Origin of the sequence: Williamsia limnetica (genome assembly GCF_003217475.1) — a bacterium.
In the GTDB taxonomy this organism is placed as follows: domain Bacteria; phylum Actinomycetota; class Actinomycetes; order Mycobacteriales; family Mycobacteriaceae; genus Williamsia; species Williamsia limnetica.
Genome location: NZ_QJSP01000004.1, coordinates 57672 through 115002, shown reverse-complemented (window position 1 = coordinate 115002; position 57331 = coordinate 57672). Strand labels below are relative to the sequence as shown.

The 57331-nt window shown below is 65.0% G+C and carries 52 protein-coding genes (2 of these 52 only partly in view); 31 read left to right on the top strand and 21 right to left on the bottom strand.

The window, feature by feature from the left end:
- Together DFR67_RS07860 and DFR67_RS07855 are read left to right on the top strand one after the other, a co-directional pair.
- Positions 1-494, top strand: partial view of a DMT family protein gene (locus DFR67_RS07860; RefSeq protein ID WP_110468954.1) — the 3' portion only. It extends 442 nt beyond the left edge of the window; the window shows 494 of its 936 coding nt (coding positions 443-936); its start codon lies off the left edge, out of view; it ends in the stop codon at positions 492-494.
- Entirely contained in the window at positions 491-997 is a 507-nt protein-coding gene (locus DFR67_RS07855) for a hypothetical protein (protein WP_245937810.1), read from the top strand. The genes DFR67_RS07860 and DFR67_RS07855 overlap by 4 nt, the downstream gene beginning before the upstream one ends.
- Positions 998-1112: 115 nt before the next feature.
- Here the strand turns inward: DFR67_RS07855 and DFR67_RS07850 are convergent, their stop codons facing one another.
- Both DFR67_RS07850 and DFR67_RS07845 read right to left on the bottom strand, forming a co-directional pair.
- On the bottom strand, positions 1113-1514 hold the full coding sequence (locus DFR67_RS07850) for a GlcG/HbpS family heme-binding protein (protein WP_110468952.1): 402 nt from the start codon (positions 1512-1514) through the stop codon (positions 1113-1115).
- Positions 1515-1535: 21 nt separating this feature from the next.
- Positions 1536-2312, bottom strand: a complete 777-nt coding sequence (locus DFR67_RS07845) for an SDR family oxidoreductase (protein WP_110468951.1) — start codon at positions 2310-2312, stop codon at positions 1536-1538.
- Positions 2313-2419: 107 nt separating this feature from the next.
- On the opposite strand from DFR67_RS07845, the gene DFR67_RS07840 reads away from it, so the two are divergent.
- The gene (locus DFR67_RS07840; protein ID WP_110468949.1) at positions 2420-3001 is read left to right on the top strand and encodes a TetR/AcrR family transcriptional regulator; all 582 of its coding nucleotides are present in this window, start codon (positions 2420-2422) and stop codon (positions 2999-3001) included.
- A 19-nt stretch (positions 3002-3020) separates the two neighbouring features.
- Here DFR67_RS07840 and DFR67_RS07835 read toward each other — a convergent pair whose 3' ends face one another.
- The 3 genes from DFR67_RS07835 to DFR67_RS07825 are packed head-to-tail and all read right to left on the bottom strand — an operon-like array spanning position 3021 to position 5306.
- Complete coding sequence (locus tag DFR67_RS07835; RefSeq protein WP_110468948.1) at positions 3021-3743, bottom strand: Clp protease N-terminal domain-containing protein; 723 nt, start codon at positions 3741-3743, stop codon at positions 3021-3023.
- A gap of 10 nt (positions 3744-3753) precedes the next feature.
- Positions 3754-4413, bottom strand: coding sequence for an HhH-GDP family DNA glycosylase (locus DFR67_RS07830; protein ID WP_110468946.1), 660 nt, complete (start codon positions 4411-4413; stop codon positions 3754-3756).
- Positions 4414-4457: 44 nt separating this feature from the next.
- On the bottom strand, positions 4458-5306 hold the full coding sequence (locus DFR67_RS07825; protein WP_110468945.1) for an SDR family oxidoreductase: 849 nt from the start codon (positions 5304-5306) through the stop codon (positions 4458-4460).
- Positions 5307-5434: 128 nt separating this feature from the next.
- On the opposite strand from DFR67_RS07825, the gene DFR67_RS07820 reads away from it, so the two are divergent.
- A complete protein-coding gene (locus tag DFR67_RS07820; protein ID WP_110468943.1) occupies positions 5435-5854 on the top strand; it encodes a ChaB family protein in 420 nt (139 codons plus the stop codon).
- 21 nt (positions 5855-5875) lie between these two features.
- Here DFR67_RS07820 and DFR67_RS07815 read toward each other — a convergent pair whose 3' ends face one another.
- The gene (locus DFR67_RS07815) at positions 5876-7054 is read right to left on the bottom strand and encodes a zinc-dependent alcohol dehydrogenase (protein WP_110468942.1); all 1179 of its coding nucleotides are present in this window, start codon (positions 7052-7054) and stop codon (positions 5876-5878) included.
- Positions 7055-7221: 167 nt separating this feature from the next.
- Here DFR67_RS07815 and DFR67_RS07810 point away from each other — a divergent pair, with 167 nt between their 5' ends.
- Positions 7222-8037: a SigB/SigF/SigG family RNA polymerase sigma factor gene (locus DFR67_RS07810; protein WP_110468940.1), complete on the top strand. Its 816-nt coding sequence runs from the start codon at positions 7222-7224 to the stop codon at positions 8035-8037.
- A 177-nt stretch (positions 8038-8214) separates the two neighbouring features.
- The gene (locus DFR67_RS07805) at positions 8215-8604 is read left to right on the top strand and encodes an ATP-binding protein (RefSeq protein ID WP_146240399.1); all 390 of its coding nucleotides are present in this window, start codon (positions 8215-8217) and stop codon (positions 8602-8604) included.
- Positions 8605-8631: 27 nt separating this feature from the next.
- Here the strand turns inward: DFR67_RS07805 and DFR67_RS31365 are convergent, their stop codons facing one another.
- From DFR67_RS31365 to DFR67_RS07795, 3 genes are all read right to left on the bottom strand, one after another.
- Complete coding sequence (locus DFR67_RS31365; RefSeq protein WP_281268335.1) at positions 8632-9642, bottom strand: FAD-dependent oxidoreductase; 1011 nt, start codon at positions 9640-9642, stop codon at positions 8632-8634.
- Complete coding sequence (locus DFR67_RS31360; protein WP_281268334.1) at positions 9588-10121, bottom strand: NAD(P)/FAD-dependent oxidoreductase; 534 nt, start codon at positions 10119-10121, stop codon at positions 9588-9590. Before DFR67_RS31360 ends, DFR67_RS31365 begins: the two co-directional genes overlap by 55 nt.
- Before the next feature lie 65 nt (positions 10122-10186).
- A complete protein-coding gene (locus tag DFR67_RS07795) occupies positions 10187-11059 on the bottom strand; it encodes an SDR family NAD(P)-dependent oxidoreductase (RefSeq protein WP_245937809.1) in 873 nt (290 codons plus the stop codon).
- A gap of 132 nt (positions 11060-11191) precedes the next feature.
- Here DFR67_RS07795 and DFR67_RS07790 point away from each other — a divergent pair, with 132 nt between their 5' ends.
- A complete protein-coding gene (locus tag DFR67_RS07790; RefSeq protein WP_110468938.1) occupies positions 11192-12778 on the top strand; it encodes a phytoene desaturase family protein in 1587 nt (528 codons plus the stop codon).
- A gap of 14 nt (positions 12779-12792) precedes the next feature.
- Complete coding sequence (locus DFR67_RS07785; protein WP_110468936.1) at positions 12793-13233, top strand: SRPBCC family protein; 441 nt, start codon at positions 12793-12795, stop codon at positions 13231-13233.
- Positions 13234-13304: 71 nt separating this feature from the next.
- On the opposite strand, the gene DFR67_RS07780 is transcribed toward DFR67_RS07785, so the two are convergent.
- Complete coding sequence (locus DFR67_RS07780) at positions 13305-14867, bottom strand: Rieske 2Fe-2S domain-containing protein (protein WP_110468934.1); 1563 nt, start codon at positions 14865-14867, stop codon at positions 13305-13307.
- Between the two features lie 92 nt (positions 14868-14959).
- Between DFR67_RS07780 and DFR67_RS07775 the strand changes: the two genes are divergently transcribed.
- Positions 14960-15727 (top strand): lysophospholipid acyltransferase family protein, encoded by a 768-nt coding sequence (locus DFR67_RS07775; RefSeq protein WP_110468932.1) that lies wholly within the window; start codon positions 14960-14962, stop codon positions 15725-15727.
- Between the two features lie 22 nt (positions 15728-15749).
- Here the strand turns inward: DFR67_RS07775 and DFR67_RS07770 are convergent, their stop codons facing one another.
- Entirely contained in the window at positions 15750-16184 is a 435-nt protein-coding gene (locus DFR67_RS07770; RefSeq protein WP_110468931.1) for an ATP-binding protein, read from the bottom strand.
- 47 nt (positions 16185-16231) lie between these two features.
- A complete protein-coding gene (locus DFR67_RS07765; RefSeq protein WP_110468930.1) occupies positions 16232-16654 on the bottom strand; it encodes an STAS domain-containing protein in 423 nt (140 codons plus the stop codon).
- 342 nt (positions 16655-16996) lie between these two features.
- Between DFR67_RS07765 and DFR67_RS07760 the strand changes: the two genes are divergently transcribed.
- The 3 genes from DFR67_RS07760 (at position 16997) to DFR67_RS07750 (ending at position 19246) form a co-directional block, all read left to right on the top strand.
- On the top strand, positions 16997-17449 hold the full coding sequence (locus DFR67_RS07760; RefSeq protein WP_110468928.1) for an Hsp20/alpha crystallin family protein: 453 nt from the start codon (positions 16997-16999) through the stop codon (positions 17447-17449).
- A 206-nt stretch (positions 17450-17655) separates the two neighbouring features.
- Positions 17656-18414: a lysophospholipid acyltransferase family protein gene (locus DFR67_RS07755; RefSeq protein WP_110468927.1), complete on the top strand. Its 759-nt coding sequence runs from the start codon at positions 17656-17658 to the stop codon at positions 18412-18414.
- A gap of 1 nt (position 18415) precedes the next feature.
- Positions 18416-19246 (top strand): HAD family hydrolase, encoded by an 831-nt coding sequence (locus tag DFR67_RS07750; protein WP_110468925.1) that lies wholly within the window; start codon positions 18416-18418, stop codon positions 19244-19246.
- A gap of 80 nt (positions 19247-19326) precedes the next feature.
- On the opposite strand, the gene DFR67_RS07745 is transcribed toward DFR67_RS07750, so the two are convergent.
- Positions 19327-21486, bottom strand: coding sequence for an N-acetylmuramoyl-L-alanine amidase (locus DFR67_RS07745; protein ID WP_245937808.1), 2160 nt, complete (start codon positions 21484-21486; stop codon positions 19327-19329).
- A 307-nt stretch (positions 21487-21793) separates the two neighbouring features.
- Between DFR67_RS07745 and DFR67_RS07740 the strand changes: the two genes are divergently transcribed.
- Positions 21794-23467 (top strand): SpoIID/LytB domain-containing protein, encoded by a 1674-nt coding sequence (locus DFR67_RS07740; RefSeq protein ID WP_110468921.1) that lies wholly within the window; start codon positions 21794-21796, stop codon positions 23465-23467.
- Between the two features lie 115 nt (positions 23468-23582).
- Here DFR67_RS07740 and DFR67_RS07735 read toward each other — a convergent pair whose 3' ends face one another.
- The 4 genes from DFR67_RS07735 to DFR67_RS07720 form a co-directional block, all read right to left on the bottom strand.
- Positions 23583-25625, bottom strand: a complete 2043-nt coding sequence (locus DFR67_RS07735; protein ID WP_110468920.1) for an Hsp70 family protein — start codon at positions 25623-25625, stop codon at positions 23583-23585.
- Between the two features lie 156 nt (positions 25626-25781).
- Complete coding sequence (locus tag DFR67_RS07730; RefSeq protein ID WP_211324968.1) at positions 25782-26147, bottom strand: hypothetical protein; 366 nt, start codon at positions 26145-26147, stop codon at positions 25782-25784.
- A gap of 102 nt (positions 26148-26249) precedes the next feature.
- Complete coding sequence (locus DFR67_RS30435) at positions 26250-26639, bottom strand: hypothetical protein (RefSeq protein WP_110468918.1); 390 nt, start codon at positions 26637-26639, stop codon at positions 26250-26252.
- Positions 26640-26823: 184 nt separating this feature from the next.
- Positions 26824-27225, bottom strand: a complete 402-nt coding sequence (locus tag DFR67_RS07720; RefSeq protein ID WP_110468916.1) for a hypothetical protein — start codon at positions 27223-27225, stop codon at positions 26824-26826.
- Positions 27226-27385: 160 nt separating this feature from the next.
- Here DFR67_RS07720 and DFR67_RS07715 point away from each other — a divergent pair, with 160 nt between their 5' ends.
- The 4 genes from DFR67_RS07715 to DFR67_RS07700 all read left to right on the top strand — a co-directional run bounded on the left by DFR67_RS07715 (position 27386) and on the right by DFR67_RS07700 (position 33705).
- On the top strand, positions 27386-28951 hold the full coding sequence (locus DFR67_RS07715) for an AMP-binding protein (RefSeq protein WP_110468914.1): 1566 nt from the start codon (positions 27386-27388) through the stop codon (positions 28949-28951).
- Positions 28952-29143: 192 nt separating this feature from the next.
- The gene (locus tag DFR67_RS07710; protein WP_110469225.1) at positions 29144-29968 is read left to right on the top strand and encodes an FAD binding domain-containing protein; all 825 of its coding nucleotides are present in this window, start codon (positions 29144-29146) and stop codon (positions 29966-29968) included.
- Positions 29965-32679, top strand: a complete 2715-nt coding sequence (locus tag DFR67_RS07705; RefSeq protein WP_110468913.1) for a molybdopterin-dependent oxidoreductase — start codon at positions 29965-29967, stop codon at positions 32677-32679. The genes DFR67_RS07710 and DFR67_RS07705 overlap by 4 nt, the downstream gene beginning before the upstream one ends.
- A gap of 51 nt (positions 32680-32730) precedes the next feature.
- Positions 32731-33705, top strand: coding sequence for an antibiotic biosynthesis monooxygenase (locus DFR67_RS07700; protein ID WP_110469224.1), 975 nt, complete (start codon positions 32731-32733; stop codon positions 33703-33705).
- A 3-nt stretch (positions 33706-33708) separates the two neighbouring features.
- Here DFR67_RS07700 and DFR67_RS07695 read toward each other — a convergent pair whose 3' ends face one another.
- From DFR67_RS07695 to DFR67_RS07675, 3 genes are all read right to left on the bottom strand, one after another.
- The gene (locus tag DFR67_RS07695; protein WP_110468911.1) at positions 33709-34461 is read right to left on the bottom strand and encodes a maleylpyruvate isomerase family mycothiol-dependent enzyme; all 753 of its coding nucleotides are present in this window, start codon (positions 34459-34461) and stop codon (positions 33709-33711) included.
- A gap of 87 nt (positions 34462-34548) precedes the next feature.
- Positions 34549-35979 (bottom strand): dynamin family protein, encoded by a 1431-nt coding sequence (locus tag DFR67_RS30205; RefSeq protein ID WP_158539921.1) that lies wholly within the window; start codon positions 35977-35979, stop codon positions 34549-34551.
- A complete protein-coding gene (locus tag DFR67_RS07675) occupies positions 35976-37865 on the bottom strand; it encodes a dynamin family protein (RefSeq protein WP_110468905.1) in 1890 nt (629 codons plus the stop codon). Before DFR67_RS07675 ends, DFR67_RS30205 begins: the two co-directional genes overlap by 4 nt.
- A gap of 92 nt (positions 37866-37957) precedes the next feature.
- Here DFR67_RS07675 and DFR67_RS07670 point away from each other — a divergent pair, with 92 nt between their 5' ends.
- Both DFR67_RS07670 and DFR67_RS07665 read left to right on the top strand, forming a co-directional pair.
- The gene (locus DFR67_RS07670) at positions 37958-38473 is read left to right on the top strand and encodes an RNA polymerase sigma factor (RefSeq protein WP_110468903.1); all 516 of its coding nucleotides are present in this window, start codon (positions 37958-37960) and stop codon (positions 38471-38473) included.
- Positions 38466-38957, top strand: coding sequence for a nuclear transport factor 2 family protein (locus DFR67_RS07665; RefSeq protein ID WP_110468901.1), 492 nt, complete (start codon positions 38466-38468; stop codon positions 38955-38957). Before DFR67_RS07670 ends, DFR67_RS07665 begins: the two co-directional genes overlap by 8 nt.
- A gap of 78 nt (positions 38958-39035) precedes the next feature.
- Here the strand turns inward: DFR67_RS07665 and DFR67_RS07660 are convergent, their stop codons facing one another.
- The gene (locus DFR67_RS07660; protein ID WP_110468900.1) at positions 39036-39347 is read right to left on the bottom strand and encodes a hypothetical protein; all 312 of its coding nucleotides are present in this window, start codon (positions 39345-39347) and stop codon (positions 39036-39038) included.
- A 220-nt stretch (positions 39348-39567) separates the two neighbouring features.
- Here DFR67_RS07660 and glf point away from each other — a divergent pair, with 220 nt between their 5' ends.
- The 12 genes from glf to pks13 form a co-directional block, all read left to right on the top strand.
- On the top strand, positions 39568-40803 hold the full coding sequence (gene glf, locus DFR67_RS07655; protein ID WP_245937807.1) for a UDP-galactopyranose mutase: 1236 nt from the start codon (positions 39568-39570) through the stop codon (positions 40801-40803).
- Between the two features lie 2 nt (positions 40804-40805).
- Entirely contained in the window at positions 40806-42740 is a 1935-nt protein-coding gene (locus tag DFR67_RS07650) for a glycosyltransferase (RefSeq protein ID WP_110468898.1), read from the top strand.
- The gene (locus DFR67_RS07645) at positions 42721-43302 is read left to right on the top strand and encodes a phosphatase PAP2 family protein (protein WP_110468896.1); all 582 of its coding nucleotides are present in this window, start codon (positions 42721-42723) and stop codon (positions 43300-43302) included. Before DFR67_RS07650 ends, DFR67_RS07645 begins: the two co-directional genes overlap by 20 nt.
- A 9-nt stretch (positions 43303-43311) precedes the next feature.
- Positions 43312-44238 carry a decaprenyl-phosphate phosphoribosyltransferase gene (locus DFR67_RS07640; protein ID WP_110468894.1) on the top strand — a complete coding sequence of 309 codons (927 nt, stop codon included), beginning with the start codon at positions 43312-43314 and terminating at the stop codon, positions 44236-44238.
- Positions 44225-46261, top strand: coding sequence for an arabinofuranosyltransferase AftB family protein (locus DFR67_RS07635; RefSeq protein ID WP_110468893.1), 2037 nt, complete (start codon positions 44225-44227; stop codon positions 46259-46261). The genes DFR67_RS07640 and DFR67_RS07635 overlap by 14 nt, the downstream gene beginning before the upstream one ends.
- Positions 46262-46673: 412 nt before the next feature.
- On the top strand, positions 46674-47645 hold the full coding sequence (locus DFR67_RS07630) for an alpha/beta hydrolase (protein ID WP_110468891.1): 972 nt from the start codon (positions 46674-46676) through the stop codon (positions 47643-47645).
- Between the two features lie 158 nt (positions 47646-47803).
- Entirely contained in the window at positions 47804-49657 is a 1854-nt protein-coding gene (locus tag DFR67_RS07625) for an alpha/beta hydrolase-fold protein (RefSeq protein WP_110468889.1), read from the top strand.
- Between the two features lie 114 nt (positions 49658-49771).
- Complete coding sequence (locus DFR67_RS07620) at positions 49772-50302, top strand: DUF732 domain-containing protein (protein WP_110468887.1); 531 nt, start codon at positions 49772-49774, stop codon at positions 50300-50302.
- Positions 50303-50311: 9 nt separating this feature from the next.
- Positions 50312-51286, top strand: coding sequence for a cutinase family protein (locus DFR67_RS07615; RefSeq protein ID WP_110468885.1), 975 nt, complete (start codon positions 50312-50314; stop codon positions 51284-51286).
- Between the two features lie 136 nt (positions 51287-51422).
- Positions 51423-52418 (top strand): LLM class F420-dependent oxidoreductase, encoded by a 996-nt coding sequence (locus DFR67_RS07610; protein WP_110468882.1) that lies wholly within the window; start codon positions 51423-51425, stop codon positions 52416-52418.
- 243 nt (positions 52419-52661) lie between these two features.
- Entirely contained in the window at positions 52662-54560 is a 1899-nt protein-coding gene (gene fadD32 / locus DFR67_RS07605) for a long-chain-fatty-acid--AMP ligase FadD32 (protein ID WP_110468880.1), read from the top strand.
- Between the two features lie 12 nt (positions 54561-54572).
- On the top strand, positions 54573-57331 hold the 5' portion of the coding sequence (pks13, locus tag DFR67_RS07600) for a polyketide synthase Pks13 (RefSeq protein ID WP_110468878.1). The gene runs 2563 nt beyond the window's last position; the window shows 2759 of its 5322 coding nt (coding positions 1-2759); it begins with the start codon at positions 54573-54575; its stop codon lies beyond the right edge, outside the window.

Genomic DNA, 57331 nt, shown 5'->3' with positions numbered 1-57331 from the left:
CTTTGCTCCTGGTCACGCTGGCACTGCTGGCGCTGTCGATCGGTCTCATCCAGTGGCTGGGGTCGCGGGCGGCGATCGCGGCCGGGCTGTGCGCAGGCGCCATGTTCGGCGCGGTCGCGATCTCGGTCCGGGTCATGCACGGGATCACCGATTTCGACGTCGCACAGATCCTGGCCGACCCCGCCGCGTATGCCCTGGTGATCTCGGGCATCGGTGGCTTCTACCTCCATACCGTTGCGCTGCAACTGGGTTCGGTGAACGGTGCGACCGCTGCGCTGGTGGTCGGGGAGACTGTGGTGCCGGGTTTGGTTGGCATCATCTGGCTCGGTGACAACGCGCTGCCGGGTCGCACCTGGCTGGCCGTACTAGGCTTCGTTTTTGCGGTCGCAGGCGCGATCGCGGTGGCCTGGTCCGGAGCAGTGGAGGCCAGCGCGCAGGCAGAAGCAGGTGGGCACGACAAGGTTGCCGACGGCGGGAAGAAGACAACAGCATGAACGTTCCGATGTACGAACGATCGACCAGGATGGTCCGGTTCAAGGAACTGTCGATGCCCATGACGCAGGCACTGGCAGAGCACGCCGAGAGCAGGCAGCTGGTGCTCACGGACGACATGCCGGCCTGGCTGACCCACAGTGTGAACCTGCCATCCCAGTCGATGCTCGGTAAATTGCTCGGCTTCAAGGCGAATCGGACCGACCGCGACAAGGAACACGACGTGCTGGTGGTGTTGCACACCAGCCACGTGATCATCGTGACCTCCGGTGAGAAGCGCGGCACATCGGCGCTGTCGCTGCCGATCGCGCACGCGACCATCAGGGTCGGGAGCGCGCTGGAGAACACCTTCTCCGCCGTGGAGGACGCAGGCTTCACGCTGGGCGGCTTCCCGGGCGACCACGGAAAGTCCGGCACCTTCTACATCGGGCTCGGGACGGAACCGGCGGGCGCCGAGTGCGCGGAGGCGATCAGGGCTGCGATCACCGACGCAAAGAACCCCTGATCTTCAGGTCGATTTCAGCTGGCCACCAGCAACTTTGCCGGGCGCCCGTTCCCTCGCAGATCCGGGGTAGGAACTCCGAGGGAACGGTGTTCGCCGGCAACTCCGCGGGCCGAGGTCAGTTGATGGCAGCCCGGGCCATCTCGGCGTCTTGCTCTGGTGTGCCGCCAGATGCTCCGATCGCGCCGATCAGGGTCCCGGTGTTGTCGAAGATCGGGACGCCGCCGCCCATGAGGAGCAGGCCACCGTTGGTGTGGTCGAAGTGTGGGACTGGTTCGTCGAGCTTGAGTGGCATGTTCAGAGCTTCGCTCGGTGCTTCGAACATGACCGAAGTCCGAGCTTTGGTGATGGCGAGATCGTTTGATGCCAGCCATGCGCCGTCCATGCGGTCGAAGGCGACGAGGTTCGCGCCGGCGTCCAGGACGGCGAATACCGCCCGCAGCCCGAGTTCATCGGCTTTGGTCTGTCCTTGGGCGATGGCCTTCCGCGCGTTGTCCAGAGTGATGGTGGGATGTGACATCTTCTTGTACTCCCTTCTGATTCAGGCTTTTTGAGTCCACTCGGTGTTCTGCCAGTCCTTCGCGGCGTCGACCGTGGCAAGCGGCCGCATTGTTCGGTAGAGATGGTCGTCAGCGGGGATGATCTCGACCATGGCATCGATCATCTCCGCAGGGTCGTACTGGTCGGCCAGGGACGGACCGAAGTCGGGCATGGGGACCTGAGCGGTCTCGGGGTCGTACCACTGCACGTAGCTCTCGGCGCCGGTGTCGTTGAATCCGGTCCCGAAGACGCCGGGATTGACGGTGGCAACCTTGATGCCGAACTGTTCGAGCTCGGCCTTCATGGATCCGGCAAGGGCTTCGATGGCGTGCTTGGTGGCGCAGTACGCACCCAAGAATGGAACGACAAGGATGCCGCCCATCGACGAAGTCCACACGATCTTTCCGCTCTTGCGGGCAATCATCTTCGGCACGATGGCCTGGACAAGCTGCAAATGCCCGAAGACGTTGATGTCGAAGGATTCACGGACCCGCTGAAGCGGGATGTCAACGACTGCACCTCCTTCCATCACGCCGGCGTTGAGTACCAGCACATCGACATCAAATGATCCCGCGTGGTCGAGATCGATGCTGTCGAGCAAATTGAGTTTGATGACCTCGAGCGTGACGCCCGCGTCTCGAGCGTCCGCGCGCAGGCTCCGCACCTGAGGCCACGTTTCGCCGGTGGCTATCACGTCATGGCCCTGGCGAGCCAGTTCGAGGGCGGTTCCGCGTCCGAAACCGCTGGAGGCGCCGGTGATCAAGATCCTTTGGGGCATATGTCCTCATTCGTTGTAGGTAACTATCTGGATGCTTACCTACCGAAGTGTGGCACTCCCGATCCGAGCTGTCAATAACCGGATAGTTACGTTGTATTCTGAGAGGTATGCCGCCTGATGCCACCGATACCAAGCGAAGGATCCTCCTCGCTGCTGGTGACGAGTTCTCGGAGTTCGGGCTGGCCGGTGCTCGTATCGATCGAATCGCCGACCGCGCAAAGGTGAACAAGCGCTCGATCTATGTCCACTTCGGGCCAAAGGAAGAATTGTTCGATCTCGTGGTGGCACGAACCCTGTCTGCCATGTCAGAGGACGTACCGTTCACTGCAGACGACCTACCCGGTTATGCCGGTGCATTGTTCGACTATCTGATGGCCACGCCGGCCGTGTTGCGTCTGATCACGTGGGCGGGCCTCGAGCGTCCCGACGCCACCGACGCAGAGTTCCAAACTTACGAGCCGAAGGTCGTGGGGCTCAACGAGAAGTACGACCGAAGTGGGGCCGACGTCTTGGCCCTATTGCTCGGATTGGTCACTGCCTGGCCCGCGGCATCGCCTGCGCTGCGCTCACACGCTTCCCAGTCGCCGTGGTCCAAGAGTCGGTTGCGAACGCATCGAGCGCTGATGGTGGCTTCCGTCGAAGCCCTCGTGGAGGTCGCACGGCAGACCGCATCGGCCCGCGGAAACTGACGGCGTACTGGCCGCTGGCTCAGTGGGATCCCTGCGAAGGCGGCAGGGTCGCCAGGTGTGCCTCGGCAGTGCCCTTTGACATCCCGAGTCCGGTCAGCGGACCGGCGCCGTTCTCGTGCTCCAGCAGTGCGAGCAGGATGTGTTCGGTCCCGACGTTGTCGGCGCCCAGGCGCAGGGCTTCTCGGAAGGTCAGCTCGAGGACCTTTTTTGCTGAAGTGTCGAAGGGTATGAGGGCCGGTAAGTCCGATGACTGTTCGGGGAGTGTGCCTTCCGCCGCGGCGCGGACGGCGTCGAGCGATACGTCCAGCCCGAGAATGATTGCCGCGGCGGTGGAGTCGGGGTCATCGACGAGGCCCTGAGTCAGGTGGCCCGTGGTGATCTGAGCGTGGCCGGCGGTGCGCGATTGTTCCTGAGACGCCACGACGACGTTCCGGGCACGCGCAGTGAACCGGTTGAACCCCTGGCTGGAGTCGAGGGCTGGTGTGGACGCGGGCTTGGGAACGAAGCGTTTCTGCGCAGCCTGCTTGCTCACGCCCATGCTCGCGCCGATGTCGGTCCAGGACGCACCGGACCGTCGTGCCTGGTCGACGAAGTGCCCGATCAGGTGATCGGCGATGTCGCCGAGATGATCGGCGGTGAGTACTGCGGTGGACAGCTGTTCGAGGGCATCGCTGTGCACGGTGGTGATGGCCTCGATCAGGTCGTCGAGGCGGACGTGCTTGATGGGTGTAGGAGTGGTCATGTCGTCAACACTAGGTTGACGAATCGCCTCTCGTCAACCCAAGGTTGACGAGCTCGTTGTCCAGGGAGGCGCGAATGAGTGAAGCAGCGAACGTTGCATTGGACCCGGGTGCCAGGTCGGCGAGTTGTAGGGGGTTCTCGGGTAGCCCCAGGTCCTTCGCGGAGTCGATGGATTTGGAGTCGTAGAACGGTGCCACCCAGGGCCACACGTCTTGCACCTCGCGCAAGAAGATGTCAGCCCCCACTGGCCCAATGCCTTTGAACTCTTGCAGGAGTCGGTGCGCCTTGTGCGTATCGCCGTCGGCCTCCGACGCGAGGTTGCGCAGATCTCCGTTGTAGGTGTCGATCAACAGCTGCGAGCCCTCGTTGAGGCGGGTTGCCGTGCTCTCGTCGTAACGGGCATAGTGACCACGACCGAGGGCCGCAATAATTGTCGACCGGTCTGCATCCAACACTGCCTTTGGGTTGCGCAGCCCTGCGTCGAAGAGTTCTCGAGCAGTGCCGACGGCGATCTCTGCAGAAATCCTTGCGCTCAACAGCATCGACAGCACGAGGAGTTCGAACAGCGGTACCGGAGTGTCTCGCAACGTGATCCCGGCCTCGTCGGCGTATGTCCGGCCGGCCCGCTTGTCGAGTTCTGCGACCACAGATCTGTGTTTCTCGGTACTCACGGTCTTCCTTTCGGCGGTCTGAAGGTGCCTCTTGTCTGGCCAGGTCAGCCGGGCAACGTCTCGCCGCCGATCGGTGCGAGCACTTCACCGCTGTAGTACGACGACATGATGTCGGAGGCGAAGAACACGTACGACGGGGCGATCTCGTCCGGTTGCGCCGCGCGGCCGTAGGGCACCTGCTCGCCGAATTCGGCAACCTTTTCCGCGGGCATGGTCGCAGGGATCAGTGGTGTCCAGACCGGTCCGGGGGCAACGCAATTCACGCGGATTCCACGGTCGAGGAGGTTCTGGGCGAGCGCGTACGTCAATGCGGTGACAGCGCCCTTGGTAGCCGAGTAGTCGATCAACGACTTGTTCCCGCGGAGACCGTTGATCGAACCGGTGTTGACGATCGCTGCGCCGCGTCCGAGGTACTGCAAGGCCGCGTGGGTGACGTGATAGAAGCTGTCGATGTTCACGCTGAACGTACGTCGCCACTGCTCGGGCGAGATCTCGGCGAAATCGTCGACCGGTTGTTGGTAGGCCACATTGTTGACCAACAGCTCCAGTCCACCGAGATCGGAGGCAGCCCTGTCCACCACGTCGCGGCAGTGTTCCGGATCTCCCAGGTCGCCGGCGTAGGTGAAGCACCTGCGACCCTGCTCCTCCACCATCTTCTTGGTGTGTTCGGCGTCGTCGGATTCCGACAGGTACGCGATCGCGACATCCGCGCCCTCTTTGGCGAACGCGACAGCGACCGCTCGTCCGATGCCCGAGTCGCCGCCGGTGATCAGTGCACGCTTGTCCAGGAGTAGATCGCGACCCCGGTACGACCGCATCTCATCATTCGGCTTCTCGGCCATATCGCCTGTGCGCCCGGGGTATTCGATGGTCTCCGCCTTGTGTTCGCTCATTCTTCCTCCGATCGACTGTTTATGTACTGGTACCCGCGTGACGACAGGCGACAAACATCTGGTTGGTGCGGCGGGCAATGGGGTAAACAAGCCGAGGCACTACCCGTAAGCGAGCAGGAGGGAACAACATGCCGAAGACCACCAAGTCAGGTGCACCGAAGAAGAGCGAACTGCCGAGCACCCTGCTGAAGTCGAAGAAGAAGGCGCAGCGCACCTTCACGAAGACGTACGACTCGGCAATGGACGAGTACAACGACACCAAGCGCGCCCATCGGGTCGCCTTCGCCGCCCTGAAACACAGCTTTGAAAAGGTCGGCGATCACTGGGAGCCCAAGGACAAACGCGGTCCGTCCGACGAGCGGGCGAAGAGCGGTGGGCCCGATGCAAAGGGCAAGAGCGCCGAGGGCGTCGACGCCAATGCCAGCAAGAAGCACCTGCTCGACGTTGCCCGCCGCCTCGACGTCAAAGGCCGGTCGGATATGAAGAAGAAGGAGCTGGTGACCGCGATCAAGAAGGCGAACCGCAAGAAAACCGCCCGCAACCGCTGAGGGTTGCGGGCGGCTGAGGGGTCAGGGGTGGAGCAGGATCTTCACCGCGCCGTCCTGCTTCTTCTGGAAGATGTCGTAGCCGTGTGGAGCCTCTTCGAGCGACATCTCGTGGGTGGCGAACGTATCGACGCCCAAGGGGTCGGAGTCGGTCAGCAGCGGCATGATGTCGTCGGCCCACCGCTTCACGTTGGCCTGCCCCATGTGCAGCCGGATCTGCTTGTCGAACATGGTGCCCATGGGCATGGGATCCATATCGCCGGCGTACACACCGCTCAGCGACACGGTGCCGCCACGCCGAACCGTGTCGAGGGCGGTGTAGAGGGCGCTGAGCCGGTCGACCCCCGCCGACTTGAACACCGGCTGGGCCAGTGCGTCGGGTAGCAACCCGGCCATTGCCTGCACCACCTTGGCGCCCGCGGATCCGTGCGCCTCGGTGCCGACCGCGTCGATGACGGAGTCGGGTCCGCGGCCTTCGGTGCGGTCGCGCATGATTGCGCCGATGTCCTCGTTCTCCGTGAGGTCGATGGTGTCGATGCCTCGGGCGCGGGCACGTTCGAGTCGTTCCGGGACGAGATCGACGGCGGTCACCTGATATCCCTGATGGGCTGCGATACGGGCTGCCATGTCACCGATCGGGCCGAGCCCGAGTACGGTCACCGAACCGCCGTCCGGGATGTCCGCGTACTGCACCGCCTGCCATGCAGTGGGCAAGACATCGGAGAGATACACGAACCGCGAATCGTTAGGTCCCTCAGGGACTTTGATATGGGTGAAGTCGGCGTGAGGTACTCGCAGCAGACCGGCTTGTCCGCCGGGGACCTGACCGTACAGCTGTGAATACCCGAACAGGGCCGCGCCTCTGTGCTCGGACTGCACCTGCGTCGTCTCGCACTGGGTGGGCAGTTGATGTTGGCACATGTGACAAGTGCCGCAGGCGATCTGGAACGGTATGACCACCCGGTCGCCGACCGATAGATTTTTGATGGCCGACCCGACCTCGACGACTCTTCCCATCGGTTCGTGGCCGAGGATGTCGCCGGGGCTCATGAAGGGCCCGAAGACCTCGTACAGATGGAGATCGGAGCCACAGATGTTGGTCGTGGTGACCTCGATGATGGCGTCTGTGGGTTCTTGGATCTTAGGATCGGGTACGGTCTCGACCCTGACGTCACGCTTTCCCTGCCAGGTAAGTGCTCGCATTCTGCGTCCCTTCCACGTGGGTGATTGCTGTGGTCGAGATACCCACACGCCTGTGGTGACAACCATGTGCGCGGATGTTGATGGATCCGTGGCAAGGTGATGTTTGAGACACCCACGGGTTGGGTAACCCCGGCAGGCCAGATTCACTACGCGCAGATGGGACCGAGTTGGAGCGAGCGAAACCCAGGTCACGGGTCTCCGACGACTACTCGGACGTGGTCGCGACCATCGGACGGCTGCGCGAGTTGCCGAAGGGCAGCGCGAAGAGCGAACGGCTGCGCGAAGAGGTCATCACCAGGTGCCTGCCCTTGGCAGAGAACATCGCACGGCGTTTCAGCGGCCGCGGAGAAAATCACGACGACCTGGTCCAGGTGGCGCGGCTCGGGCTCGTCAACGCCGTCGATCGTTTCGATCCGGCGCATGGCTCGGAGTTCGTGTCGTTCGCCGTGCCGACGATCATGGGCGAGGTCCGACGGCACTTCAGAGATGCCGCCTGGGCGACTCGCGTTCCCCGTCGTCTCAAAGAACTGCACAAGTCGATCAGCGACGCGTCCGAAAATCTGTCCCAACGGCTGGGTCGTTCTCCGTCGGCCAGCGAGATCGCCACGGAACTCGATCTCGATGTCGCCGAGGTGACGGAAGGGTTGCTCGCCCGCGGTGCGTACCAGGCGCTGTCGACCGACTCCGGCGCTGCCGACGACGAGATCGGCGCCCCGCTGCTCGAGACGCTCGGCGCGGAGGATCCCGAGTACGACCACGTCGAGAGCTATGTGGCGATCAGGCCTGCGCTGGCGAAACTCGGCGAGCGCGAGCGCCGAATCCTGGTGCTGCGCTTCTTCGGATCGCAGACGCAGACCGAGATCGCCAAGCAGATGGGCATCTCACAGATGCATGTCTCCCGCATTCTCTCGAGCACCCTGGCGAAGCTACGAGACGAGTTGGGGACCGACGCGTCGGGTGATGCCAATGTCTTTCTGCAGTGACGCGGCCGGCGCCCACGCGACTCGGCGTGGGGTGCTTAGAGCCAGGGGCCGTGGGGTACACGTCCGAAGACCGCACAACGAGAGGGTCGAGTGTATGTCGATCATGGCCGATGAGCGGTGGATGCGGCAAGGTATTCTGCCCGCTGAAGGGGGACCGAAGTGGTGATGGGTGGTGTGATGCATATCGACGAGGCCGCAGTGGCACCGGTGAACATTCGTGTCCCGGCCGACAGGTCGCAGGTTCCGATGATCAGGGCCATCGCCGAGACTCTCGCAGTCCTCGCGGATTTCTCGCTCGACGAGGTCGCCGACATCAAGTTGGCGGTTGATGAGGCTGCCATGTCCATCATCGGTGGTGCGTCGCCGGACGCCGAGTTGACGGTTGCCTTCACCGCATCGGACGAGAAGTTCCACGCGATCATCCAGTCGTGGTTTCCCGCGGATAGTTCGTTGGTGCAGAAGGGTTTTGGTTGGCACGTGCTCCAGACGCTGACCTCTCTGGTCGCGGTGCACGAGGGTGAAGCACAGCAAAACGGGCGTCTGGTCGCCATCGAACTGTCGAAGTAGCCTTCGCCAGGCGTCACCCCGATCGGCTCAGTCGAGCCGATCCAGCGACCGGGTGGTCGGGCCCTCGAGTAGCGCGCCGTCGTAGTTGAACCGGGAACCGTGTAGGGGGCAGTCCCAACTCCTCTCGGCGTCGTTCCATTCCAGGATCCCGAACAGATGCGGGCAGATCGCCGAAACGCGGTGCTGCGTACCGTCGACCGTGCAGATCCCCATCGGGCGAGCGCCTTGTCTCCGTACCACACCTTCGCCCTCTGCCGGCTCGGTCGCCGGCAGCACCGATCGAAGAGCAGCGCCGGTCCAACCCTTGGCGAGTTCGAAGCCGACCTCACCGTTGATCTTTGCTGCGGTCGGTAGGCCTGGCACCTGTTGTGGACGCGAGGTGTCGTAGACCCGGGCCCACTCGGGCACGCTGCCGAGGAGGCGTCCGGACATCGCCAATGCCGCGGCGACACCATTGGTCAGGCCCCACTTGGCAAATCCGGTCGCGACCTGGATGTCGCCATACCCCGGCGCCAGCTGACCGGCATAAGGCAACTCATCGATGGGGATGTAGTCCTGCGCAGACCACCGAGCCCGCAGCTGCGCTGTCGGGAAATGTGTTGTGGTCCAACCTATGAGGTCGTCGACAAGCGCGCGCTCCGACTGCGCCCGGCCCACTGTGTGGCCGGCCCCACCGGTCAGGAGCATCGGTCCGTGCTCGCCGGGCGCGGTGCGGATGGATCGTGACGGTTCATCCACGGCCAGGTACATGCCGTCCGCGAGTGGTTCGGAGACATCGAATGCCGCGGCGTACGAACGCTGCGGATGGAGTCTGGCAAAGAATGCACCGCGGTCGAGGATCGGTGTGCCGGTGGCAAGGACTATCGACCGTGCGCGCACCTCACCCCGCGCGGTCCGGAGGACCTGGTCACCGTCCTTGCGTCGCACAGAGACCACCCGGGTGTTCTCGTACACGTCGGCACCGTGAGCGGTGGCGTCCGCAATCAGCGCGGCGAGCACGTCCATGGGATCGAACTGGGCCTGGTCGTCGAGCGCCACCGCGCAGCGCGCCGGAACGGAACGTCGAGTTGGTCGATGTATCGCACCGGTAGGCCTGCGCGGCGCGCGGCCCGCAACTCCTCGTCGACGGCCTTGCCGCCCCTGCCGGACTGGGCGTAGGTGTACGCAGTCTGCACCTGGTGAGCGACTGCGTGCTCGCGGAGAAAGGCGAGTAGCCAGCTTTGTCCCTCGAGGTTCGCGTCGACGTAGGCCCTGACGGTGTCGGCCGACTGCTTACGCGAGATCGTCGACAACCGCGTCCCTTGCAGCACGCTCAGCTTTGCGGTCGAGTTGCCTGTCGTGGCGGCCCCGATGTGGCGGGCTTCGAGCAACCCGACCCGAATGCCCGCTCGGGCCAGCAGTACCGCTGTCGTCGCGCCGGTGATCCCGCCTCCGACGACGACGCACTCGTAGTGGGAATCCTCGGCCGGGCGTGGCGGGGATTCAACGGGGACCCGGGCAGACCACAATGCAGACACGACCGCTCAATACCCTCCTGGGCCGGCAGCCAAACGCGCAGATCAGCCCATGCGGCGGCATCCGCTCATTCTCCGCGGCCCATGATCCGCGACAGCAGCGGCTTCAGGACGAGGCCGCCGATCTGCTGGTAGGCGCCGCCGGTGAGTCTCCAGGTGAGGTCGATGAGCCTGCCGTCGAGACCGACCACGATCCGGCGGCGATCCGCCGCGACCCCGGCAAGAATGGCTCGCGCAGCACCCTCCGGGCTCGATGCGGGCAAGATGTCTTCGAAAGCTCTTGTCACCCAACGTTGTACCTGCGTATCCGGATATATGGCGTCCCTGGCGATGGCGGTGTTGACCGCACCCGGATACACCAGGTGTGCATGGACTCCCGATCCGGAGATCGCGAGTTCGTGTTGCAGGGCCTCGGTGAATCCGCGCACCGCGAACTTCGACGCCGCATAGGAACTCTGCATCGGCGACGCGACGAGTCCGAAGGCGCTCGAGGTGTTGACGATGTGGCCGCGGTCGCGGCGGTGCAGGTACGGCAGGAACGCCTTGGTCCCATGGAGTACCCCGCCGAAGTTCACGTCGAAGACGCGTTTGCCGACCTCGTGTGGTTCAGACGCCACATCGATCACCGCCGTCCTGCCGGCGTTGTTGAAGACGGCGAACGGGATCCCCATCGTGGCCACCACATCGTCGGCGAAGGTCGTCACGGCACGCCGATCGGCGACGTCGACCACGGTCGTGCTCACCTGTCTCGCGGTGGACCGGCACCGCTCCGCTGTGTCCGCGAGGCCGTCGGGGTCGATGTCGCAGAGAGCGAGCGCCGCACCCGAGGACGCCAGTTCCTGCGCAAGGGACCTGCCCATCCCCGACGCTGCGCCGGTGACGACCACGATCTGGTCATAGAACAAGATGCGTGCAGGGGTCGGGGTTCGGTGACGAAGCATGGTCGTCAGGTACCCAGCGTTCGGTGGCGCCACGCCGGAACCGCAGGCCCGGGGGCTTCCGATCTGGTCACAGCAGCCACAGAATCGGAACTTCGGTGTTTAATCGGCGCACTCTCGGCTACACAGGCAGGTATGACAACCTCAGACGCCGTGATCATCGGTGCCGGGCACAACGGGCTGGTGGCCGCAGCCAACCTTGCCGACGCCGGGTGGGATGTCACCGTCCTCGAGGCGCAGCCGCACGTCGGGGGAGCTGTTCGCAGCGCTGAGCTCTTCCCCGGATACACGAGCGATTTGTTCAGCGCGTTCCATCCCCTGGCGGTCTCGTCGCCGGCGTTTCGGGAACTGGACCTCGAGTCGCATGGGCTGCGGTGGAGTCACGCTCCGATCCCGTTCGGCCACCCGTCCGGCCCCGACGACAGGGACGCCGTGGTGGTGCACCCCGCGGTGCAGGACACGGCCGCGCACTTCGCGCAGTACGACAAGCGCGACGGCCAGACGTGGCTGCAGCTCGTCGAGGAATGGAACACGGTCCGGGCCGCGGTCATCAACACCCTGTTCGGACCGTTCCCGCCGGTGCGTGGCCCGGCGTCGCTGCTGCGTGCCCTCGGTGTCGGGGGCTCGCTGCGCTACGCGCGCTTTTTGCTGTTGCCCGCGAACCGGATGGTCACGGAGCTGTTCCACAGCGAACAGGCTCGCCTCGCCATCCTCGGGAACGCGATGCACGCGGACATCCCACTCGATGCGCCCGGCAGCGGTGTGATGGGTTATCTGCTCACCATGCTGGCCCAGGACACGGGGTTCCCGGTGCCGGTGGGTGGTGCCGGGGCGCTCACCGATGCGCTGGTCCGCAGATGTGAGGCAGGCGGTGTACGGATCGTGACCGATTGCCGCGCGACCGGGATCGACGTGAGTTCCGGAAAGGCAACAGGGGTGCGGACTGCCGATGGCGGGCGTTGGAGTGCACGGAACGCAGTGATCGCCGACGTGGCGGCACCCACCCTGTACCGAGAACTTCTTCCCGCGGATGCGGTGCCCGCTCAGGTACTGACCGATCTCGAGAAGTTCGAGTGGGATGCACCGGTGGTGAAGGTGAACTACGCCGTGGGCGGCAAGATCCCTTGGAAATCAACAGATCTCGGGCGCACCGGCACTGTTCACCTCGGTGCCGATCGGCGCGGGATGATCCAGTGGATGGCCGACCTCAACACCGGCGTCGTCCCGCAGACGCCGTTTCTGCTCTTCGGTCAGATGACGACGTCCGACCCGAGTCGATCCCCGGACGGAACCGAAAGTGCCTGGGCCTACACCCATCTGCCCCGCGACGTCGCCGATCGGGAATCTGCCGAAGTGCTTGCCGACCGCATTGATGCGGTGTTGGAGGCCCATGCGCCCGGCTTCGGCGACCTGCTCGTCGGGCGGCATCTGCAAACGCCGGCCGACCTCACCGCCGCAGACGAGAACCTTTTCGCGGGCGCGGTGAACGGCGGCACGTCGCAGTTGTACCAACAACTCATCTTTCGCCCGTCACCCGGACTCGGCCGCGCCGAAACGCCGGTGGGGCAGCTCTTCCTGGGTGGCGCGTCGGCGCATCCGGGTGGAGGGGTGCACGGGACCTGCGGTCGCAACGCCGCCCGCGCCACGCTTGCATCCCACGGTGTGCGCGGCTTACCGCGCCGGTTCATCACCGGCAAGACGATCGATCTGCTCAACCACTGACGAAGGGACATCTCATGATCGGCGTGACGCACGAGACCTCCGCCACTCCTGCCCAGGTGTGGTCGGTGCTTTCCAACGGGTGGCTGTACTCGTCCTGGGTCGTCGGGGCGTCCCGAATCCGTGCGGTGGACAGCAATTGGCCCCAGGTGGGTTCCAAGATCCATCACTCGGTCGGGGTCTGGCCCCTACTGCTCAACGACGAGACAGTCTCACTTCAGTCCTCGGCGGGTCACCTCGAATTGTCTGCCCACGGTTGGCCCGTCGGCACGGCCCGTGTGAGGCTGCACGTCGAAAAATCCGACAACGGCTCGCTGCTGACGATGGACGAGTTCGCCGAGACCCCGCCCTTCGCGTGGGTTCCGACCAACGCCCAGCGCGTGGCCACATCGCCGCGGCTGCGGGAGTGCCTCACCCGACTCGCCTTTCTCGCCGAAAACGGCGCCGCCAGCTCATAAACCCATGCCGTGCAGGCACACCCACGTGTTGCAACCACTGGTTGTGCCTGGAGTGAGTGGGTTTGTGGGTCTCAGTCGATCTTGGCGCTGCGGAGCTCGTGACCCTTGGACGTCAGGCAGCGTCCGCTGGCGAGATCCCACGACCAGCCGTGCAGGTTGCACGTGAGCTTGTCGCCTTCGATCACCCCGAACTTGCTCAGGTCGGCCTTCAGGTGCGGACACCGGCGCTGGATCTTCCAGCCGCCGGATTCGATCGACGACGAATCATCGTGTGCCTCGCTGAACCAGCCGTCCGCGTACGCAATTCGCTCGTCGGTCAGGCATTTGAAGAATGTGTAGAGGAACTCGTTGTAACCGCCGATACGCCACGTGGTGAAACGGGTCGACAGGAAGATCGTGTTGACCCAGTCGGGTTCGTTGTCACGCAACACCGTTCGGACCAGCTCGGGAGCGATCCGGAAGCCGTACCGATACTTGCCCTCCTTCTCCTTCGGCTCGCGCACGGTGCGATTGGGGAAGTCGAGGACCACGGTCTCGTCTCCCATCACCAGCCCGACGGGGTAGCCGATGCCGTCACAGATCAGGTCGCTCTGCGCCATGATCGGCTCGAACAGCTCCTTGAGAGGCGCCAGCAGTGGCTCGCCCTGCGCGGGCGCCCACGTCGCCTTCTGCGCGGCGATGATCGGCGCGAACTTCTGCGCCATCTTCTCCAGATACGCGGCCTTGTTCTCCCCGAATACCTGCTCTGGCGGATACGGGTGCGAGATCTCATTGAGTTGCGAGCCGGTCAGATCCACCGTCGAACCCGACACCATCATCAGCCCGCGATGCTTCACGCCATCATCGGTGCCATGTTCCTTCATCTGATCCAGGAAGGTCTCCTGGTCAGGGAAGATGCAGGTGGGATCGTTCTCGATGTCATTGAGGTAGCGCAGTTCGTCGTCGAGGAACATCGGCGGGCCTGCCGAGGGCACGACCCAGGTGGCGCCGACCTGCTCGATGTACGACCGCGCACGGTCCATGCCGCGCTGCCGCTTCTGCGCGGCGAAGTTGGCTTTCGATCGCTTCGGGATGTCGTAGACCATCGGGTACCAGATGGCGCCCGAGTACTGCAGCAGGTGGATGTCGATGTGGCCGAACTGCTCGGCGATCACGTCCAGATCGACGGGCCGGGCGTCGTTCATGTTGAAGACGGTGGTCTCACCGTCGCTGACCACCAGGCCGCTGTCGCCGATGGGTCCGTCGGCGGGCGCCCGCAGCGCGACGATCATGATCTCGAGGCTGCCCTTGTCACCTGTGACCGTCGTCTTCACCGAATCCTCGGTCTCCACGAACTTGTGGAACCCGAGCTTTTCGAGCTCACGTTTGAGGTCGGGGACCGGGTAGTCGGGCAACAAGACGGTGGCGTCCTTGTTGACGAACTCGCGCAGGTTCTGCTCGTCGAAGTGGTCGCGATGCAGGTGACTGACGTAGAGGTAGTCGCAGTTGCCCAGCGACGTCCAGTCGAGTTCGGTGTTGTCGGGAAAAGGCACCCACGACGCGAAGTACGCAGGGTTCACCCACGGGTCGCACAGAATTGACCCTGCAGCTGTCTGGATGTGGAATCCCGCGTGCCCAACGCTCGTGACCTGCACGTGTTGCCTCCAAAATTGTGGTGCCTAGAACGTCCACCAGAGTATCGACCAGTTGAGGGGAGTCGGGTGTCAGCCAACGCTAAGCTCGCTGCATGGAACCGGTCTACGACACTGTCATCGCCCTTGCACGTTCGCTGTGGGCGGCCGAGGGACTGAAATTCACGGTGTCCGGTGTCGAGAATGTACCGAAGACCGGAGGCGCGGTGATCGCGGTGAACCACACCGGATACCTCGACTTCACCTATGCCGGATTACCCGCGTTTCTCCAGGGCAAACGCAAGGTCCGGTTCATGGCGAAGAAGGAGGTCTTCGACAACAAGATCAGCGGTCCGATCATGCGCAGCCTCAAACACATCCCCGTCGACCGCGGTGCCGGAGCCGACAGTTACCGCGCCGCCGTCGAATACCTGCAGCGTGGCGAGCTGGTCGGTGTTTATCCCGAGGCGACCATCAGTCGGAGCTTCGAGATCAAGGATTTCAAGTCCGGGGCCGCCCGGATGGCGCAGGAGGCGGGCGTACCGATCATCCCGACCGTGATCTGGGGTGCGCAGCGGGTGTGGACCAAAGGTCATCCCAAACGGCTGGGGCGGACGAACATCCCGATCTCGATCGGGGTCGCCGAGCCGGTGGAGTCAACCGGAGACCCGACCGATGTGACAATGCGCCTGCATCAGGTGATGAGTGAGCAACTTCGCACTCTGCAAGAGACCTACGGCCCTTACCCACCCGGAGAATTCTGGGTCCCGGCGCGCCTCGGTGGCGGAGCGCCGACCCTCGAAGAGGCCAATCGGATGGATGCCGACGAGCAGGCGGAGAAGGCCGCGAAGCGTGCGGCGCAGAAGGGCCAGCAAGCGGGCTGAGCCTCGGGTCGATCGGTCGCGCTCAGTCCTCGGCAGGCTGGGCGAGGTTCCATTCGAGGTTGACGATGGTGCCGTCCGGGCCGGGCTTGATCCGTGGATGATCGGCCAGCGCCTGCATCAGCGGGATTCCGCGTCCACGCAAACGGTTGGTGGTCGGGGTCGGTTCCTGCCAGCGGCCCTGGTCCTGCACGGTGACGTGGAGTTGCTGGTCAGCGGGGTGGTACGTGGCGCGAAGCGTCATGGTGCCCGGTGAATCACGGTCTGCGTATGCATGCTCGACTGCGTTCGCCAGCGCTTCGTAGGCGGCGAGGGTGATCGCATCGGCGCGGTCGCCGGCGTTGGGAACGTGCTCGGCCAGCCACTCCGCGAGAAGCTGGCGCAGTTGCGTAGCCGCCATCGGGTCCGCACTCACGTCGGAATACGTGAGTTGCAGGCCTTCGGTCGGCGTGTTGGTCATGATTAAATCGGCACCCACGCCCCACTGTTACCCATGAGCGGCTCCTTTTATGCGGAGTACGGATCGTTGCGTTCGTCGGCGAGATCAGCAGCAGCGTCATCCACGCTCGAATACATCATGATCGTTTCATCCAAACCGACCAGGCGCATGGGGCGCGCGGTGGCCGGCCCGTCGGCGACGACGCCGAACCGGCTCGTGGGTGCGATGTTCTCGTGGGCGGTGACCAGGGCAGCCATGCCGGCCGACGACAGGAAGTCGACCGCCGTGATGTCGATGATGAGCCCCGCCGGGACCCCACTCATGGCTTCTCGAACCGCATCGGCCAACTGCGGAACCGTGAGTATGTCGATGCTGCCGCGGACGGTCAGTACTACCAGTCCACCTTTTCGGTCGGCTGCGATGGTCAGGCCGCTGCCCGGAACGTCCTTGTTGTCGCGGGTCAGTGGTGAGAGCCCGTCGATCGATTCCATCGATTCCCCCTGCTCGGCTGGTGGAGACACAACACGTACACCGATGGAGCCGGCGCACGCATGCGGCTGCTAGTTGAACCGACGCTCTATATTTGCACATTTTCACGGTGCGCCGACCAGATGGTCGTCTTTGGCGTCGGAAGATGAAGTGAAGGCAGCGTCGGCGCGGTCTCGGCAACGCGGAGATCCCTCGAAGCTGCTGTGCGAGTAGATAACTGGCCAGAAAAAATGTGGAGAAAACTATTGGCAGTCGAAGGGGGAGAGTGCTAAAAATGAAATCGCACAGTGATTGATCGCCCGCCAGGGTGGCGGGCCCGAGTGAGGAGATGGAGGTGGGTTGCTGTGCTGCGTTTCGACCCGTTCAGTGATGTGGATTCCCTCGCCCGAGGTCTGCTGGCCGGTCAGCAGGTCGGCTCGACGAGGACGCCCCGTTTCATGCCGATGGATCTGTACAAGGTCGAAGACCACTACGTTCTGACCGCTGACCTGCCCGGAGTCGATCCGGGTTCGGTGGATGTGAGCGTTGACAACGGAACCTTGACCCTGACCGCCCACCGCTCGTCGAGATCCGAGGATTCGGTCGAGTGGCTCTCCAGCGAGCGCTTCTACGGCTCGTATCGGCGTCAACTCACGCTCGGGGACAACATCGACACCGCGGGCATCAAAGCCGGTTACGAGAACGGTGTGCTGACGGTGACCATCCCGGTCGCCGAGCGAGCCAAGCCGCGTCGCATCTCGATCGAACACGCCGACACGATGAGGTCCATCGACCCGGTGTCGACCTCGCCTGATTGATCTCGGCGTCGAAGCTGTTGGCCTTCGGAGTTTTCGGGTTCGATAGGAGGTGAACGATTGGAAGAGAATTCCACCGTGGTCTGGCCTGATCCGAGTCCCCTGCAGGACTGGTGGGCCGAGGTCATGTCCACCTGAGCACAGTCTGAGTGCCCGAGACGGGTTCCGTGCCGCCGAACCAGGATCATCCACGAACTAGGCTCATCGGTATGGAACCCGTCTTCCGGGCTTTGGAGATCACCGCCCACGCGCTGACCAAGGCGCAGGGGCTGAAGATCACCTTCATCGACGTGGACAAGTTGCCCGCGGCCGGCGGAGTCGTGTTGGCGATCAACCACACCGGCTATCTGGATTTCCTGCCTGCAGCGCTCGCCGTTCACCGGCGGGGCCGGCGGGTCAGGTTCATGATCAAGGCCGAGATGCAGAAGATCGCGATCATGCGGTTCCTGATCAAACACACTCGCACGGTGCCGGTCGACCGCACTGCCGGCGCGCACGCGTACCTGCTCGCCGTGGAGACACTGCGCAGCCGCGAGGTGGTCGGTGTCTATCCCGAGGCCACGATCAGCCGCAGTTTCGAGATCAAGGACTTCAAGACCGGTGCCGCGCGGATGGCACTCGATGCCGAGGTCCCCATCGTTCCGGTCATCGTCTGGGGTGCCCAGCGGATCGCCACCAAGGGCGGGCCCCGTCATCTGGGTCGCACCAAGACCCCGATCATCGTCCGGTTCGGCGACCCGATCCGGCCGCATCCCGGGGCGGGCGACGACGCGGTGGAGCTCACGAAACGCCTGCGCACAACCATGCAACAGCTGCTGCTCGAGGTGCAGCACCAGTACGGTGAACACCCGGCAGGAGCGTTCTGGGTTCCGTCACGCCTCGGTGGTGGCGCCCCGACACTTGCCGAGGCGGACGCCCTCGATGTGGCCGATGCGGCTTCACGACGCGCCAAACGGCAAGATGGGTGAAATGTCGCAACCAGAACTCGTCGGGCCACCAACGCTGATCGCCAGTGACGTCGACGGCACGCTGATCGACGACAACAACGTCGTGCCCGAACTGGTACGCACCATGATCAACCGAGCGAGTGCCGCCGGCGCGACGTTCGTGATCGCGACGGGACGCCCACCGCGGTGGATCGCGGAGATCACCGATCAGATCGACATCCGGCCGTTCGCGGTCTGCGCCAACGGGGCCATCGTCTACGACACGGAGAACGACACCATCCTGCATTCGGCGACGCTGGGTCCGCAGGTGCTCACCAAGCTCGCCGAACTGGCTTACGAACAGATTCCCGGTTGCGGCCTGGCCGTCGAACGCGTCGGCCGCAGCGCACATGACGCGGCGACCCCACCGTTTGTCGCGACCGCGGGTTATCAGCATGCCTGGCTCAATCCCGACCACATCGAGATGAACGAGGCAGATGTGTTGTCGGAGAACGCCGTCAAGATGTTGGTGCGGCAACCCGGCATGAGCAGCGATGAGATGGCGCGGCGACTGACCGCGGTGGTCGGCGACATTGCCGACGTGACCTTTTCGACCGACAACGGCTTGATCGAGCTCTCGGCGCCCGGTGTCAGCAAGGCCCACGGTCTGGCCACCCTGGCCGAACTGCGAGACCTACCCGTGGACGCGTCGGTCGCGTTCGGGGACATGCCCAACGATGTCGAGATGTTGCGTTGGGCCACGCGAGGTTTCGCGATGGCGCACGGTCACCCCGCCGCGCTCGCCGCAGCCGATGAGATCGCTCCGGGCAACAACGAAGGCGGCGTCGGGCAGGTTCTCTCCCGCTGGTTCTGACCCGCTGGTCCTCACCCGAAAATGGTGGGTTCTGGCGAGCAAACCCGCAGGTCGGGCTCGCCAGAAGCCACCAAGATCGGTCAGCCGGCGGGTGCCGTGGTGGGTGCCGGTGCCGGGGTGCCACGCTGTTCGTTGTAGCTGTTGGTGAACTCGTCGATGTAGGTCCGCAGCACCTGGACGATTCCGGTGATGAGGTTGAAGAACAGCGTTCCGCCCTGGAACGTCTGGCTCACACCTTCGGGCCCGGTGGTTTCCGGCGAGGTCGGCAACCCGAGCGAGGAGTTCTCGAATCCCATTGCAGCCCAGGCTTTTGCGATGGCGCCCTGGACGACCTGAGCGCCGGTTGCCTCGGACCAGTAGATCTTGCCGTTCTCGAAGTCGGCGTACTTCGCGGTGCCGTCCGGGGTGGTCTGCTCGACGGTGGTGGCGTTGCCGAGGGTACCGGTGGGTCCGCCGGTCGCGACCCATTGCTGGGCGATGGCGCCTTGATCCGTGGTCGAGAGGACCTCGGGGACAGGGGCGGGTGCCGCCGGGATCGCGCTGCCGCCGCCGGCTGCGATGTCGCGGATCTGCGGCAGTGCCTCGTAGCCGTAGGTGCCCGGGCATTCGGTGTTGCCGAAGTCGCGGTGACCGCTGATGGTCGGCATCGTGACCGCTTCGCCGGCGCCGTAACGACTTCCGTCGAAGTACTGCGATACCAGCGTGCCCTGGCCGCGTGGATCGAGCTGCGCGACCTTCAGTCGCCAGCCGAGGAAGTTGCCCACCGACTGCACCATCTCGGGGGTCGGGGCGATCTGGTTGAGGTCGCCCATCATCGCCAGGCCGACCGTGTCCTCGTTGAAGCCACCGGTGTGCGCACCCTGGACGTTGCGGTCGAGTCCACCGGCCCGGCCCTCGAAGATCTGACCGTACTTGTCGACGAGGACGTTGTAGCCGATGTCGCACCAGCCGAGAGTTTGTGCGTGGTAGGCGTAGATTCCACGCACGATCTCGGCCGACTGCTCGCGGGTGTAATCGTTGCTGCCCGCGGTGTGGTGAACGATCGCCTCTTTCAGGGTGTCGTCATACTGTGGCTCCGAGCAGCGCATACCCTCGTCGGCTCCCCACTGCGCGCGGGTGATGACCTGGGGTTCGGTACTCGGCGCCGGCAGGATCGGCGCGGGCAGGGCCGGGTTCACCGGAGCCGCGGGGTCGGTGGCGTCACCCGGAATCGGCGGTGCTGCCTGGGGATCTTGCGCACTCCCGACTGATCCGGTGGCCGGATCAACAGACCCGGTACCCGGCGTGATCAGCGCGGCGCTCAACGACGACACGATCTGCTGCACCGGATCGGCGCCCGGCGCCCCGGTGGTGGTGAGCATCGGTTCCTGTTTCGGCGTGAATGCACGCGGGGCCACTTCTCCGGAGGTCACCGTGGAGGTCGGGATCGACGTCTCGGTGCGCTTGGGTACCGGGGGAGTGGTGAACGTGGTGGACGTCGGTGTCTGTGCGGCCGACGGATCGGTGGTCGCGGGATCGGTGGTCGCCGGATCAGCGGTACCGCCAGGGGTCGCGACACCTTCGGCGCTCGTGACGGCGATCTGAACGGCGGTCGTGTTGCCGACCCAGACGGGTTCGGTGCCCTGCTTGAGCGGGTCCTTGTTTCCGGGGCCGTGCGCCGCGTCCGCAGACACCCAGGGTCCCCACTGGCCGTTCGGTTGCTTGGCGCGAATATGGGCTGTGCTGTTGGAGAGCCCTTCCCAGGTCAGGCCGACCATCGAGAACGGGGTGTCCTGGCTGACCTCCTTGACCACAGCGCCCTCGGGAGTGCCTGCGCCCGGTTGCCCGGGGGCGGGCGGGGTGGACGTGCCACTCGGGGTGGTTGCGGAGGACTCGGAACCGCCGGTGCCGGGAGCGGTGGTGGAAGGCGCCTCCTCGGAGGGGATGAGTCCGGACGGGATGAGGCCCGGCGGGATCTGCAGGGGGATGTCCGGGAGATCGATGCCGGAGACATCGACGGGAGGCAGCGTCACACCCGCGTCCGCGAGACCCGATTTGATGAGGTTGAGGACGATTGTCGGGACGTCCTCGAGGCTGACCTGATTGATGGTGGTCGCTGACACCACAGGCGCAGGTGGCTCGCTCGGATCAACGGCAATCGTCGGCGCGCTGCCGCCGATCAGGACCGCGAGTGGGCTCGCGACCACTACGGCGGCAACCGTGCCAAGGATGATCGACGGCTTCGGTCGGCGGTAGCGCACGTGGTTCTCCTTGATTTGTCGCACCTGGTGGTTCATGGTCTTCACCGGCATCGGCCGGGCACGCCAAAGGAGGCGTCCGGGCAGATGTCGACTTCCCCATCGACTTGTCAGACTTCGAAAGCGTGTCCGCTGCGAGCCCTGAAGTCCACGACCGCACTCGGCGTGGCGTGAAACTTGTGATGCGGTTGTTATCGGGTGGGGCTTATGTGACTCATATTGAGCCACTACTGTCACTTGAGTCCCACTAGTCACATAACGCGGCTGCCGCCTGCGTGCATCGACCGTGGGCGAGGACGAGAGGACACCCATGCCGCGTATTCCAGGGCTGTACACAACTCGACCCATCGGGGGCCGGGCTGCGTACGGTGCTCGGCTGCGCAGACCGGCTGCCGCCGGGGTGGCTCTGATTCTCGCAGCGGGAGCAGCCGTCTGGGCCGTACCCCAGGCCGCCGAGTCGGACGTGTCTCTCACCGTCGGTGGTGAGGTCACGCTGATCGGGCATGGCAACGGGCACGGTCGCGGAATGGGTCAGTGGGGAGCGTTCGGCTATGCAAAACAAGGCTGGACCTCGACTCAGATATTGAGTCACTACTACGGCGGCACCACCGCGGGGAAGGTGGACAACGTCGATGTCTCGGTCATTCTCACAGGTGAGACGTCGGTCAATGTCTTCGCGGACGCCGGATTGAAAGTTGGTGATGTGGTGGTGGCGCCCGGACAGGCCGTGAGTCTGTCGGGCTCCACCGCCACCATCACCACCGGATGCGGCGGCGGAGCCGTGCAATCGGTGGAGCTGCCGAAACCCATGGTCTCGCCGATCACGCCGGGGCCTGGGCGCCCGAACCCAGAACTTCTCAAGATGTGCGGATCGAACGCGACCTTCCGTGGCTCGCTGGGACTCGATGGCGGCCGGGTGATCAACGCACTCCCGCTCGACGACTACGTCAAAGGCGTGTTGCCCAAGGAGATCTACCTCAACTGGGCAGACGAGGGAGGTGCCGAGGCGCTGAAAGCACAAGCCGTCGCGGCTCGCACCTATGCACTCGCGTCCATCGACATCAGCAAACCGATCGACGACACCCAGAACTCCCAGGTCTACGGCGGCTTCGGCGGCGAGGACCCACGCTCCAACGCGGCGGTCGACGCGACTGCAGGCATCGTCCTGAACAAGCCGGACGGCAAGCCGGCTTTCACCGAGTTCTCCTCGTCCACCGGCGGTGCCACCGATGGCCGCGATTTCCCGGCGGTGATCGACGACGGCGACGCGATCTCGCCGTTCCACGACTGGACGGCCGCGGTCTCCTCCGACAGCATCGCATCCACCTTCGGGGTCGGCTCTCTCACCGGGTTCGAGGTGATCGAGGCCTACGGAATGGGCGCCGAGAACGGACGTGCCGCCACGGTTCGCATCAGTGGCACCGGCGGTACCGTCGACGTCCCCGCGCAGGAAGTGCGCACCAAACTCCAACTCCGATCGTCCTTCTTCTCGGTGCAGGGGCAGGAGTCCAAGCCGGCGATCGTGGCACCTCCGGCAGGAGTCGGGACCGGAGCGCCGGCCGTGGCGATCCCGGGTGTTCCCCCGCTGACCGCCCCGTCCACCCCGGGCGCCACCGGCGACGTCGTGAGCCAGCTGCTCGCCCTCGCAGAGGCAGCCATCGGCGGAAAGTTCTCTGAATTGGGCGGGAGCTCGGGCCTTCTCGGTGCTGCACTGGGACCGGTTGAGGCGACACCCTCGGGAACCGGTGCGGTGCAACAGTTCCAGAACGGGTCGGTCTTCTTCAGTCCGGAGAGTGGGGCCCATGCACTCGGTGGCCTGTCCCTGCTCAACTTCGTCCTCCAAGGCGGCGAAAGTGTGCTCGGTCTTCCGCTCGAGGATTCGCTGAGCACCCTTGCCGGACCGCTGACCGACATCTTCCAAAGCCGTTTCGTGAAAGGCATCCTCGAGGTCGATCCGACCACCGGACTGGCCACCCGCAGGTAGTCCGCACCACATCCTGTCCCGTGGGATGGCGCCGAGGGCGATGCTCCCTCGGCGGTGCCGTCAGGGGATGAATCTGGTGCTGAACGCGGCGCGCAGACAATCGCCGACGACCACCTCAGCAGAGGCAGAGTCCGGCTGACTTGAGCCACTCGGCGAACGCCGGCTGATCGGTGCTGTCGGTCATCCACCAGGTGACGGTGCCGTTGGCCGGTGAGTACACGATGTATGCGACCGTGCCGTCGTCGAAGGTGTCGAAGTAGGCGTATGTCGTGTCGCCATCGACCACCTGTGAAAACAGCTGTGAGGTATTGCTCGCGGCATGCTCGTCCGCGGCGAGCGCTGCGATGTCGGTGTCGGCGACGACCTCGATGAGTCCGATCGCGCTGGCGGGATCTCCGGTGGTGCCCTGGCTGACAACGGATGGCGTCGGCTCGCAGAAGATGCTGGCGAGCGCGTAATCGATGCTGTCGATGGAGGCACAGGTGTCGGTGTCGACGAGGTCGACGTTGGCGTCGGCCAGCGCCTGCTCGTCCGAGTTCAATGACGCGTTCGCGGTCGAGGTGTCGGTGGTCGGCTCGACCCGTTCGGTCGTCGTCGCGGAGGACGACGTCGATGGCGCGGACGACTCGGTGGGGGCGGCCTTGGGGCTGTCGTCCCCCGAGCTCGCCAGAGCGACTCCGAATATGCCGGTAACGATCAACACCACCACGGCGCCGATCGCGATGATCGCGAGGTTTCGATTGCGGTTCGGGTTGGGCGGCTTCGGTTGCGCCCCGGCAGCGTACTGCGATGCTCCGGCGTACTGAGGTTCTCCGGCATACGGGGGTCCTCCGGCGTACTGGGGTTGCGGGCCGGATGCGTACGAGGGTTGCTGACCGTATCCCGCCGGCGGTGGCATCGGCGGCGGCGTGTTCGGCCCTCCCCAGGCCTGCGCACTCGGTGCGGGGGTAGGTGGTGGTGTCGGCGCTCCCCAGGGGGCCTGCGGCGGTGGTGTGGGCTTCGACAGCGGTACGACGGCGGCCGGAACCGAGGGCGCCGCAGCGCCCTCACTCACAATTGCCTCGAGCGCACCCAGTGCCACAACGGTTTTCGGGTTGTCGAGAGTGGCGACTGTGCCGAGTTCGCCGAGCTTTTGGTGCACGAGCGGCACCCTGGACGATCCGCCGGTCAGGTAGATCTGCACGTCTTTGCCCGCACCTGCCCGCGCCAGTGTGCGGGTGGTCAGGTCGACCACGGAGTCGACGTTGTGGGCGATGAGTTGCTCGAACTCTCCGCGGGTGAGTTCGAGGATCGCCTCGTGGCCACCCGCACTGATGTTGATCACTGCGCGAGGCGATTCCGAGAGGAGCTCTTTTGCCCGCCGGATGTTGTCGTCCACGGAGCGCTTGGTGGTCAAATTGGCGCTGGTGCGCAGGTACTCGAGCAGTTCTGGTGATCGCGAGGTCAACTGCTTGTCCACCCAGCGCCGGATCATGGCGTCCAGGTTCTTGCCGCCGAGGCCGTTGTTGCCGTCGTGAGCGATGAGGTCGATGGGGCCGGCATTGCCGGAAGCTGCACCGGGCGAGGAGATCTTGACTACGGCGACGTCACATGTGCCACCGCCGTAGTCGACCACCGCGACCGTTTGGCCGGGCTTCGATTCGATGGTCGAGCCCGACTCCGCCGTCACCCGCGTGTAGTGGGCGATGGCGGCGCGCGGTTCGGAGATCAGCGTGACCGTACTCCGGTCGAAACCGATCAGTTCGGCGGCGCGGGTCAGGACATCGATCTCCTCCGGTGACCACGCGACCGGATGGGTCAGGATCAACCGGGCGGGTCGGGTGCCACCGCGTCGGTCGGCGGCGCGGGTGAGGGCGGAGTTGAGCACCGCGGCAATGAGGTTCTCGAGCGGCAGGTCGAGATTGCCGACGGGTACCGTGCCGGCGGCGATGTGGCGTTTGGGGTGGGTGATGAAGGCGGCCGGGTTGTTGGTCGCCTGGTTCACCGCCGCCTCCCCGACGACGATGTTGCGGTACGAATCGGCGTACACCGAAGACGACATGATGTCGCTGGTGTGGGACAGGGGCACGACCTGCGGGGCACCGGCACCCGGCTCATAGGAGGCGGCCGCCGTGTTGGACGTGCCGAAGTCGATCGCCAGCCACCAGTGCATCGACATCGGTGTGGTTCCTTTCGTCTTGTGGTGAGTCGTTCGGTTGAGCCAGGGGTGGCGACGGGAGCAGGCCGCTGCCACGTAGTTGGTGCGTGGCCAACGTAGTTCATGCTGACGCTGACGGCAGCCGACCTGTCCTGCGGGCGGACGCCGGCCGGCCGGCTAGAGCAGCCCGAACCCGTCGGGGATGCCGTTCTGATCGACGTCGGACAGTACGAAGTCGTGGGACCCGTCCTGGTCGATGTCTGCGAACACCGTGTCCGCGGTCCCGTCCTGGTCGAGGTCGGACATGCTCGTCTCGCTGAAACCGTCGCCATCGGCGTCGTAGGCAATGGTCTCGACCTCGCCGTCCTCGGTGAAGTCCTGGACGATCGTGTCGCCGGCACCGTCCCCGTCGGTGTCGAGCAGGACGGACTCGTCATATCCGTTGCCATCGAAGTCGGCGTACTCGATGACTGTGGGGCCTGCGGTTTCGGTCGTGTCAGGAGTTTCGGTGGTCGAAGGGTCGGACGTTACGGAATCGGACATGATCGGTGCTCCTCGGTGGCTCTGCGATGGCGAGTTGGTTGCAGATAGGAGGGCAGCCGGGGCTGAAATGTTCCCGCAGATGGTCCTTTCGGTGTCGGTCGGTCAGACGACGCTGTCGCCCGAGCCGGGGTCGACCTCGGTCCATTCGCCGGTCGCGGGGTCGTTCACGTAAGCATTGTCGATGTCGCCATCCTGGTCGACGTCCACGAATGCGACGTCGGCATTGCCGTCGGCGTCTTCGTCGACCAAGACGGTGTCGGCGATGCCGTCGCCGTCGGAGTCCACCGCCGCGGTCTCGAAGTAGTTGTCGCCGTCGGTGTCGTAGGAGAGGGTGTCGATGGCGCCGTCCTGGTCGGCATCGGAGGCCACGACGTCGCCGTCGCCGTCGCCGTCGACATCGACCAGGGCCGAATCGACGACGCCGTCGCCGTCGTTGTCGAAGATCTCGACAATTGCCGCGTCAGTGGGCTCGGGATTGGTGGGATCGGTCATCGGGGCTCCTTGGACTCGGTGCCCGCCGTCGTGGCGCGCAGCTCTGGTGACAGCACACTCCGGTTGCGCGAAACGCGCGTGCGAATCCGAGAAAAGTTACGCAGAGCACCGCACACGACGGCCAGACCGCGCCGGCACCCGGTGAGGTGTCGACGCGGTCTCCGATGTCTGGTCGGGGGCGGTTCTACAGGGCGCTGGTGTCGGGGGTCTCGACGCTCGCGGGGTCGATCTCGGTCCATTCGCCGGTGCCGTCATTGACATAGGCGCTGTCGATCTCGCCGTCCTGGTCGTCGTCGACGAAGGCGATGTCGTGGGTGCCGTCGGCATTCTCGTCGAAGTAGACGGTGTCTGCCTCGCCGTCCTGATCGGTGTCGGAGACGGCGGTCTCGTAGTGGTTGTCACCGTCGGTGTCGAAGGCGATGGATTCGGCTTCACCGTCTTGGTCGTAGTCCTGCACCATGACGTCGCCTTTGCCATCGGCGTCGATGTCGACGAGCGCGGACTCTTCGGTTCCGTCGCCGTCCACGTCGAGGATGTCCAGGACGGTGGCGTCTTCAGAGATCTCGGGCATCGTGTTGTCAGACATGGTTTCTCCTTGTTCGTTGGGGTTGGCCGCAAGCTGTGGTGGCCGGTTGTTGTGGATAGGAGGGGCGCCGACCTCACAAAGTTCCCGGGGGCCGAGAAATCTTCGAAAAAGTTTCGGCCAATAGCATTGGGCTACGGAGACGAGCAGGAAGTGGAGTGCGATGACATCGAACGACATCGGGGACCCAGAGGCGGGTCCGTTCACGTTCGCTCCGCTGTCACCCGGGGCTTTCCTCACTCGCGCAGCCCAGGCCTTCGCCGGGCGGACCGCGATCGTCGACGGCGACCTCTCGTTCACCTACGCCGAGTTCCACCGTCGCGTACTCCAGCTCACCGGACTTCTCGACGCAGCGGGTGTCCGGCCCGGCGACCGGGTGGCGGCGTTGTGCGCGAACAGTCATGTGATGCTCGAATTACACAGCGCGATCCCGTTGCACGGTTCTGTCCTGGTGCCCTTGAACACCAGGCTCTCGGTCCCCGAGATCAGCTACATCCTCAAGCACAGCGGCGCGACGATCTTGTTCGCGACGCAGGAGTTCGCCGACACGGCTGCCGCAGTCGCAGGGGCGGCCGGCATCGGCTGGGTACTCGCCGGTGGCGGTGGTGACTACGAACAGCGACTGGCGGACGCGCCGGCGCCGGTGCTGCATGAGCCCCGGGAGCGTGGGCTGCTCGCCATCAATTACACGTCGGGAACCACCGGGCGGCCCAAAGGGGTGATGTATCACCACCGCGGGGCGTACCTGCAGGCCGTGGCGATGGCCTACCATTCCCGGCTGGAGCCGGCATCGAATTACCTGTGGACGTTGCCGATGTTTCATTGCGACGGCTGGTGTTTCACCTGGGCGGTCACCGCGGCCGGGGGTACCCACGTCTGTCTACGGTCCATCGACACCGCAGAGATCTGGCGTCTGTTGCGCGATGGTGGCGTCACCCACCTCAGTGCGGCGCCGACGGTGCTGACGATGATCGCCGAGGATCCCGCGGGGGCGGCACTCGAGCGCACGGTGGCGGTGGGCACCGGCGGAGCTCCGCCCTCACCCGCGCTGCTCTCCCGGATGTCTCGACTGGGTTTTGAAGTGACGCATCTGTACGGGATGACCGAGACGTTCGGGCCCATCATGGTCAACCAGTGGCAGCCGGAGTGGGATGGAGCCGGCCCGGACGAGATATCGGTTCTCAAGGCCCGGCAGGGGATCGGGAACATCGTCGCGCGACCTGCACGGGTGGTGACGCCGGAGGGTCTCGATGTACCTGCCGACGGAAAGACCATGGGAGAGTTGGTGGTCAGCGGAAACGACGTGATGCTGGGCTACTACCGGGACCCGGACGCGACAGCCGCGGCCACGGTGGACGGGTGCCTACGGACCGGTGATCTCGCGGTGATGCATCCCGACGGTTACGTCGAACTGAGGGACCGCAGCAAGGACGTCATCATCTCCGGCGGTGAGAACATTGCCTCCGTCGAGGTGGAACGAGTGCTCGATGCCCACCCCGACGTCGTGGAATCGGCTGTCGTCGGGCGGCCCGACGATCGATGGGGCGAGGTGCCGGTCGGCTACGTGACGATCCGTTCGGGCCGTGATCTGAGCGCGGCTGAGTTGATCGATTTCGCCAGAACACGTCTCGCGCGTTTCAAGGTCCCGAAGGAGATCGTGTTCACCGATCTCCCGAAGACCTCGACCGGAAAGATCCAGAAGAACGTCCTGCGGTCGCGAGTGCGCTGAATCGCTCCCCGTTCCGCGCCGCGACCCCGGTGACGTTTGCCCTGAAACCTCACGGTGGGGTCGCAGGTCACGTAGATTTACTCCCGCCACGAACTTCGCGTCCAGCTCTTCGGACCGCCCCGCAGGAGTGCCGCCAGACGTCGGGTTCGGTTCGCCCGCGCCGTGGCACCTGCTGCCGAGGGAGACAACTTCATGGATATCAACACGGTCACCGAGCTGATCCGGAATCCGTCCGATCGGCCCGGGCAGGATTGGCGTGACGGCGACGCGTGGCTGGCCGGGGGAACCTGGCTGTTCTCCGACGAACAACCCCGTCTGCGTCGGCTGGTCGATCTCACCGCACTCGGATGGGACACCTTGACCGCTGGTCCCGAGGGTTTGCGGATCGGGGCCACCTGCACCATTCGCGAGCTCTACGCGTTTGCGGCTCCGGCTGATTGGACCGTCGGGCCACTGCTACGCGCGAGTTGCGAGGCGTTCTTGGCATCGTTCAAGATCTGGAACTCGGCAACGGTGGGCGGCAACATCGTGATGTCGCTGCCCGCAGGCCCGATGATCACGATGACGGTTGCGCTGGAGGCGACCTACATCGTCTGGGCGCCTGACGGCACCGAGCGCACCGTCGACGCAGTCGACTTCGTGACCGCCAACAACCGGAACGTGCTTGCCCCCGGTGAGATTCTGCGACGCATCGACATCCCGATCACCGCGCTGCGCAAGAACTACACCCATCGCCGGTTCACCCTCACCAAGATGGGGCGGTCGACGCTGTTCATGATCGCCACGCAGACACCGGGCAGAGACGACCTGCTGCTGACGATCACCGCGGGAACCACCCACCCGGTCCGGCTGGCCTTCGACGCGATGCCGGACGCCGAGGACTTGCGGGCCGCCGTCGATGCGATACCCGCCGACAGCTGGTTCGACGATCCGAACGGCACACCGGACCACCGGCAGCATCTCGCGCGGCACTTCGCCGAAGACATCCGCATCGAACTGACAGGCGGCGTGGCATGACGTACACGGTGAACGGCACGGCATTTTCCGCCGAACCCGATCCCGGGCAGTGTCTGCGCACCTTCATGCGGGCACTGGGTCATCACGGCGTCAAAAAGGGTTGCGACGGCGGTGATTGTGGCGCCTGCACGGTCTGGCTCGACGGGGATCCAGTCCACAGCTGCATCACCCCGGCGTTCCGGGCGGACGGTCATGAGGTCACCACCATCGAGGGGCTCGAAACACCCGATGGCCTGCATCCGATGCAGAAGAACTTCTGTGCCGCACCCGGTTTCCAGTGCGGCTTCTGCACCGCAGGCATGATCATGACCGCCGCGACCTTCACCGAGGAGCAGAAGCAGGACCTGCCTCGCGCGCTGAAGGGCAACTTGTGCCGGTGCACTGGGTATCGCGCGATCGAAGACGCGGTGAACGGTGTCGCAGAAATCGAGGAGGCGAAACCGGGGCAGGCCGTCGGCACGAGTGTCGGCGCGCCTGCAGCCCGCGACATCGTGACAGGCCGGGCCGAGTACACGATGGACGTCCAGATGGAAGGAATGCTGCATCTGAAGCTGCTGCATTCGCCACACGCGCATGCGCGCATCCTGTCGATCGACACGAGTGCCGCGCTGGCGGTGCCTGGCGTTCACCGCGTCTACACCTGGAAAGATGTGCCGCGCAAGCTGTACACGACGGCCATCCACACCGACCACCTCGTCGACCCCGACGACACCTACATGCTCGACAACGTCGTCCGGTTCGTGGGCCAGCGGGTGGTTGCAGTACTTGCCGACACCATCGGGGCCGCCGAGGAAGGCTGCAGGCAGGTCGCCGTGGACTACGAGCAGCTGCCTGCCGTCTTCGACCCCGTCGAGGCGATGAAAGACGGCGCCCCCGCGTTGCACGGCTCCGATGACCCATTCGTCCGCGACCCCGAACACAACATCCTGCTGGAGATCCACGGCCACGTCGGCGACGTCGACGCCGGCTTCGCCGAGGCCGACGTGATCCATGAGGGCACGTATTCCTCACCGCGCGTGCAGCATGCGCACCTGGAGACCCACGGCGCAGTCGCGTGGATGGACAACGGAAGGCTCAACGTCCGGACGAGTTCGCAATCACCGTCCATCGCGAAGATCAAACTCTCCCACCTGTTCGATCTGCGGCCGGACCAGCTCCGCGTCTTCTGTAAGCGCGTCGGCGGCGGATTCGGTGGCAAACAAGAGGTGATCGTCGAAGACCTGGTGTCGTTGGCGACGCTCGACACCGGCAGGCCGGTCAGTCTCGAATTCACTCGAACCGAAGAGTTCAGCACCGCCTCACCCCGACACCCGATGACGTTGACCATCAAGCTCGGTGCCAAGGCTGACGGGACCTTGACGGCATTGAGCGTCCACAACATCTCCAATACCGGGGCGTACGGCAACCACGGCGGTGAGACACTGTTCGCCGGTGGAGCGGCCGTGGCGATCTACCGTTGTGCCAACAAGAGATACGACGCGTACTCGGTCTACACCAACACCGTTCCCAGTGGCGCCCTGCGCGGCTACGGGATGACCCAGCCGTCGTTCGCGGTGGAATCGGCCATGCATGAGTTGGCGGTCGCACTGGACATGGATCCGCTCGAGTTGCGCCGCCGCAACATCGTCCGTCCCGGAGATGCACTGATCGCGCTGGGGGATGGGCCCGACGACGTCATGTTCAGCGAGGACGGCCTCGGTGCCTGTCTCGATCTCGTGGATGCGGCACTGGCGCGCAACACCATCGATGGGCCAGAAGGAGCCGAATGGTCGGTGGGCGTCGGCACTGCGAGCTCGGTGCACGAGACCGCGCCGCCGACCGAACACATCTCTGAGGCCTGGGCGACCCTCGGTGAGGATCTCGTCTACGAGTTGGCGGTCGGTACCGTGGAGTTCGGCGAGGGAACCTCGACCGCTCATGTGCAGATCTGCGCCAATCAGCTGGGGACCACCCCGTCCAGGATCCGACTGATCCAATCGGACACCGATAGAACGGGTTTCGACACCGGCGCCTTCGCCAGCGCCGGACTGTTCGTCGCGGGCAACGCTGTTCTCAACGCGTCGAACGCGCTCCGAGGGAGAATCCTTGCGTTTGCGGCATCGCATGCCGGGGTGCCGTTGGCCGACTGCTCGATGGACGACGACGGGGTCGTGTGCGGTGACATGAGACTGACGCTGGCCGAGGTGGTCGCGGCAGGCAAGGCACGGGGGATCACCTTCACGGAGGCGCGCAAGGCGTATGGATCTCCGCGCAGCGTCACCTCCAACACGCACGGTTTCCGGATCGCGGTCAACAGGATCACCGGTGAGATCCGCGTCCTCTACAGCGTCCAGGCCGCTGATCCGGGCGTCGTGATCAACCCGGCGCAGGTCCGTGGGCAGATCGAAGGTGGTGTCGCACAGGGCCTTGGCTTCGTCCTGACCGAGGATCACCATGTCGATCACACAGGGACGATGGTCAACCCGAATCTGCGAAACTACCGGATCCCGACGTACGCGGATGTGCCGCGCACGGAGGTCATCCTGGTGGAATCCGAGGATTCGGTGGGTCCGATGCGCTCCAAGGGTATGGCGGAGTGCTGTATCAATCCGGTCGCCGGGGCGATGGCCAACGCACTCTTCGATGCGACGGGAGTACGGATACGTGAGCTTCCGCTCACCCCAGACCGTATATTCAGCAGGCTGCACAAGCAGCAGAATCCGGTCGTCTGAGCGGTCGCAACCGCCTCCAGACGTACGTTCCGCAACCAGTAGGAGATGGCGATGAGCGCCGAGACGACGACCACCAACAACGCCGCCACGGTGATCATCGGTCAGAAGGTCCGGCCGGGAGCGGAGTCCGCCTTCGCGATCTGGCAGGACAACATGAATGCCGCGGCGGCGAAGTATCCGGGTTTCATCGCCGCCGAAACCGCGCAGCCGACCAATGTCCAGCCCGACTGGGTCGTCGTCTACCGCTTCGATTCGATCTCCAATGTGCAGGCCTGGATCAACAGTTCGACACGCCAAGAGCATCTCGATCTCGGACGCGACTATTTCGACGGACCGGCCACCCAGCAGGTGATCAGTGGGGGATCGCAGCCGACCGACGCACTGGTGACGGTCGTCGTCACCCATCGGGTCAAACCCGAGCACGTCGAGGACTTTCTGGACTGGCAGGGACGCCTCCGGGAGGCCGAGACCTCCTTCGCCGGTTTCCGCGGCACCGAGTTGTTCCGTCCGATCGAGGGTCTGCAGGACGAGTGGACAGCGCTCTACCGGTACAACAGCGCCGCCGATCTCGACGCGTGGCTCACCTCGCCGGAGCGCACAGCGCTGCTCGACGAGGGCAAGAAGTTCGACGACTTCGAACTCCGCACCATCGACAATTCGTTCGGGAGCTGGTTCGCCTTCGACGACAAGGGGAACGAGGCTCCACCGCCGTCGGATTTCAAGACCTCAATCGCGGTCTGGGTGGGTCTGTATCCGACCGTCGTGCTGTTGACCCTCGCCTTGTCGCCGCTTGAGATGCCGCTGTGGCTGGGCTTGCTGATCGGTAACCTGATCTCGAGCTTCGTGATGAGCTACTTCACGATGCCCTATTACGTGAACAAGCTCCTCAAGATCTGGCTGTGGCCGCGAGAAGACCGCACACAGTCATGGACGAACAGCCGGGGCTGGGCGATCATCGTCGGCGTCAACATCTTCTGGATCGCGGTGTTCTTCCTCTGCACGACGGTGTTCTGGTCCCTGCCGTGACGATCAGAAGCCGGTGCGGTCGAGCCAGGTGTTCCAGACGCCAGCGTCTCCGATGATCTCGACACCGGCGTCCTCGGTCGGGCGTCTGCGAGTCAGCGCGAGCATCAGATCCACCGATCGACCGCGCACGGCGGTCGTCGCCTTGGCGTGAGAGTGGTCGACGGTGAGCGCGTCGCCGTCACGCCGGAGAAACCACTCGCCCGCGGAGCCGAGATCCTTCTCGGCCGCGTGTAGGTGCAGGGTGTTCGGATCGTCGAGCGGGGGAGTGCGTCGTCCGGGTGGCTCCGCGGCGAAGAGGGCGAACCACTCGGAGATGCAGTCGGCGGCCAACTCTGGCGATATCGTGAACTCGAGCCCTGACGCGAGTTCTGCGTCTGCCCGGTGCACCGTGCTCTCGTGTAGGCGCCGGCGGATCCACCAGGCCGCAGGGCGGGGGCCGACAAACGTCCACACGGGAGTGTCTGGCCCGGTCGCCTCGACCGCGTCGAGCAAGGTACGGACGCCACCGTGGAACCACTCGATCGCGCCGTCGATGTCCGCCGGAGGTTTCCCGTCCGGTACCTGCCGAGGGTCTCGTGGGCCGTCGGCCTTCTCGGCGACGATCTGTGCGGCCCAGCGATCGCCCCGTCCGACATGCCGGAACAGTTGCTGCATGGTCCATTCAGGGCAGGTCGGTACCGGCAGGGTGGGGTCCGCCGCGCGGATGACCTCACCGAGAAGTCGGGTCTGTTCGAGGAGAGCGGCTGCGTAATCCATGACCGAACTATCCCGCAAACGCGCCAGAATTGCGAAGGTGCAACACCTGGTTCTGGCGCGTGTCCGTATATCTGGCGCGTTTGCGAATCAGATCGAACGGCGCATCATCGAATAGGTGTGCAGCAGGACCGCGACCGCCTGCTCTTCGGCGGCGGACCCGCCCAGCAACCCGGCCTCGTGGACCCGGCGCAGCCGCTGGTCGAGTTCGGCGGCGACGACGCCCCGGTCCGCCCCGGCGGGCAGCCCGATCCGGCCCGTGATGCCGGAACCCACGAGTACCTGCCTGAGTTCACCGACCCAGGGCGACTCGGGGTCGGTGCGGGTCAGCGAGTGCAGTGCCTTGAACTCAGCCATCGTGTGCGCCTGTGGGGTCTGACGCACCTGTCGCAGGATCGATCGGATCCTGCCGCCTGCAGGGTGCGTCAGAGCGAGGTGCTCGATCTGCGTGCAGGTCGAAACGGCTCTGGTGATCAACACGGATCTGGTCAGGTTGACGTCGATGTTGTGGCGCAGCTCGTCCACGCCCGAGCGCTGCTGAAGCCAGGCGTTGACCGCGTGGGCGCCCTGGGATGCGACGGCCCGTGCGTGGCGTAGTCCGTACTCGCCCAGCAGATCGAGCAGCCGGTCACGTTCGGCCGCGGTGCCGATCGACGGTGTTTGCGCCTCGAGCCAGAGCTCGAGGTGCATGTCGGACAGACCCGCCAACGCAGCGAGTGCGTCGGCATCGGCTTCGGTGAACTGTCCGGTCTGTGCCGTCTGCGCGAGTAGTCCGGCGACGGGCTGCACAGTCAGCAGCGCGGCAGACATCGCTCCGGCGATCTTCTCGGACTGGGCGCGTGCTTGCACGAGCGGGTCGTCGTCGCCAAAGGCGCCCTCGCCGAGCGTGTCCGCCTTCGCCAGAGCGCCGATCGTGTTCACGGCGGAGAAACCGAGATCGTGGAGGAACTCCACCTCGTCGGCCCGTGGGGTCGCGTCGAACAGGAAGATCGCGGCATCGGCATTCACCGACGCATCCCGGGTCTGGCCGTACCCATCGATCAGCGCACGTCTGGTCGCCTGTTCGTTGCCCGTGGTGATGGTCGCCAGACCAGGGGTGTCGATCAGCACCATGCTCCGGAGCAGCCGGCTGGGCAGGAAGCGATCGAGATAGGCCACTTCATCTGTGGGGCAGTCGAGTTCGGTGGCGCGGCCGTCGGTGAGGCGGACGCTGTGCCGGGCACCGCCGATCTTGACGACCTCAGCCCGCGATGGTGCGCCATCTTGGTAGACCGCAACCACCTTGGTGCATTCGGTGGCTGCGGTGTCGGCGACCCGATCTCCGATGAGGGCATTGACCAGGGTCGATTTGCCCGCCTTCACGCGCCCGACCACCACGACTCGGGGAGGGGCCCAGAGTGCGTCCCTGATCTGCGCGGTACTGCGGGCCAGAGGGCGGTCGATCCGGGCTATCTCGGCAAGCGCGCCGGTCAGCTGATCACGCAGGGCGTGGGGCCGGGTCCGCCGGGTGGGCTGGCTCACCGAGGGGGCTCCGGGGCGTCGAGGACGGGATCCTTGCCCAACGACAGCGGCCCGTGGGACCGGGCGTCTGCTGTGAGGCCGGTGATCGCGGCGTCGAGTTGCTCGATGATGGAGACGATCTCGGCCAGTCTCCTGCTGAGTCCTCGGATCCGCTTGTCGCGGGTCACCTTGTCCTCTTTCGCTGCCTCGGCCCCGGCGTTGATCTGATCGGTGATCACGTCGGTCTGAGCGCGCAGATGCCGGCGGTAGGCCACGACGATCTCGGGACGCGCGGTCGCGACGGTCCGATCGATCACGCGCAACGTCGATTTGTTGGCCAGGGACAGGGTTTCTCGCAGCCAGGTGATCAGGTGCTGCCGACCGTTGCGCATGGCCCGGTAACCGAGATTGACCGACAACCAGACCCCGCCGGCGACGAGACCGATGGGTAACACCGCGGCCATTGCAAGGCTGCCGAAGATGGCGCCGCCGACCATGCCGCCGGTCAGCAGGTTGGCACCCATGAAGCCCATCATCAGGGCGCTGGGATCGACGACGTCTTTCCATCGGCGTTGCACTTCAGGGGAATTGATGTCTTCGGCGACCATCGCGGCGGCCACGGCGTCCATGATGTCCTCCCAGTGCTCGTCATCGTCGAACAGTCGGGAGACGATGTCGTGCAGCGACGCGGAGAAGCTCTCGAACGCGCGCGCCGTCGCGGCCTGCAGGTCCGACATGATGGCGGCGGTGAACACCTGCGGTTGCTTGCGCAGGATCCGCCAGCCCTCGCCGTTGATGCGCTCGCTCCAGTCCTCTTTGATCTTGTTGAAATCGGTATCGAGCACCGAGACCGCACGCTGGCGGGCCAGGGTGATGTCGCGAGAGAGGTGTTGATCCCACTCGGTCCCGTGCTCACGCAGTGCCTTGAGCGCCGCCTTCTTCTCGGCCAGGTCGTCGAGGGCTGACGAGTTGCCCTGCACCACTGCGATTTCCGTCTCGAGTCGTTCCCTCATCCGGTGCATACCGCTGTGACACACCTGAAGTCCGTCGAGCATCGGGGCGATCTCGGCATTCTCCAGGAGCGCGTCGATGGCATCTCGCAGCGCGGGAATGCCCGAGGCGGTGAGGATCTCCTCACGCAGGTCATCCGGTTGCTCGAGCGCGGTCAACGCCCGGACGCCCGACACCCCGATCACCTCGACCGTACGGCCGAGCCTGCTGCGCACGATCGAGCGGTTCTCCTCGGCGATGGTGCGCCAGTGGCGGCGGTTCTTGTCGATCTTCGTCATCGCGACGACCACCGACCCGGACGTCTCGGTCGCGGTCCGCAAGAACTCGATCTCAGGCGCCGTCAGTGGCGCTGCGCTGTCGCAGACCATCACGATGGCGCCGGCCCGGCGCGCGGCGGTCAGCGCGAGCCGGGCATGCCGCGGGTCGAGACCGCCCGCGCCGGGGGTGTCCACCAACGTCAGACCTGGCAGGTGCAGCGCGTCGACCGCGACAACGGCTTCGGTGGGCAGTGCCTGCACGGTCGGATCCTGGACGTGTCGCCCGTCCATCGTCACCCAGTCGGACAACTCTGCTGCCTCGATGACCTCGGTGGAGTCGGGGTAGACCAGCCGGGCCGACCCCGCGGGCAAGGTGTCGTCCGGCGGTGCGAACCAGACGCTGGCACTGGTCGTGATGTCGACACCCACCGGTGCCAGGTCGGGCGTGCCGATGAGCGCGTTGACCAACGTGCTCTTGCCCCGCTTGACCTCACCGACGAAGACGATGGCGCCCGCGGTGTCGGCGGCGTGGAACCGGGCATCGGCCAGGTCCGCTGCCTTGGCCTGGCCGAACTTGCGGAGCGTTGCGGACGCGGTGGCGAGCGCTTGCGCCGCATCGGCGGTGGCACCTGCGGTCACTTCTCCCTCTCAGGGTCAGTCGATGGAACGGTTTCGCTGCCGATTACTCTGCCGCATCCCCTGCCATCTGCGACATTTATCGAGTGACTGACATGAGCGAGCGCGAACTCGTCCTGCGGAGCCAAGAGGGCGACCGAGCAGCGTTCGGAGAACTCGTCACCCGTAACCGTGATCAGATCTGGGCGATCTGTCTACGGATCACCGCCAACAAGTACGACGCAGAGGATGCGCTGCAGGACGCGCTGATCGCCGGCTGGCAGAACATCGGCAAGTTTCGTGGTGATTCGAAGTTCACGAGCTGGATGTACCGGATCGCGTCCAACGCCGCGCTCGGTGTCATCCGCAAGCGCCTGGACACCTCCGCCGACGGGCCTCCCGAGTTCGAGTCGAACGCACCCCGGATCGATGCCCAGGTCACCGATGTGGCGCGGGTACGGGCCGCGCTGAGCGCTCTGCCGATCGAATTCCGGGAAGCGATCGTGCTCCGCGAGTTCGGTGACCTCTCGTATCAGGAAATCGCAGACCAGCAGGGGGTGGGCGTGCAAACTGTGAAAAGCCGGATCAACCGGGCTCGCGCCAAACTGCTGGAGATTCTGCAAGATGCCTGACGACATACCCGTCGCGCTCGATGTCATACCTCCCACCGCCGACCCGGCCGATGCGCTGATCCGCTTCGCGTTCGGCCTTGATGCCGGTGACAAGGAGATCCTGGAATCGGCCTTCACCGAGGACATCCTGTTCGACGTCAGCCGGGTCGGCGACGAACAGAGTGGATTCCCCGCCATCGAGGGCCGGGAGTCGGTGGTGGGCATGCTGCTGATGTCCATGGGCCCACTGGACACGATGCATGCGCTGTCGAACTTCCGCGTTCACGTCGACGGCGACACCGCGCGACTCAACTGCTACGCCATGGCCCAGCACTACCGGCCTGGCGAAGGGCCCTCCAGGACGACGACCGACCAGGTGATGATGGGCAACAAATACGACGCCGTGCTGGTGCGCGACGGTCAGACCTGGCGGATCAAGCGCCTGACCATCGTCACCATCTGGTCCCAGGGCAACCCCGACGTCCTGATCGACCACCTCCGCTGACCTCCGGCTCCCGAATTTGGTGGGTTCTGGCGAGTAAAGCCCCAGGTCAAGGCCGCCACAACCCACCAAAATCGGGGATCAGATGTCGATGTCGTCGGCGGGTGCGTAGTCGTCGCCGGTGTGGTCGGTGTAGTCGGTGGTGTCCGAGTCGCTGGTATCCAGCTCGCCCGAGTCATCGAATGCATCCTCGAGATCACCGCCGAGAAGGTCATCTCCGTCACCATCGGAGTCGGTGGCGCTGTCGGAGTCGTCGGGGATCAGCTCGTCGAGTCCGGCACCTGCGTAGTCGAATGCGGCTTCGAGGGTCTGGTCGAAGACCGCCGGGTCGACCTGGTCCTCGGCACCGATCTGCGAAAAGATCGAGTCGAGCTGGTCATCGGGGCTGGTCACGGTACGTCTCCTCCGGTTGGTGGTCGTCTGCACCGTGGGTGCGACGAGTGTTTGTCAATCATTGGAGTCTCGGGCACCGGCAAATGTTCCCCGGTGCCTGCCACCAATCTCTACCGGGGGATCACCGATCTCTACAGGGGGATCACCGATCTCTACAGGGGGATCACAATGCTCCCTGGTGGGTCGGACCCCACTCACGGGTCGGTTACCCTGAACACCCGTGACCCCCGACATTTCCGCTCCGGATTCTTCTGGCCCTGAAAACACGTCTGACTGGGACCTCATTGTCGTCGGTTCAGGCTTCTACGGTCTGACGATCGCCGAACGAGCAGCAAACGAGCTCGGCAAGCGGGTCCTGGTCATCGACCGGCGCAGCCATCTGGGCGGTAACGCGTACTCCGAGGCCGAGCCCACCACCGGGATCGAGATCCACAAGTACGGAGCGCACCTGTTCCACACCTCCAACAAGAAGGTGTGGGACTACGTCAACAAATTCACCGACTTCACCGGATACCAGCACCGGGTGTTCGCGATGTACCAGGGCCAGGCCTATCAGTTCCCCATGGGCCTCGGACTGGTGTCGCAGTTCTTCGGTCGCTACTTCACCCCGGACGAGGCCCGCGCGCTCATCGCCGAGCAGGCCAGCGAGATCGACACCGACTCGGCGTCGAACCTGGAGGAGAAGGCGATCAGCCTCATCGGCCGCCCGTTGTACGAGGCGTTCGTCAAGCACTACACCGCCAAGCAGTGGCAGACCGACCCCACCGAGCTCCCCGCAGCGAACATCGCGCGATTGCCGGTCCGCTACACCTTCGACAATCGCTACTTCAACGACACCTACGAGGGTCTGCCCACGGACGGCTACACGGCGTGGCTGGAGAACATGGCGAAGAGCGACCTGATCGAGGTGCGCCTGGACACCGACTGGTTCGATGTCCGCGACGATCTGCGGGCGCAGAGCCCGGATGCGCCGGTGGTCTACACCGGCCCTCTCGACCGGTACTTCGACTACGCCGAGGGTGAACTCGGCTGGCGCACGCTCGATTTCGAGACAGAGGTACTCGAGACCGGCGACTTCCAGGGCACCCCGGTGATGAACTACAACGATGCCGACGTGCCGTACACGCGGATCCACGAGTTCCGGCACTTTCACCCCGAGCGCACGTACCCGACCGACAAGACCGTGATCATGCGCGAGTTCAGCCGATTCGCCGAGAGCGGCGACGAGCCGTATTACCCCATCAACACCCCGGAAGACCGGCAGAAACTGAATGCCTACCGGGCTCGCGCCAAGGCTGAAGCCGCCTCGAACAAGGTCATTTTCGGCGGTCGGCTGGGCACCTACCAGTACCTCGACATGCACATGGCCATCGCCAGCGCACTCACCACCTACGAGAACACGCTGGCGCCGCACCTGCAGTCCGGTGCTCCGCTCGCCGAAGCTGGATCGGAGTAGACGTGACGGTGTCGACAGCGGCCGAGCAGTCGCAGAACCCGCAGACCTTCGACGCGGCCAAGACGCTGCTGCAGCGGGTGATCCTGCCCCGCCAGGGTGAGCCGCTCGATGTGCGGTCGCTCTATCTCGTGGAGTCCGAGTCCAATTCGCGCCGTGCTCACGCCCCGACGCGGACTTCGGTGCTGCTCGGCGCGGAGTCCGAGGTCAGTTTCCTGACGTATTTCAACGCTTTCGCGGCGTCCTACTGGCGGCGCTGGAGCATCCTGAAGTCCGTTGTCCTGCGCATCGAAGTGGTGGGCGCATGCCGCGTCGACGTCTATCGGTCGAAGATCGACGGATCCCGTATCGCGGTGGACGGCAATCTCGTCCCGACCGACGAAAGCGGCAGGGGCGTCATCGAATTCGAGGTCGGGCTGGAGCCGTTCGAGGACGGTGGCTGGATCTGGTTCGACATCACGACAGACACCGATGTGGAGGTCGTCTCCGCGGGCTGGTACGCCCCGATCGATGCGCCCAGCGGCCCCGAGACCAAGCGCGTCACGGTCGGCATCCCGACCTTCAACCGTCCCACGGACGCCGTGAACGCTCTACGGGCCCTGACCTCCGATCCGCTCGTCGACGAGGTCATCGATGCCGTGATGATGCCCGATCAGGGCACCAAACTTGTCACGGACGAACCCGGATTCGCCGAAGCCGCTGCCGCCCTGGGTGATCGCCTGCACATGTTCAAGCAGGGCAACCTCGGTGGATCCGGTGGCTACTCGCGGATCATGTACGAGGCGCTCAAACAGACCGACAGCCCCTACGTCCTCTACATGGACGACGACATCAGCATCGAACCGGACTCCATCTTGCGGGCGCTGGCCATGTCTCGCTTCGCCAAAGCTCCGATGCTCGTCGGTGGTCAGATGCTGAACCTGCAGGACCGCAGTCATCTGCACTGCATGGGCGAGGTCATCGACCACAACAACTTCATGTGGACGGCCGCACCGTTCGTCGAGTACGACCACGATTTCGCCGAATACCCACTCCGCGACCGCGAGAACTCGAAGAACCTGCACCGGCGCATCGACGTCGAGGGCAACGGCTGGTGGATGTGCATGATCCCACGGGTGGCCGCGGAGCAGATCGGGTTGCCACTGCCACTGTTCATCAAATGGGACGACTGGGAGTACGCCCTGCGTGCGGGCAAAGCCGGCTACCCGACCGCCACGATCCCCGGCATCGCGATCTGGCACATGGCCTGGAGCGACAAGGACGACGCCATCGACTGGCAGGCCTACTTCCACCTGCGCAACCGCCTGGTGGTCGCGTCCCTCCACCACGACGGCCCGCTCGGTCCGATCCTGCAGTCGATCGGCAAGGCAACGGCCAAACACCTTCTCTGCCTCGAATACTCGACTGTGGCGATTCAGAACGAGGCCATCCGGGACTTTCTGGCGGGCCCGGACCACATCCGAGACCTGCTACCCACGGCCCTGCCCAAGATCGCGGCGATGCGCAAGCAGTACCCGGATGCGGTCGTTCTGCCCTCGGCCACCGAGCTGCCCCGGACATCCGGTGAGGCAACGCATCTCGGGGTGAACATCCCCGCAAATCCGATCAGCAAGATCAGGGCACTGGGAGCCGCGGTGGTGAACAACCTGCGGCCGGCGGACCCGTGCCACCACGAGGTGCCGCAGGCGAACTACCCGCCCATCGAGGCGCGCTGGTTCAGCCTCGGCCGCGTCGACGGGGTCACCGTCACCACCGCCGACGGCCGTGGTGTGGTGTACCGGCAACGTGATCGTGACAAGATGATCGCCTTGGCGAAGGAATCCGCAGCGCTGGTCAAAGAACTGCGGGCTCGTTTTCCCGAACTCCGTGAAACGTATCGGTCCGCACACACTGAGCTGACCAGTAAAGAAAGCTGGGAGCGTGTCTTCGGAATCGATTGAGATCTCGTCGGTTGACCTCGGCCCACTCGATGGTGAGGCGCGCCTGCTCGTCGCGATCCAGAACGCTCTTGTAAACCGGCCCGGCGCCATCGCCGCGGCACGGGGCCTCTCGCACTTCGGGGAGCACTCGCTCGGCTGGCTCGGGCTCGCCGCCATCGGTACCGCCGCGGCACACGTGCGCGGGGACGAGGCGAACCGCAGGCAGTGGGTCGCCGCCGGCGTGGGCGCGTTCGGAGCACACGCCGCGTCCGTGGTCATCAAACGGATCGTGCGCCGCCGCCGACCACACGACCCGCGTATCGCGATCGGGGTGGGCACGCCCAGCAAGCTGAGCTTCCCCTCGAGTCATGCGACCTCGACCACCGCCGCCGCGATCCTCATCGGTCGCGCCGCGGGATTGCCTCCCGCAGCCTTGCCCATGGCGCTGGTGCCCCCGATGTTGCTGTCCCGGCTCGTGCTGGGTGTGCACTACCCGTCCGACGTGATCGGTGGCGCCCTGATCGGAGCCACCTGTGCAGCCGCGGTCACTGCGGGTGAAAGACTGACGAGAACTGAGAACTGAGGGAGTGCAGTGAGCGAGGAGCCGATCGAGCACGAGGTCGTGCGCGGCCCGCCCAAGAATCTGGCAACGGGTTTGATCAAGGCGGTCAGGCCCCGGCAGTGGGTCAAGAACCTGTTGGTGCTGGCAGCGCCGATGGCGGCCGGTGCTGTCGACGAACCGGATGTGCTCTGGCGTACAGGTGTCGCCTTCGTGGCGTTCTGCCTGATCGCGTCATGCGTTTATCTGGTGAACGACGCGCTCGACGTCGAAGCCGACCGCAACCACCCGACGAAACGGTTCCGGCCGATCGCCGCGGGGGTGGTTCCCAGGTCACTGGCGTTTGTGCTGGCCGCGGTGCTCGGGATCGCCTCGCTCGGTATCTCTTTCCTGGCCAACTGGCAGCTCGCCGTCGTCATCGCGGTCTACCTGGCCATCCAGCTCGGCTACTGCTTCGGGCTCAAGCACGAGCCGGTCATCGACATCTGCATCGTCTCGTCCGGGTTCCTGCTGCGCGCCATCGCGGGCGGCGTCGCGGCCGAGTTGCCCGAAGGACTCTCGAAATGGTTCCTGCTCGTCATGACCTTCGGGTCGCTGTTCATGGCAGCGGGCAAGCGTTATGCGGAGCTGCAGCTCGCTGAACGCACCGGTGCCAAGATCCGCAAGAGTCTCGAGTACTACACGACGACGTACCTGCGTTTCGTCTGGACACTGTCCGCGACAGCGGTCGTGCTCTGTTACGGGATGTGGGCGTTCGACACAGATGGTGGACACAACGAGAACGTCTGGTACGCCCTGTCGATGGTGCCGTTCACCGTCGCAATCCTTCGCTACGCCGTCGACGTCGACGGTGGTCAAGCCGGAGAACCCGAAGAAATCGCGCTCGGTGACCGTGTTCTCCAGCTGCTCGCCATCGCCTGGTTAGTATGCGTTGGTGTCGCGGTCTATGCCATCAGCTAAGAAGGGCTGGCCATCAGCTGAGAAGGGCTGGCCATCAGCGCAACCGCAGGTGTTCGGCCGCACGATCAACCCGGCCACCATCTCCCTGTGGATCAGCGCCGTCGTCGTCGGCGCCATCTTCGGTTACGGTGCCTGGCAGCGTCGCTGGATTGCCGATGACGGCCTGATCGTCCTCCGTACGGTGCGGAACCTGTTGGCCGGTAACGGTCCGGTGTTCAACGAAGGCGAACGCGTCGAGGCGAACACCTCGACCCTGTGGACCTACCTGATCTGGTTCTGGAGCTGGGTCACCGATGCCCAGACCGAGTACGTGGTGCTGTGGATCGCGCTGGTGCTGTCGATAGCCGCGGTCCCGCTGGCGATGTACGGCACCGGCCGCCTCTACCGCATCGGCCGGGGGCGGGGACCGATCAACCCCGGTTGGATGCTGCTGCTGCCACTCGGCGCGCTCGTCTACATCGCGCTACCGCCTGCGCGGGATTTCGCGACCAGCGGGCTCGAGACCTCGATGTGCATTTTTTGGGCCGCGTTGCTGTGGTGTCAGCTGATCGCCTGGAGTCAGCGCGATCAGGCTGCCGCCGCGTGGGGCCGCAAGCAGGTGGTGACCACCTTGTTGCTCGGCTTCACCGCAGGCCTGTCCCCGTTGATCCGTCCGGAGTTGACCCTGGTCGGTGGTTTGGCTCTGCTGCTGGTCTTCTGCAGTCCGATGAGCTGGAAGATGCGTGTCGCGTTCGCGGCCGTCGCGGCGGTGGTGCCGGTCGGCTATCAGATCTTCCGGATGGGTTACTACGCCCTGCTGGTGCCCAACACGGCCGTCGCCAAGGACGCGTCGGGATCGAAGTTCGATCAGGGGCTGACGTACCTGGGCAACATGTTCAGCCCGTACTTCCTGATCCTGCCGCTGATCATCGCGGTGATCGCGGCAGGCCTCACCTGGTTTCTGCGCAGCCGTGCGGCGGACCAGGACGCGGCTGTGGACCTCGTCAAGCACGACGGTGACGCGAACGCGACCTGGCGTACGCGTGCGGGTTCCATCAGCCGCAGGCTGCAGAGCCCCGCCGCGGTGGTGACCTTGATCGTCGTCTGCGGATTCCTGGAGTCGTTCTATTGGGTACGCCAGGGCGGCGACTTCATGCATGCACGCGTGCTGCTCGTGCCGCTGTTCCTGTTGATGCTGCCGGTGATGGTGATCCCTGTGGCCCTGCCCGCCGGGTTCGGGCGACGGCGCAGCGACAGCGACGACGCGCAGGACGTACGTCCGCTGGTGGTGGGCTGGGCCGGGACCGTGGTCATGGCGGGCCTGTGGATCACCACCGTCGTGTGGGCGATCTCGACCTCACACGTCGCCGGCATGAAGAACGGCACCGAGATCGGTCGCGGCGGAATCGTCGACGAGCGCCGCTACTACATCCAGAACATCGGCATCGAGCACCCGATCACCGCCGAGGACTACCTCAATTACCCGCGGATCCGGGCGATGGTCGCGTCGATCAACAAGCATCAGGACACGGGCGGGGTGCTGTTGCCCTCACCCAACTACGACGAGTGGTACTTCGATCCGCTGCCGGTGCCGCCTCCGCCGGGTGTGAACAAGCAGATCACCGTCTACTACCTGAACCTCGGGATGACGAGCATGAATGCCTCCCTTGATGTGCGGGTCATCGATCAGATGGGTTTGGCGTACCCGATCGCAGCACATTCGGACCGCCTCCCGGACGGCCGGATCGGGCATGACAAGGATCTCGATGCCGAATGGGTGATCGCGGAGTCGGGCGCGTATCCGCGAACTCCGGTCCTTCCGCCCTTCCTCAGCGCCGACGGGGTGCGTCAGGCGCAGGTGGCGCTGACGTGCAAGCCGACAGAGGATCTGATCGCGTCGTACACGGCGCCCTGGACCTTCGCGCGCTTCAAGCACAACCTGAGGCAGGCCGCGGGGTTCACGTCCTACCGGATCGATCGCGTGCCGGAGTACGAGCTGGAGCGATGCAAGTTGCCCATGCCCGCTCCGGTCTATCCGAACTAGTAATGTCGCAACGGGATTCGAAGTGAGCGTGACGCTCAGTCACCTGAGCACACGCGCACGGTTTCCTGAGAAAAACCTGATAACTTTGCGACGCAGTGCAGGTCTGTCCGTCGCGTCGGCCGGTCCGCAACACGCAAGGTCTCAAATGTGTAACGCGGCGTTTTGCAGGCGCGATACGTATGGGGAAGAACGATTTGGGCAGGTCACGAGGGCGTCGTGGAGCGCAGTGTGACCGATCACAGGGTTTGTCAGACCGGTGCCTATCTAATAGGCTCCGAGCGTTGCCAACGGGCGGCACCCTGCGTCCGTGAGGCTGTGTGACACCTGAGGATTTTGGTGTCCTCGTGGCCAGAGTTATTTGCAGAACTGCAGTCCGGGCCGTTGCCGCTGGATAGAGAGAGAGTTGTATTCGATGCGCGTACGCACACCGTTTGGGCGAGTGGGGTTCGGTAAGCGACTTGTCGCTTCCGTCGCCGCACTGGCGACCATTGCCGGCATCGGCGTTGTTGCCGGTACAGGCACCGCCAGCGCCTGGGGCACCGGCACCGGGTTCCAGCAGTTCCGAGTGGACGGCTGCGGGATGCCGGGCGGGGTCAAGGTCCGGTCGTGGAGCAAGCCCGGCAACTACAAGACCGTCGTCATGCTCGACGGCCTGCGCGCGACGAACGATGTCAGCGGCTGGGAGCACGAGACCAACGTCCAGAACATGGTCGATCGCGGCGTCAACGTCGTGATGCCCGTCGGTGGTGCCGCGAGTTTCTACAGCGACTGGAATGCGCCGAGCAACTTCAACGGCCAGACCTACACCTACAAGTGGAACTGCGTCATCGCGAACACGCTGCCGCAGGCGCTGTACGCCCGCAACATGGTTCCCAGCGGCAAGCTGGCGATCGCCGGCATCTCGATGGGTGGCAACGCCGCGCTCGTGGTGGCTGCGAACAACAAGCGGTACTACTCGCACGCGTTCTCCATGTCCGGTTACCTGAACCTGTCGGCTCCCGGTATGAAGTCGGCCATCCGCGTCGCTCTGCTCGACGCCGACGGAGGCCCGTGGAACTCCGACAGCATGTGGGGCCCGCCGTGGAGCACCCGCTGGTACGACAATGATCCGTTCGTGCAGATCACCAAGATGCACGATCTGAAGGTTCGCGTGGCATCGGGCAGCGGTATCCCCGGTGGCTACAACCAGAACGAAAACCTGGTCAGCATCGTCCAGGGCGTGCCGCTCGAGACGCTGTCGCTTGCTCAGACCCGCGCGTTCGAGGTCCAGGCCTTCGTCAACCGCGTGCAGCTGACCACCGACTACCCGTTCGCCGGTACCCACAAGTGGGGCTACTGGCAGGACATGATGTGGCGAGCTCTCCAGCAGGGTTGGTTCCGCTGATCTGTCCCCTGTGACCCTCTAGTCACAAAATTCACACCTGTCACAGGTGTGGCAACCTCACAACAGGACGCTCTACGTGTAGACAACACGTAGAGCGTTCTGTTTTTGGTTCGGTTCCCCAGGGAGCCTGCTGGGTGTGACTTGAGGAGTAGATCTACATGCGGAAGCAATTTGTGCGCGGTGCGCTCGGACTGATGGCCGGCGCGGTATCGGTGTGCACGGTGCTCGGCGTGACGACGCCCGCCCTGGCCGCACCCGTGGTCCCCGCCCCGCAGGCCCCCGCGTTCAGCGCCCCGGCCGCGGTGCCAGGGGTCAAGATCACCAACACCTTCTGGTACTCCGACCGTCGGGTCGCGATGTGGGTCTATTCACCCGCGATGGGCACCAACATCCAGGTGCAGGTGCTGCTGGCCCGCGACTGGAACTATCGTCCCGCGAACAAGTTCCCGCAGATGTACATGCTCGACGGTCTGCGCGCACAGGACGACCAGAACGGCTGGATCCTCAACACCAACATCGAGGACTTCTACAAGGACAAGAACGTCAACGTGGTCTTGCCCGTCGGTGGCGAGTCGAGTTTCTACACCGACTGGGCCGAGCCCGACAACGGCAAGAACTACCAGTGGGAGACGTTCCTGACGAAGGAACTGCCGCCTCTGATGGAGAGCCAGTGGCGGTCGACCGAAGTGCGTGGTGTCGAAGGACTGTCGATGGGTGGCAGCGCCGCGATGATGCTCTCGGCCCGCAATCCCGGCTTCTTCAAGTTCGCCGCATCCTTCTCGGGCATCCTGCAGCTGAGCTCGTTCGGCATGCCGCAGGCAATCCAGTTCGCGCAGAACGACGCGGGTGGCTACGACTCGGCGAAGATGTTCGGTCCGCCGACCGCGGCGGCGTGGAAAGAGCACGATCCCTACGTGCTGGCCGACAAACTGCGGGGGACGAGCCTGTACGTGTCCTCCGGCAACGGCCTGGTAGGCCAGTACGACACCCCGTCCACCATCCCGGGTCTCGCCACCAACTACGCGGGTGTCGGCCTCGAGGTCCTCTCCCGGGTGACATCGCAGCAGTTCGCGAGCCGCCTGAACCAGCTCGGAGTGCGCGCGCAGGCCGTCTACCGGGCGTCGGGCACACATACGTGGCCGTACTGGCAGTTCGAGATGGAGCAGGCCTGGCCGCAGGCGGCAGGAGCCCTCGGGCTCGCGGCCGACAAGCCGGCGTGTGCCACGGGCGGCGCCATCGCGCCCGTCTACAAGGCGAACAAATCGCTCGGTGAATGCCTCACGCCGGAGTACGACGTGCCCGGTGGTCGCGCCCAGGACTTCCGTAACGGCCGCATCATCTGGTCGGCCAAGACCGGCGCGCAGGTCGTCGGTGGCGCCATCGGCGGCTCCTACGTGGCCGCGGGCGGGCCCGGCGGTTGGCTCGGATTCCCGACCAGCGGTGAGCTCGCGACGCCGGACAAGGCCGGTCGCTTGAACAAGTTCCAGAACGGCAACATCTACTGGACCCGGACGACGGGCGCGCACCCGGTCGGTGGCGCGATCCTCGTGGACTGGGGCAAGAGCGGTTACGAACGTGGCCCGCTGAAGTACCCGACAGGCGACGAGCACAACACGCCCGGCGACAAGGGCCGCGTGCAGGACTTCCAGGTCGGCTCGTACTACTGGAACCCCACCAACGGGGCACATTCGGTGCAGGGCAAGATCTTCGAGAAGTACGCGACGCTCGGATACGAGGGTGGCTGGCTCGGATTCCCGAAGACCAACGAGGTCGGTCTCGCCCGCGGCGGCAAGCTCACTGCCTTCGACGGCGGCAACATCTACTGGACCGCGGCCAAGGGTGCCTACGCAATCGCTCCCGGTCCGATCTTCGACGCCTGGGGCAAAGCCGGTTACGAGAACGGCAAGCTCGGCTATCCGATCAGCGACGCGCAAGAGATCACCGGGGGAACCCGCGTGCTCTTCGAGCGCGGTGTGATCGAGGTCGTGAACGGCGTCGTCACCGTCAAGTAAATCCTCAGGTCGCTTCGGTAGCCTTGCGGGCATTCGAGAACTCACCGGTTCTCCGAGCCGGGCGGGGCTTCACCCTGCCCGACATCTCTGTGATGCGTGAGAAAAGGACGTGACATGACAGGCTCCACCCTCCGGGTTCTCACCGCCGGGGCCGCGCTGCTGATGACCGCGGCGCTCGCCACCGGTTGCGGTGACGATTCGACGGCCTCCGCGCCGACCGATGTGGTCAGCTCCACCACCAGCGCGCCGAGCACCACCAGCGCCACGAGCAGCAAAGCCGCTCCATCGAGCAGCGCCGCGACCTCGACCGAGGCAAGCAGCGACGGTCAGCCCGACGACACCGAGGGGCTGCCCGCGACCGGGCCCGCCCCGGCCGACGTCCCCGAAGGCGTCGAGTCGGACAACAAGACCGAGGCGTACCTCGCGGAGTTGAAGAAGCAGGGCGTGAGCGTTCCCAACGACCCCGACAACGCGATCGCGTTGAGCGCGGCCCAGGCCGTCTGCAACGGCAAGGAGCAGGGCGCGAGCACCGACGACATCAAGATCTTCGTGGTGCCGCTCGTGGGATCGGGAACCACCGATGAGGCCAAAGCCAATGCCGACGCCGACAAGGTGATCAAGGCAGCCGAGTCGAAGTACTGCTGACGCCCCGAGATGAGCGCCAAGAAGAGAAATAAAGGACGATTGCTCCTGTTCGCGATCCTCGGTCTGGGGATCCTGAGCATCATCGCGATCATTCTCGTCGTGATCTTGATCATCAGTCTGTTCAAGCCGGAGCCCGACGGTCCCACCGGTCCGCCCGATACTCCGTCGAGTTCGGCCCCACGGCCGACCGCCCAGCCGGCGGACTGCCCCGACGTACAGGTGATCGTCGTGCCCGGTACCTGGGAATCGGCCAGCGACGACGACCCGTACAACCCGACGGCCAACCCGAACTCGTTGATGCTCAAGGTGTCCGCGCCGCTCGCGAACGAGTTCGACAGCTCCCGTGCCGACGTCTACACGGTGCCCTACGTGGCGCAGTTCAAGAACCCGACCAACTTGGCCGACCGGCAGGTCGACTACAACACCTCGCGTGCCGCGGGCACCAACGCGACCAGGGCGAAGATCGCCGAGGTCAATCAGAGGTGCCCGCTGACCGGTTTCGTGCTGACAGGGTTCTCGCAGGGTGCGGTCATCGCCGGGGACATCGCTGGTGAGATCGGTAACGGCCGTGGTCCGGTGTCGCAAGATCTGGTGCTGGGGGTCGGGCTGATCGCGGACGGCCGCAGGCAACCGAACCAGGTCGGGAACGCCGGCCCCAACCCGCCGGGGGTCGGGGCGGAGATCGCTCTCGACATCCTGCCGATCCCGGGGATCAATCTGACCGGGCCGCGTCCGGGTGGGTTCGGTGAGCTGACCGACCGTGCCTATTCTCTTTGTGCGCCAGGCGATCTGATCTGCGATGCGCCGACGATCGCGAATCCGGTCGAGGGTCTGACCAAACTCATGGGCGCGATCAACAACCCGGTGCACGCGATGTACAACACCACGCGTTACTGGAGTGACAACGGAGCGCCGGCGACCGTCTGGATGACGGACTGGGCCCGAGGCGTGATCGACAAGGCGCCGTTCCCCAAGCACGAATGATCGCATTTTGCCCGGCCCGGGTCCGGAAGTAACCTTGTCCCGGCTAACCCCTGGCTGACCGGGACACCGGGTGGACCGGACCCCCAGTCCGGCCTGCGACGGTGCCGGGTGACCTTTGTGAAACAGGAGACCTGAGATGACGTCAGCGAATGCCGATTCGGGCCTGCGCAAGTTCCGATTCGGGGCGGGTGGCGAAGGCAACCGCGACGAAGGTGGCGCCCGCAAGTTCGTCAAACTCGCGCAGACCGCCGAGGAGTACGGTTTCGACACCTTCGCGGTGCCCGACCACCTCGGCAATCAGGTCGGACCCCTCGCTGCGCTCGGCGCGCTGAGTCAGGCGACGGACAAGATCCGGCTGGCCACCTCCGTCCTCGCGAACGGCTACCGCCACCCGGCGCTGCTGGCCAAAGAGGCCACGACCATCGACGTGCTGTCGAAGGGGCGCCTGGAACTCGGCATCGGCGCGGGGTGGATGAAGGAAGAGTTCGACAAGGCCGGCATCGAGTTCGAGTCCCCGGGTGCGCGGATCAGGCGCCTGGATGAATCGCTGACGATCCTCGACGGCCTGCTGCGTGGCGAAGAGGTCAACTTCGACGGTGAGTTCTACACCATCAAAGGCCTCGTCGGCAGTCCGCGACCCCGGCAGGGACCACGGCCGCCGATCGCGGTCGGCGGCGGCGGACCCAAGATGCTGGCACTGGCCGCCAAGCACGCCGACATCATCTCTGTGGCCACGGGCACCACGGCCGAGGGCAAGCTGCGGCTGTCGGACATGACGATGGAGAAGACCATCGAGCGGGTCGATCGGATCCGCGAGGCCGCCGGTGACCGGTTCGCCGAGATCGAACTGAACTGGACGATCGCCACCATCGTCGTCACCGACGACCGGGAGGCCACCGCGGAGATGGCCCTGGCCGCACTCGACCAGGGGTACCCCCCGAACATCGCGATGGACGTCAAACTCTCCGTGGAGGACATCCTGCAGTCGCCGTACCTCGCGTTCGGATCGTTCGAGCAGATCGCCGACCAGATCCGTGAGGTCCGGCGCCGGACCACGATGTCGTACGTGGGCATTTTCCCCACGCAGATGGACGCGTTCGCACCGGTCATCCCGCTGCTCAAGGGGGAGTAGCCATAATTTGTGCCATGGTGGCGTAGGTTGGCCCTCGGCGCGGATGACCGTCGACGGTGACCACCTGGCAAAAAGAGAGTTACTGACCGGTAGTATGTTGACGATTTGGCTCGGGCATGGACGTGGCTGCGAGTCTTATTTGGCTTGATAAGAAGAATAAGGAACGCTGAGAGGTCGAGGCGTCTATAGAACCGGTGACCACACGTATTTCGGCAGGTGTCGGAGTCGCTATCAGGAGTGCGAATGAACAACGAGTTTGACCAGTTTTTGGATGAGGACGGCAATCTGTTCTTCACCGAAGACGCAACCCTGGTCGACTACGTCGAGCGCAACGTCGCGGAGCAGGCGGACACCCTGGCTTACCGGTTCATGGACTACAGCCGCGAACGCGACGGTGAGGCCATAGACCTGACGTGGTCCCAGTTCGGCAAGCGGCTGCGTGCCATCGCGGCCCGGCTGCAGCAGGTCACCGAACCGGGCGACCGGGTGGCGATCCTGGCGCCGCAGTCGCTGGAGTACGTCATCGGCTTCTTCGCGTCGCTGTATGCGGGCAACATCGCCGTTCCGCTGTTCTCCCCGGACGAACCCGGCCACACCGACCGGTTGACCGCGGTGCTCGCCGATTGCAAGCCGAGCGCGATCCTGACGTCGACCAAGTCGGCCGAGGCCGTTCGTGACTTCTTCAAGCCGCTGCCTGCCAAGGAACGCCCCCGCGTCATCGCCGTCGACGCCGTCCCCGATTCCGTCGGTGAGACCTGGGTTCGTCCGACGCCGAAACTCCACGACACCGCGTACCTGCAGTACACCTCGGGTTCGACCCGCGTCCCGGCCGGCGTGGTGATCACGTTCGAATCGGTGGCGGCCAATGCCCTGCAGATGATCGACGCGATCGAGTTCGACCACAACTCTCGCGGGGTGACCTGGCTACCGATGTTCCATGACATGGGATTGCTGACCGTCATCCTGCCCGCCCTCGGCGGCAAATACATCACCATCATGAGCCCGCAGGCCTTCGTACGCAGGCCCGGCCGGTGGATCAAGGAACTCGCGGCCCAGGCCGACGGGACCGAGACGTTCGCGGCAGCACCGAACTTCGCCTTCGAACACGCGGCCGTGCGCGGCCTCCCGAAAGAAGGCGAACACCTCGACCTGAGCAACGTCATCGGCCTGATCAACGGTAGTGAGCCGGTCACGGTCAGTTCGATGAAGAAGTTCAACGATGCGTTCGGCCCCTACGGTCTGCCGAAGACGTCGATCAAGCCGTCGTACGGCATGGCCGAGGCAACGCTGTTCGTCTCCTCGACCAAGCGCGACAACGAGGCGAAGATTGTCTACGTCGACCGCGAAGAGCTGAACGCCGGCACGTTCAAGATCGTCGACCAGGATGCCCCCGGAGCGGTGGCGCAGGTGTCGTGCGGTCAGGTCTCGGTGAGCCAGTGGGCGGTCATCGCGGATTCTGAGACCGGTGCAGAGCGCCCCGACGGTCACGTCGGCGAGATCTGGCTGAACGGTATGAACATCGGCCACGGCTACTGGGGACGTCCGGAGGAGACCGAGGAGACGTTCAACAACACCCTCGTCACCCCGCTCGACGAAGGCAGCCACAGTGTGGGCGCGCCGAAGAACGGCAAGTGGATGAAGACCGGCGACTACGGCGTCTGGCTCGACGGTGAGCTCTACATCACCGGCCGCGTCAAAGACCTGGTGATCGTCGACGGCCGCAATCACTACCCGCAGGATCTCGAGTTCTCCGCGCAGGAAGCGAGCCCCGCGCTGCGTCCGGGCTTCGTCGCCGCATTCGCCGTCCCGGCCAACGAGCTTCCCGAGGTCGTGTTCGAGAACTCGGCCAGCGGTCTGAAGTTCGATGCCGACGACGCGTCGGAGCAGCTGGTGATCGTGGCCGAACGCGGACCGGGCAAGAAGGTCGATCCGCAGGAAGTGGCCGACACGGTCCGCGCGTCGGTGGCGCAGCGGCATGGCGTGATGGCCCGCGACGTACTGATGGTCCCGGCCGGATCGATCCCGCGTACCTCCAGCGGGAAGATCGCCAGGCGGGCGTGCAAGGCGGCGTACATCGACGGAACCCTGCGTGGTGGATACCAGCAGACCGCGTTCCCCGATGCGCCGAACGAGAATCAATAGTCTGGACTGGCGATGCCTGAACTGAACAGCTCGAGCGAGAAAAATCTGAGCAGCGACGACAAGTTGCCGGGCTCGACGTTCGGTCCCGGGACTGACGACGACGGCGTCGAGGTGACTCCCGTCGGTGAGACGACCACCTCGGGTGCCTGTTCCGACGGCGAGACCGCCGGGGACATGACCGTGACGGAGCTACGCGAGTGGCTGCGACAGTGGGTCTCGGACACCACCGGGCTTCCGGTGGACCAGGTCTCCGATGACCGGCCCCTCGAAGAGTTCGGGCTGTCCTCGCGTGACGCGGTGGCGATGTCAGGCGACATCGAGGACAAGACCGGCGTGATCCTCACCGCCACGGTCGCGTATCAGCATCCGACGATCGCGTCGCTCGCGAAACGGATCATCGAAGGCGACCCCGACGAAGGGGTGGACGACGACGAGGATTCGGCGCGTTACCAGCGCGTGCGGGGCGACGAGGACGACATCGCGATCGTCGGCGTGGCAACCCGGTTCCCGAAGGCGGGCCACACCCCGGAGTCGACCTGGGATCTGCTGATCAACGGGCGCGACGGCGTCGGCGATCTGCCGGATGACCGGTGGACCGAGTTCAAGGCCGAACCGCGTATCGCCAAGGTGCTGGCGGATGCGAACCTACACGGCGGCTATCTCGACGATGTCAAAGGATTCGATGCGGACTTCTTCCAGATGTCGCCGCGCGAGGTCGAGATGGTCGATCCGCAGCAGCGTCTTGCTCTGGAGCTGACCTGGGAGGCGCTCGAACACGCCCACATCCCGGCCAGCGATCTCAAGGGCGGCCAGGTCGGGGTCTTCATCGGCAGCTCGACCAACGACTACCAGATGCTGGCGGTCTCCGATCCCGAGGGCGCCGGCGAAACCGCCGCATACGCCCTCACCGGCACCTCGACATCCATTGTTGCAGGCCGGGTTTCGTACTACTTCGACTTCCGCGGCCCTTCGGTGGCCCTCGACACCGCGTGTTCGTCCTCGTTGGTCGCGGTGCACCAGGCCGTCCGAAGTCTGCGTACCGGCGAATCCGATGTGGCACTCGCCGGTGGCGTCAACATGCTCATCACCCCCGCGGCGACGCTCGGTTTCGACTCGGTGGGAGTGCAGTCGAAAGATGGCCGCATCAAGGCCTTCTCGTCCGACGCGGATGGCATGATCCGTGCCGAAGGTGGCGGACTCGTGGTGCTCAAGCGTCTGTCCGACGCGCGGCGCGACGGCGACAAGGTGCTCGCGGTGGTGGCCGGGTCCGCGGTCAACTCCGACGGCCGGTCCAATGGTCTCCCGGCGCCGAATCCCGAGGCGCAGGTCCAGGTTCTGCGTACGGCCTATACCGACGCCGCGATCGATCCGCGCGACGTCGACTACATCGAGGCACACGGCACCGGAACCATCCTCGGTGACCCGATCGAAGCCGACGCCCTGGGACGCGTGCTGGGCAAAGGCCGCGATGCCGACAAGCCGACCCTGCTGGGTTCGGCCAAGACCAACTTCGGCCATCTCGAAGCTGCCGCCGGCGCCGCGGGTCTCATCAAAGTTGTGCTGGCACTGGCGGAGAACAAGCTGCCCCCGTCGTTGAACTACGCCGGACCCAACCCGTACATCCAGTTCGACGCCCTGCGACTGCGGGTCATCGACGAGGCCACCGACTGGCCGCGCTACTCGGGGCATGCCGTCGCAGGCGTCTCGGGCTTCGGCTTCGGCGGCACCAACGCGCACGTGGTGATCAGGGAGGTCACCCCGCAGGACCTGGCCGCACCCGGTACCGAGGTCGTGGCACCGAAGGCACAGGCCGTCGTGGCCGACTTCCTCGACGACGACGATGACGTCGAAGAGTTCCTCACCGAGGCCGAGCGGGCAGCGTTGGGGCAGTTGGCCACCGCGACCAGCGCTGCGGAAGAAGAGGTCGCGGACACCGATCCCGTCGCAGACTTCGCTCCGTGTGCGGCGCAGGGTTCGGTTGTCCCGCTGGTGGTCTCCGGGTTCCTGCCCTCGCGGCGCCGTAAGGCGGCCGCCGACCTCGCCGACTGGCTCGAGACGGACGAGGCGAAGGCGACACCGCTCGTCGACATCGGCCGCACCCTGGCGCACCGCAACCATGGCCGTACCCGCTCGGTGGTGATGGCCCGCACCCACGAAGAGGCTCTCAAGGGTCTGCGTGCGGTCGCCGACAACAAGAACAACCCGAACGTCTACACCTGTGACTCACCCGATTCGGCGTCCGCGGTGTGGTTGCTGTCAGGCTTCGGATCTCAGCACCGCAAGATGGCGAAACAGCTCTACACCGAGAACCCGGTGTTCGCCGCCGCGGTCGACAAGGTCGATGCGCTCGTCGAGAACGAGCTCGGGTACTCGATGGTCGAGATCATCCTCGACGATTCGATCACCTACGAGATCGAGACATCGCAGATCGGCATCTTCACCATCCAGATCGGGCTCGCCGAGCTGCTGCGTCATCACGGCGCGGATGCCGGTGTCGTCGTCGGACATTCGATGGGTGAAGCCGCAGGCGCGTACATCACCGGTGGTCTCTCACTCGAAGACGCCGTGCGGGTCATCTGCCAGCGGTCCCGCCTGATGGGTGAGGCGGAGGCGACGCTGACCGGCGACGCCATCCGGCTCATGGCACTTGTCGAATACAGCGCCGACGACATCACCGATGTCCTCGTCGACTATCCCGACCTCGAGATCTGCGTCTATGCGGCGCCGACCCACACGGTCATCGGCGGACCCGAACCGCAGGTCGACGCGAT

Bases quoted from the DNA above. Each gene is read 5' to 3' on its own strand.
- DFR67_RS07855 (WP_245937810.1), top strand. From the start codon at position 491: ATGAACGTTCCGATGTACGAACGATCGACCAGGATGGTCCGGTTCAAG.
- DFR67_RS07850 (WP_110468952.1), bottom strand. From the start codon at position 1,514: ATGTCACATCCCACCATCACTCTGGACAACGCGCGGAAGGCCATCGCC.
- DFR67_RS07845 (WP_110468951.1), bottom strand. From the start codon at position 2,312: ATGCCCCAAAGGATCTTGATCACCGGCGCCTCCAGCGGTTTCGGACGC.
- DFR67_RS07840 (WP_110468949.1), top strand. From the start codon at position 2,420: ATGCCGCCTGATGCCACCGATACCAAGCGAAGGATCCTCCTCGCTGCT.
- DFR67_RS07835 (WP_110468948.1), bottom strand. From the start codon at position 3,743: ATGACCACTCCTACACCCATCAAGCACGTCCGCCTCGACGACCTGATC.
- DFR67_RS07825 (WP_110468945.1), bottom strand. From the start codon at position 5,306: ATGAGCGAACACAAGGCGGAGACCATCGAATACCCCGGGCGCACAGGC.
- DFR67_RS07820 (WP_110468943.1), top strand. From the start codon at position 5,435: ATGCCGAAGACCACCAAGTCAGGTGCACCGAAGAAGAGCGAACTGCCG.
- DFR67_RS07815 (WP_110468942.1), bottom strand. From the start codon at position 7,054: ATGCGAGCACTTACCTGGCAGGGAAAGCGTGACGTCAGGGTCGAGACC.
- DFR67_RS07805 (WP_146240399.1), top strand. From the start codon at position 8,215: ATGCATATCGACGAGGCCGCAGTGGCACCGGTGAACATTCGTGTCCCG.
- DFR67_RS07795 (WP_245937809.1), bottom strand. From the start codon at position 11,059: ATGCTTCGTCACCGAACCCCGACCCCTGCACGCATCTTGTTCTATGAC.
- DFR67_RS07790 (WP_110468938.1), top strand. From the start codon at position 11,192: ATGACAACCTCAGACGCCGTGATCATCGGTGCCGGGCACAACGGGCTG.
- DFR67_RS07785 (WP_110468936.1), top strand. From the start codon at position 12,793: ATGATCGGCGTGACGCACGAGACCTCCGCCACTCCTGCCCAGGTGTGG.
- DFR67_RS07775 (WP_110468932.1), top strand. From the start codon at position 14,960: ATGGAACCGGTCTACGACACTGTCATCGCCCTTGCACGTTCGCTGTGG.
- DFR67_RS07770 (WP_110468931.1), bottom strand. From the start codon at position 16,184: ATGACCAACACGCCGACCGAAGGCCTGCAACTCACGTATTCCGACGTG.
- DFR67_RS07765 (WP_110468930.1), bottom strand. From the start codon at position 16,654: ATGGAATCGATCGACGGGCTCTCACCACTGACCCGCGACAACAAGGAC.
- DFR67_RS07755 (WP_110468927.1), top strand. From the start codon at position 17,656: ATGGAACCCGTCTTCCGGGCTTTGGAGATCACCGCCCACGCGCTGACC.
- DFR67_RS07750 (WP_110468925.1), top strand. From the start codon at position 18,416: ATGTCGCAACCAGAACTCGTCGGGCCACCAACGCTGATCGCCAGTGAC.
- DFR67_RS07740 (WP_110468921.1), top strand. From the start codon at position 21,794: ATGCCGCGTATTCCAGGGCTGTACACAACTCGACCCATCGGGGGCCGG.
- DFR67_RS07735 (WP_110468920.1), bottom strand. From the start codon at position 25,625: ATGTCGATGCACTGGTGGCTGGCGATCGACTTCGGCACGTCCAACACG.
- DFR67_RS07730 (WP_211324968.1), bottom strand. From the start codon at position 26,147: ATGTCCGATTCCGTAACGTCCGACCCTTCGACCACCGAAACTCCTGAC.
- DFR67_RS30435 (WP_110468918.1), bottom strand. From the start codon at position 26,639: ATGACCGATCCCACCAATCCCGAGCCCACTGACGCGGCAATTGTCGAG.
- DFR67_RS07720 (WP_110468916.1), bottom strand. From the start codon at position 27,225: ATGTCTGACAACACGATGCCCGAGATCTCTGAAGACGCCACCGTCCTG.
- DFR67_RS07715 (WP_110468914.1), top strand. From the start codon at position 27,386: ATGACATCGAACGACATCGGGGACCCAGAGGCGGGTCCGTTCACGTTC.
- DFR67_RS07710 (WP_110469225.1), top strand. From the start codon at position 29,144: ATGGATATCAACACGGTCACCGAGCTGATCCGGAATCCGTCCGATCGG.
- DFR67_RS07705 (WP_110468913.1), top strand. From the start codon at position 29,965: ATGACGTACACGGTGAACGGCACGGCATTTTCCGCCGAACCCGATCCC.
- DFR67_RS07700 (WP_110469224.1), top strand. From the start codon at position 32,731: ATGAGCGCCGAGACGACGACCACCAACAACGCCGCCACGGTGATCATC.
- DFR67_RS07695 (WP_110468911.1), bottom strand. From the start codon at position 34,461: ATGGATTACGCAGCCGCTCTCCTCGAACAGACCCGACTTCTCGGTGAG.
- DFR67_RS07670 (WP_110468903.1), top strand. From the start codon at position 37,958: ATGAGCGAGCGCGAACTCGTCCTGCGGAGCCAAGAGGGCGACCGAGCA.
- DFR67_RS07665 (WP_110468901.1), top strand. From the start codon at position 38,466: ATGCCTGACGACATACCCGTCGCGCTCGATGTCATACCTCCCACCGCC.
- DFR67_RS07635 (WP_110468893.1), top strand. From the start codon at position 44,225: ATGCCATCAGCTAAGAAGGGCTGGCCATCAGCTGAGAAGGGCTGGCCA.
- DFR67_RS07630 (WP_110468891.1), top strand. From the start codon at position 46,674: ATGCGCGTACGCACACCGTTTGGGCGAGTGGGGTTCGGTAAGCGACTT.
- DFR67_RS07625 (WP_110468889.1), top strand. From the start codon at position 47,804: ATGCGGAAGCAATTTGTGCGCGGTGCGCTCGGACTGATGGCCGGCGCG.
- DFR67_RS07620 (WP_110468887.1), top strand. From the start codon at position 49,772: ATGACAGGCTCCACCCTCCGGGTTCTCACCGCCGGGGCCGCGCTGCTG.
- DFR67_RS07615 (WP_110468885.1), top strand. From the start codon at position 50,312: ATGAGCGCCAAGAAGAGAAATAAAGGACGATTGCTCCTGTTCGCGATC.
- DFR67_RS07610 (WP_110468882.1), top strand. From the start codon at position 51,423: ATGACGTCAGCGAATGCCGATTCGGGCCTGCGCAAGTTCCGATTCGGG.
- fadD32 (WP_110468880.1), top strand. From the start codon at position 52,662: ATGAACAACGAGTTTGACCAGTTTTTGGATGAGGACGGCAATCTGTTC.